The following is a 57,671-nucleotide window of genomic DNA, read 5'->3' as shown; positions in this document are numbered from 1 at the left end:
CTTATTACAGATGGAAAAATATGAAAAAGCGATGGACTTTATACAGTCAGAGCACAGCAGTAAACAGAGTGATATTTACAGTGTGTCAAAAGCATTCAGAACGCCAACGCTGGTCGCCCTTGTGTTAAGTAAAATGTCACGAGCCAAAGAGTTAGGTGTTAGATTAGAGATTGACCCAATGAGCAGTATCCAAACCGATGACCTGCCTTTTAGCGAAAACAAGTTAACATGTATTGTTGGTAATCTTATTAATAATGCATTTGAAGCTATTGTGCGTTCTGAAGTTGAAGAGAAGCTGGTTAGGCTTTTTGTGCATCAAGGTGAAAATCTATTGATTGAAGTAGAAGACAGTGGTGATGGTATTAAAGAAGAGGATATCGATAAGATATTTGAGCGAAAATACACTAAGAAGACAGAACCTAATCACGGTATTGGCCTTAACCTAATTCATACTATCGTTAATAAAGCAAACGGCACGATTATCGTAGAACAGTCTGAATTAGGCGGAGCGCTATTTAATATTTATATTCCTAAGCAAAAAATAAAAGCAAAAATAGAAGAGGAGTTGGCTAACGTAAGTACTCGTTAGGCGAATAACGCGTCCACGATATAAATGTACCTTTGTTTAACACGGTATCGTTTTGTTCGTACGTTGACTTTGAATTAGTGTATATCCACCGGACATTACGATAAGTAGACTACCTAATAGAGTCATCAAGTCTGGTGATTCGCCAAAAATCGACACCCCGATGATCAACGCAAAAAGAAGTCGAGTATATCGAAAAGGTGCAACAACGGAGACATCTCCAGTGCGCATCGCGATGGTTAATGCGTTATAGGCTGCTACACCAAATACGACGGCTCCAATTATTTTAGAACCCGCGATAACGTCAAGGTGTAATGGTTCTCCACTGTAGACAAACATCCCAATACCAGTAGGGATCAGGACAAAAAAACCATAAATACCCAGTTGTGTATTCGACAGTGTTGGAGGCGCGGCTCGAGTAGCAAGGTCTCGGCCTGCAAATCCTAATGTTGCGACAACGGCAAACACCGACGCCGTTTCAAACCCTTCAAGGCCAGGACGAATGATCATTAACACCCCAATCAAGCCGACTAAAACTGCAAGCCAACGTTTTACCCCGATATTTTCACCAAAGAAAAACGCAGCACCCAGCATGGCGATTAAAGGGGTAGCTTGTAATATCGCAGAGGCACTAGAGAGTGCGGTTAGTGTGATGGCTAATGCAAAAGAGAGCCGACCAATCACTTCACAAAAAGCTCGCACAATTATCGGTCGAGACAGAATGGCAGGGTGGAAGATGATATCTCCATTTCTTTTGGATAACACGGCGAAAACTAAGGTACCACCTAAACCAAATAGTACCAGTATCAAACCAACATTAGTGCTGCTCGCTGCCGCTTTTATGAACATATCTTCTATGGAGAATGCCGCCATGGCGAGCACCATAAAAATGCTTCCTCTAGTATTATTCAAAAATGTGCTCCAATCCTTCCTTGAATTTGCTTACGAGCATAACTCAATCTATTACGTTCATTAAACCCATACTGTCTTTTTTCTTAAATAGTCATGCTGTTATAAGTCACGTTACTCGTTCTAGAAAGCATGAAAGATGTCTGTATTACGTTAAAAACCGATCATCAAGACAGGAACCGGAAGAATGAAAGCAATTTATGACCAGTATCTCAGCAAGTGTTCAGAAAGAGCTACACAAGGCATCGAAAAAGCAAGCCTAAACAGTGAAGAAGTAGAAGCTTGCTTTGCTATCTTACAGTCAGAAAACGATAAGCAGCTTATCGATACTGTCGTCGAACTTTTATGGCATCAAACACCGGCTGGTGTTGATGAGGCTGCGAAAACCAAAGCGGATATTTTGCAAGAAATTGCGCAAAGTGAAAGAACGGTACCGGGTATTTCACCCGTTGACGCAACCAAGATGTTGGGGAGCATGGTTGGAGGGTATTGTGTCGATAAGTTGATCGAATTGTTAGAAGATGAAAAATTGGCAACTACCGCAGCGAAAGCACTGCAAGAAATGATTTTAGTGTATGAGAAAGCAGACGAGGTAGTTGAGAAAGCAAACCGTTCTAATATGTATGCTAAAGCGGTTGTAGACAGTTGGGCGAATGAAGAGTGGTTTACTAAACGCCCTGCGGTGGCCGAGTGTATTACCATGACGGTCTTTAAGGTTTCGGGTGAAAGTACCACAGATGATTTTTCACCAGCACCTGATGCGTGGTCTCGGCCTGATATTCCTATGCATGCGAAAAGCATGTACAAGAATCGCCGTGATGGTGTTGAGCCTAACGAAGAAGGTGCAATTGGACCTGTGGCCCAAATTGATGTTCTGAAATCAAAAGGGTATCCGCTATGCTTTGTTGGCGACGTAGTAGGGACAGGTTCATCACGCAAGTCCGCAGCAAATTCATTACTTTGGTATATCGGTGACAATATTCCCTTTGTTCCAAACAAGAAAACTGGTGGTGTAGTATTAGGTGGCAAGATAGCACCAATTTTTTTCAACACACTTGAGGATTCAGGTGCTATGCCGATAGAAGCAGACGTTTCATCGCTTGAGACGGGTGATGTCATTGATATCTACCCTTATCAGTGTGTAATTAAACGCAATGGCTCTGAAGAAATACTAGTCCGGTATGAATACAAACACGACGCGATACTTTCTCAGGTAAGGGCTGGTGGTCGCATCCCGTACCTAATTGGTCAGTCGCTAACGAAACGAGTTAGAGCTTCGCTTAACATGCCAGCCAAAGAGAGCAATCAGGATATAGCACAAGGTCCGTTTACTTTAGCTCAAAAAATGGTGGGTAAAGCTTGTGGTGTTGATGGTGTAAAACCCGGCATGTTCTGCACTCCAACCGTCACAACGGTAGGCTCACAAGATACCACTGGCGGAATGACGCGTGATGAGATAAAAGACCTTGCTTGCACTCATTTTAATGCCAGCCTTGTGATGCAATCCTTTTGCCATACATCGGCTTACCCTCGTGTCATCGATAGCAAACTGCATGCAACATTACCGGGCTTTTTTGAGTCTCGTGGTGGTATTGCATTGCGTCCGGGTGATGGTGTGATTCATTCGTGGTTAAACCGAATGTTAGTTCCCGATACATTAGGAACGGGTGGTGATAGCCATACACGTTTTCCTGTCGGCATCTCTTTTCCTGCGGGATCTGGCTTGGTGGCTTATGCTGCGACCACGGGCACCATGCCTATCGACATGCCGGAATCGGTATTGGTCAAGTTTAGCGGGGAGATGCAACCAGGTATCACCTTACGGGACTTGGTACACGCGCTTCCCTATGTTGCAAAGAAAAAAGGGTTACTCACATTAGAAAAAGCAAATAAAGTGAATGTTTTTTCTGGTCGCATCATAGAGATTCAGGGTTTGGAACATCTCAGCGTTGACGAAGCGTTTGAGTTGACAGATGCCTCTGCTGAACGCTCATCTGCGGCATGCACGATTGCACTATCTGAAGAGAAAGTGATTGAAAATATGCAATCTAACGTCACGTTACTTTATTGGATGATTGAAAACGGATACGGCGATAGGGCAGCCCTACAAAACCGCGTGGATGCGATCAAAACGTGGTTATTAAACCCGGTATTGCTTAAAGCGGATGAAGGGGCGCAATATGCTGAAGTTATAGAGATAGATCTGAATAACATTAGCGAACCTATCTTATGTTGCCCCAATGACCCTGATGATGCGCGATTGCTTTCGGAAGTGACTGGCACGGAGATTGATGAAGTATTTGTGGGGTCATGTATGACTAATATTGGTCATTTCCGTGCAACTGCTAAGTTACTTGAAGCGCAAGGTGATATTGCTAAATCAAAATTGTGGTTAGCGCCACCGACAAAGATGGATGATATGAAACTTCGTCAAGAAGGCTGTTTTAATGCTTACGTTCGTTATGGTGCGCGTGTTGAAGAACCGGGTTGCTCGTTATGTATGGGCAATCAAGCAAGAGTAGGTGAAGGAACGACAGTTGTGTCTACTTCCACCCGTAATTTCCCGAATCGTCTTGGTACGGGAGCTAATGTATACCTAGCCTCTGCAGAATTGGCAACAGTGAGTGCAATATTAGGGAAACTACCTAGTGTAGAGCAGTACCAGAAAGCTGCCGTTAATTTAGACGAGACAAAAGAGCGTATCTACTCCTACTTATCGTTTGATAAAGACCCGATGTATAACCGTGAGCTGAATTTGTTAGTGAGTTAGCAGTTCGTTTTGCTTACAAACTAAACCTTCGCTATTACTCTTAATTCGAGCGCCTTCGGGTGCTCTTTTTTTGCGTAATAACGTACGGCATGTCTAATAACCCACTTTAATTCTTTATTCGCGGAGGTTAGCCATGCATCGCATAGGTCGAACACCAAATCCGGGTGATCTTTTGCAATATCCCCTAAGCTATTGGCGACACTCCTTTGGACATAAAGACTAGGATCATTTTTTAATGACTCTAATATCGGAATGATAGGCGAAGGGTCATTTATAAAGTTTGGAATATTCTTTCCCCATGGCAATTTAGGACGTGATCCTTCAGAACAAAGCCTACGCACATCTTCACTGGGGTGATCTAACCAGTTGTTAAATACGTCTAGCGTTCGTTCTTGCTGCTCAATTAGAAAAGGACGTATAGAAAACTCAGCTGTAAAACGTTTGGTCAATTCGACTTGTGCTTGAATGGATACATCAAATGGGTCATCGCCGTTATTATTGTTAGAGTCGAGTCCAAACTCGGCTATATAAGAACTGAAGGGGAGATAGTAAAAAGCGGCTATACCTAAGGTTTCATCAGGTTTTGAAGGCGGCAACATGCTTGCGACTATGACTTCTATTGCATCACTGTAGTTGCTCGGTAAAGTTTGTCGTAAGCATATGGCAATGTGTTTGGCACGTGCCATGATTGAAAGTGGCTCTATTCCATCGTTAGCATTTTGAGCGAAGGTTTGTACATCAAACTCAGGGTAAACCAACTCAATGTTACGGGCCATAAAACCGATGGCTCTTTCGTTCAACTGCTCTTTTAGTGGGACACCTTTGACAATACCACGTGACGACGATGGAATTTGAGCGCGTTTATAGTTTGGAATTTCAATCATGGGTTTAACCTAAAGAAAAGTAAGTGATGTCACTCAGCCTAACATGGGGTTGCTAGACCGAGTATATCGAGTCTATAAGATTAAACTATATTGGCATTATTTGCTTAGTGCGTCTTTTAAAAGCTCTAATCTATCTTGGCCCCAGAATTGCTCTCCATTAAAGTAATAGGCAGGCACTCCAAGTACACTTTTTTCGATTGCTTCGGCTGTATTGGCTTCATATATACTTTGGACTTCATCGGTTTTAGCTTTTGTCATGATGGTATCGGCGTCGAATTTTAATTCAGTTAAAATGTCATGTATCACCGTCTCTTCTGAAATGTTTTTTTCCTGTGACCAACAGGCTGCCATTACTACGTTGGCAAACTTACCTGCACTGATGCCAGATTCTTGCAATGCAATGACGCATTTATCGGCGAGCGCTGGGTTAGTTGGAAAGAAGGCGGGTTTCAAGATCAGTGGTAGTGATCGCTTTACTGACCAACGCGTTAATTCAACTAATCGATAGGCTTGTCGACTGTTTGAACGTTCACCGAGTGGAAGCGTGCCATTAACCGCAAAAATTTGCCCTAGTATTACAGGCTTATAGTGAATCTTTGCGTTGGCTTTTTCACTTGTTTGCAATAGAAGTGAATGTCCAAGATAGGTAAATGGCGAGATGCTAGTGAAGTAGTAATTGATGGTTTTGCTCATGATGTTCATATCCTTTATGTTTTTTTGAATTCAATTTCTATTTTTACTTGAGGTCTGATTGTTAGAGTGCGATAAAAATGTCATCATTATGTCCAATTAATATGATAATTAATCCGATTTTCAATATTTGGCTTAAGTATTTCGCACTAATATCAATAGAACACTGAGGTTTTTATGGTAAAGCTTGACCGACTTTCTGCTCTTATTGCTCGATTTGAACTTCAGGCGGAAGTGGCCTGTGATTTAAAAAGTGCCAATTTATTTCTATTGGCTGATGCGGAAAGTGGTGAACTAAATAGAATTGAGTTTTGGCCTATAGCCAGAGAAGAGCTCGACTTTGTTCCTATGAAGGGCGAGTTAATGGTTGCTGCCTCGATAAATTTAGGGGGAGCAAGTAACCCTCTTGCTAGAGCTTTACCTAGCCGCGTTACACTTTCTATTGAAGAAGAGAGTAATCTACAAGATCTCGCGCAACTTATTATTGGCGAAATTAATGACCAACGTTGCGGTCAAGCTACAACGTTACAAAAATTGTTTGAGGTTATGGTTATTATACTTCTGAGAAAGGTAATGAGGCAGCATGCCGACAATCCAGGTTTAGTTGCAGGCCTTGCCGACGAGCGCCTTAGCAAAGCATTGGTCGCTATCCATGAGAAACCAGAGTTTGATTGGAAAGTAGAAGATCTAGCTGACACCGCTGGTCTATCACGTAGCCAATTTATGCAACGTTTTAAGACCTGTGTTGGACATACACCGGCTCAGTATCTACGTGAATGGCGACTGTCTCTTGCTAGACAAGATCTAGAGAAAGGTGATCGTGTAAAAGCGGTAGCCCAGCGGTATTGCTATGGCAGTCAAGAGGCGTTGAGCCGAGCATTTAGCCAACGTTACGAATGCAGTCCAGCTCAAGTTCGAAGAGGGCAGATATAACCTTTTCTCGCTGTGGCATAGTTAAATCAGACAATCTTTGTGAATAAATTCATAAACACCACTTAAAGGTTTTAACACCGCAGAAGAGCATGATTTCTATCATGCTTTTTCTTTTCAATAAATAGGATAGTTACTGAGTAAATCTATTATTGAGATGTATCGGTGCAGCATTCATATTATTTCCAAAAAATTAGCGCAAGTAACGTTAAGAAAATGGCTAAAGTAGAACAGTTTCTAACTCAAATTGGGTTGGGGATAGATGACGATGTCGAGATTTTCGTTGTCGCTTATGAGGACGCAGAAATTGTTGGTTGCGGCGCATTAGCAGGGCATATGTTGAAGTCGGTTGCTGTTAGTGATGCACACCAAGGTTATGGGTTATCAACAAAGCTACTTACGGAACTGGTTACTATGGCATACGATCTCGGCCGGTATAACCTATTCATTTACACTAAGCCTGAAAATTATGAGATGTTCCATGCTGCAGGCTTTTATCTTCTTACATCGGTAAAAGACCGTGTCATTCTTCTAGAGAACAGCAAAACACGACTCAGCAATTATAGTAAAAACCTTGCCAAACAGAAAAGAGCCGGCGGGAGGATTGGTAGTATCGTTATGAATGCAAATCCATTCACCAAGGGCCATCTTTATCTTGTAGATAAAGCATCTAAAGAGTGCGATTGGGTACATCTATTTGTCGTAAAAGAAGATAATTCATTTTTTTCGTATCATGACAGAATGAAAATGATACAAGCAGGTGTCGAGCATTTTAATAACGTTATCGTTCATGAAGGCTCAGATTATATGATCTCAAGAGCAACGTTTCCTAGTTATTTTCTAAAGGATGAAGGTGTTATTAATTACAGTCATACTGCGATTGATCTACAGTTGTTTCGTAATTTTATCGCTCCATCTTTAGGAATTACCCACCGCTATGTTGGTACAGAACCTATTTGTAAAGTGACTCGGTTTTATAATCAACAAATGCATCAATGGCTTGATACTCCAACGTTAGAATTACCTCCAATATCTCTGGTAGAAATACCGAGGCAGGAACTGAGTAATCAACCTATATCCGCATCTTTAGTTCGTCGTTTACTTTTTCAAAATAGATGGGACGAGATAGAACCAATAGTGCCAAAAAGTACCTACAAATATATGAAGAATCTTTTTGATGAAGAAATCTCTGTTTATCAAACGAAGAGAGAAAATGCTAAACGTACTTCTACTACACCCCAAGTTGGTTTGCATGCTTAGGCGTTTATGATTTATTGACTCGTGAGGTTTTTCTGACCGATGCCAAGCTTTTGCTTGGCATTTTTATTTCCTAATTCATACCTTTATAAACGAACAAGTTTAATACTTGATTATGTTGTTTTAGTTTTTAATGTTCTCAATGAATTTAATATTAAATCAGATAGATATAACTATTAGTTAAGTTTATTAAAGCCATATTAGTTGTTTAGTAGTTGAAATTGAATGATGGACTTCACGGAGTTGAATTCGGCTAGTCAGATAGAATTCGTGGACACTAATCACCAACAGGTTTGGAATTTTCATGAATGAAGGTCCAATTATTCTCGAAGGCGTAACACTAATGCTACTCGGCATGGGGTTCGTTTTCTGTTTCTTAGCGTTATTAGTAGGTGCAACACGCTTACTGTCCACTATCGCTATGAAACTCGAACCAGCGGCTCCGGCATCTACTTCAATTACAAGTACTGTACCAGTCGCGTCAGACGATTCAATGGTTGCTGCAATCACGGCGGCGCTTCATCACCATAAGAAAAAATCAGTCAATAACTGTAAGACTACAGGGAATTTCTAATGTCCAAAATTATTAATCCGTTAGGTATCACAGATGTGGTATTGCGCGATGCACATCAATCACTATTTGCTACTCGTCTTCGCATAGACGATATGCTACCTATTGCTTCAAAACTCGATGAAATCGGGTACTGGTCTCTAGAATCTTGGGGCGGAGCGACATTCGACTCATGTATTCGCTTTCTTGGTGAAGACCCTTGGGAGCGTCTAAGAGAGCTAAAAAAGGTGATGCCGAATACAAAGCAGCAGATGCTTTTCCGAGGTCAGAATATCTTGGGTTATCGTCACTATGCTGATGATGTAGTGGACAAATTTGTTGAGCGAGCGGTAGTCAACGGCATGGATGTGTTCCGTGTATTCGATGCATTGAATGATGTTCGTAATATGAAGCAAGCGATTCAAGCGGTAAACCGTCAAGGTGCTCACGCTCAAGGGACTATCTGCTACACAACTAGCCCTGTGCATACGATGCAATCTTGGGTTGATGTTGCTGAACAGCTAGTTGAGTGTGGCGTCAACTCTATCGCTTTAAAAGATATGTCGGGAGTGATGTCTCCATATGAAGCGTATGAATTGGTCTCAACACTTAAAAAACAGTTGGATGTTGAACTGCACCTTCATTGTCATTCGACGGCTGGCATAGCCGATATGACGGTACTTAAAGCTATTGAAGCAGGTGTCGACCGGGTAGATACGGCCATTTCATCCATGAGTGGCACTTACGGGCATCCAGCAACAGAATCTATTGTTGCCGCTTTAAAAGGTACAGAACGAGATACGGGGTTAGATATTGAAAAGCTGGAAAATATCGCCGCGTATTTTCGTGAAGTCCGCAAGAAATACCACGCTTTCGAAGGTCAAATGAAGGGTGCAGATTCTCGTATCTTAGTTGCTCAAGTCCCTGGCGGAATGTTGACTAACATGGAAGGCCAACTGAAGCAGCAAAATGCGCTAGATAAAATAGACGAAGTACTAGAAGAGATCCCGCGTGTTCGCAAGGATCTTGGTTATATTCCACTGGTTACGCCTACGTCTCAAATTGTCGGTACTCAAGCGGTGATTAACGTAATGATGGGCGAACGCTATAAATCTATTACTAAAGAAACCGCAGGAGTCTTAAAAGGCGAGTATGGTAAAACCCCGGCACCAATGGATGCAGAGCTGCAAGCGCGTGTTTTAGATGGTGCAGAAGCGATAGTTTGTCGTCCAGCTGACTTAATAGATCCAGAAGTGAATAGCCTGACAGAGTCCGTTATTGCTAAAGCAAATGAGAAAGGAATTACACTGGCAGAAAATGCCATTGATGATGTCCTCACGGTGGCTTTGTTTGATCAGGTCGCTTGGAAGTTTCTCGAAAATCGTAATAATCCAGATGCTTTTGAGCCTTTACCAACCGTTGCGGAGCCAACACCAAAGGCGGATACAAAATCGAATAAAGACGATAGTGCCGTGTATACCGTTAACGTGAATAACCAGTCTTATGTGGTGCAAATAAACGAAGGTGCTGATGCGGAAGTATTAGCCGTTGCGAATACAGCGCCTATTTCTGCACCTACTGCAACTGCTGCGACACCGTCTGGAAACGCTGAAACTGTTTCTGCTCCTCTCGCGGGTAATATTTGGAAAATACATTCTAAAATAGGCCAACTGGTTAAAGAGGGAGACATTCTTCTTATCCTAGAAGCGATGAAGATGGAAACAGAGATCAGAGCTGCACGCGATGGTGTTATCGAAAGCGTTACTGTTTCTGAAGGCGATGCCGTTCAGGTTGGCGATGCACTAGTTGCAATTGCATAAGGGTTAAAAATGGACAGCGTTTTAGGACTAGTAAGAGACTTTGGTTTCCTGCACCTCACGTGGGGTCAGGCAACCATGATTATAGTGGGGCTTGTACTTCTGTACCTCGCGATCGTGAAGAACTTTGAGCCACTGCTTCTTGTTCCCATTGGTTTAGGTGGAATATTAGCGAATCTGCCAGAGGCAAACCTTGCGATCAATGCTATTGAAGCGGCGATCCATGTGGGTAATGCGGAAGTGATGCAGTCGTTTGCAAATGTTCTCGGTATGCCTGATACAGCGCCTAAAGCGATTAAAGGTGCATTAACTTTAGCAACACCAGAACAAAAAATGCAGCTTCACCTTTTGGCTGAGCAGTACAAATATTCTGATGGTATGTTATACACCTTTTACAATGTTTCTATTGCATCAGGTGTTGCTCCGCTAGTGATCTTTATGGGTGTAGGCGCGATGACTGACTTTGGTCCGTTATTAGCAAACCCTAAAACTCTACTGCTTGGGGCCGCCGCTCAATTTGGTATATTTGCGACCGTTTTGGGTGCTCTCGCACTGAGTCAATTCGGTATCATGGATTTCAGTGTGGCGCAGGCCGCAGCCATCGGTATTATTGGTGGTGCGGATGGTCCAACGGCAATATACGTGTCTAGCTTATTGGCACCTGAACTTCTTGGTGCTATTGCGGTTGCTGCATACTCATATATGGCGTTAGTTCCTATGATACAACCACCAATTATGAGAGCGCTGACAACAGAAGCTGAACGAAAAATAGAAATGAAGCAGCTTCGTATGGTAAGCAAAATTGAGAAAGTCTGCTTTCCATTGATGCTGTTGATTTTAATCGCGATGCTACTTCCCTCAGCGACGCCGCTACTCGGAATGTTCTGCTTTGGTAATCTTATGCGTGAATGTGGGGTAGTGGAGCGTCTGTCAGATACTGCTCAAAATGGTCTGATTAATATTGTGACTATCTTCCTTGGGTTGTCGGTTGGTTCTAAGTTAATGGCAGATAAGTTCTTGCAACCACAAACGTTGGGTATTTTGGCATTAGGTATTGCTGCATTTTGTGTAGGTACGGCAGCGGGCTTATTAATGGCTAAGCTAATGAACAGAGTATTTGAAGATAAGGTAAATCCTTTGCTAGGTTCGGCTGGGGTTTCTGCTGTGCCTATGGCCGCGCGAGTGTCTAATAAAATTGGCTTAGAAGCGAACCCTCAAAACTTTCTTCTTATGCATGCTATGGGACCAAACGTAGCTGGTGTTATTGGATCTGCAGTTGCGGCAGGTGTGATGATTAAGTATGTGATGGGCGGTTAATCATAGAGTTTGATTAATTCGACGTTGTGAGAGAGAACTATGTTCTCTCTTTTTTTGTTTGATGACTTTTACCGCCCTTTAATTGTATTCATTAAAACCATAAATGATGTTTAACCTGCATGGAAATATGATTGCTATCGCTATCTGATTTATCTGTATAGGAAACAATAATAATCAATAAAATGTTCTTACAGAGCAATTATCACTAGCTGGAAAAGAAATTGAGTGAGATTATCCATGATTGCAAGTAATTCTATTCGATGGCTACTAAATGATTGTTGCTTATATGACCAAACTGCTAGCGGTATGTTAGAGCTTAATGTATGTGAATTAGCAGGAAATTTAGCGTATCACGCGATGATGCTAGAAGCCCATTTAACACCTAAGCCGGGTTTAGTGGACTGCATCTCTAGCGGTGCCCATTCTGATATGGATATTGATACATTCATATTAAGTTCAGACGCGTTAAGACCTTTTATGAAACAGTTTGTCCGTGTTGGATTCGAGAAATACCAACTGTCTGAAGATGAATTGCTACCACATCTTCGTCGTATCGGTATTGAGGCGGAACGAGCTATGTTTGATGTAACCAACGGCGTTAACACTCATAAAGGAATGATCTTTACGCTAGGTCTAATTTGCGGTTCGGTTGGCTGGTTACACCGGAAAGGACTTTCATACGATGCTTTACATATCCGTAGCGTTATTACGAAATGCTGTGGAAGCTTGGTTTCAGATGATTTAAAAGCGTCGACGAAAATACCAGTGACAGCAGGAGAAAGGTTGTTTAAAGAACATGGTCTTACAGGGATTCGTGGTGAGGCTGCTCAGGGGTACCCAACTATTTTTTTGTACGGGCTGCCAGTTTATGAAAACAGCGTGTTAAACGGTGAGTCGGAAGAGCAAGCGATGTCCAAAACATTGTTCTCATTGATGGCAAACAATAGCGATACGAATCTAGTAAATAGGGGCGGGATGCAAGGATTAGCTTACGTTCAGAAACAATCTCGTCAACTTCTTAATAGTTCAGAGCGTACGGATATTGAATGGGAAAACGCGATTTCGAAGTTTGATAGACAACTAGTAGAAAGAAACTTGAGTCCAGGCGGAAGCGCAGATTTACTTGCTGCTACTTGGTTATTAGCACAGCTCAATATATGTTCAAATTCAAACCAGCAATATTTAGGTTAACTGTATATTTTATAATGATAAATTATCACTCATTGTGTGTTCGACGTGATAAATAAGCGCCACAAATAACAATCTTTAATTATCCCTATAGTCCCTCGCTATGGGGACTTTTTTATGTAAGGAAAAACATGACTTCAAGTATATGTATCGGAATTATTGGCAACTACTTTGGACACCTAAGTGGGGCAGAGAAGGTTCAAGAACATCCGTTGCCAAACGGTATCTTTATTATCCATCAAGAGCATAAAGAAACGGTTTCGAGTAACGGACAAGCCAAATACCCTGAAGCCGGCTCTAATGTTGATATCGAGCCAGAGTTCGTTGTTAGATTTAAAGTCAATTACGAAAATGGCAAAGTTGCTGATTTAGAACCGTTACAAATGACCATTGGTAACGACTTTACTATTAGAAAGTTAGATGGTTCTAAAAAAATATCAGAACGCAAATCTTGGGGAGAAAAATCAAAAGGGATTAACCAACTTTGGTGGGATATGAAGCCGTTTACACCTGACAACTATGGAAATCAAATTAAATTAATTTCTTACATAGAAAGAGACGGGGAGTTTTACTGTTCAACGCCATTAGTGGATTGTACTGAAACTAAGGTTTTCTGTTCAGAATTGGAAACTTGGATTATCAACCAAATAAATACTCAGAAGAGCGAAGGCATGTATGAAGAAATCTTGCCGTCTATTGTGGAAAGTAATTATCCAGAAGAGTTGATTTTATATACAGGAGCACCAAATTACACTAAATGGGGTGAAGAAAATTTTATAAAACTGGGTGATAAAGTACATGTTGGTGCCTGTAATTCACTGGCGTGGGATGAAAATAGATTTGAAGAATTATTCCGAGCTGGAGATGTTTTGAATAATCAAGATGTAATCATGTTTACACAAGAAATCGTATAATCAATAAGTTCTAGTGTGTAAAAAAAGAGCAATGAAAAAGCTTCATTGCTCTGTTCCAATAAAATCCCTACAAACAGAGCTCCGCCGGTATAATGTCAACTCTTTCGTCTATCTCAAGCTGACTTTGGTAGCCATAACTATGTTCTTTACACAAAGGAACAACAAAAAGTTTTTCAGAAGTCGGTGACCGATGTTTAACCAATACACCGTGGTCGTGTTTTTCGGTGCAGTTTGCTTCAGAACAGTAAGTGTATTCTTCTTTCGTAAAATGTTTCCAGTATTTTAGCCAGTGATTTCTAGCTTCTTCAGTAACAGTGTCATCTGATATGTTGGTAACGATCATATTTATTATCTCGTGGCTGTGGAACGAGAGTAATATTAAAGACATTGATGATAAGTTTATTTGACCAGTTACTCATCTGTTAGTGGAATAAAAGTATTTAGTGGTGTTTTTGATTAAAACGTATAAGTTATTAATAATACATAAATTTAGCTTTATTGGAGTAAATAGAAATGACCGCTTATGACGTGACGTTATTACAGTCAGAATTTCCATTACTTAAACGCATGATAGCGTTAGAGCAGGTAAACTGGTTTAACCCAAATAGCACAAGCCTCGATGCAGCACGGCCTTTTATAGGCCTAGATGACAAGGATATTAAAGACGCCAGTGAGCGTCTATCTCGTTTTGCTCCGTATATTGCAAAAGCTTTTCCAGAAACACGTCTTTCTGGTGGCATTATCGAGTCCGAAGTTGCTGAAATTTCTCATATGAAAGCCAATCTGGAAACAGAGTATAGCATTAAGATTCCTGGTCGCTTGATGCTTAAAAAAGACAGTCACCTTCCGATTTCTGGGTCGATTAAGGCCCGTGGTGGTATCTATGAGGTTTTAACCCATGCAGAAAAGCTTGCTATCAATGCTGGAATGCTCTCTGAAGTAGATGATTACAGTAAACTGTGTTCGGAAACGTTCAGAACATTCTTTAGTCAATACAGTATAGCCGTGGGCTCTACAGGGAATTTGGGGATGTCGATTGGCATTATTAGCGCCAAACTGGGTTTTTCGGTCTCTGTTCATATGTCCGCTGACGCGCGCGAGTGGAAGAAGAAAAAACTTCGAGAGCATGGTGTGAATGTTATTGAATATACGCAAGATTATGGTGTTGCTGTCGAACAAGGCCGCAAAGAAGCAGAAAAAGATCCGAATTGTTTTTTTATTGATGACGAAAATTCTCAAACATTATTTCTTGGTTATTCTGTTGCGGGAGAAAGGGTTAAGGCTCAGTTTAAACAGATGGGTATAGCGGTAGATAAACAACATCCTTTGTTTGTCTATTTACCGTGCGGTGTTGGTGGTGGTCCCGGTGGTGTGGCATTCGGCCTTAAAATGGCTTTTGGTGATAATGTGCATTGTGTGTTTGCCGAGCCGACTCATTCCCCATGTATGTTATTAGGCGTACATACGGGTCTGCATGATAAAATTTGCGTACAGGATATTGGGATAGATAACGTCACTGCAGCGGACGGACTAGCCGTAGGGAGAGCATCGGGTTTTGTAGGTCGAGCAATGCAACGCTTGTTAGACGGTTATTACACAATCTCAGATGAGACAATGTATCATTTATTGGGGCAGCTAAATAAAAGTGAGAATATTCAACTCGAACCTTCAGCGTTGGCCGGAATGTTGGGGCCAGTAATAGTTTCTGACGCGGCCGATTATCAAAAATTTTCGGATTTAACTTATGTGATGGCAGATGCTACACATCTGGTTTGGGCGACAGGCGGAGGAATGGTGCCGGATGTTGAGATGAAGTCCTATTTGTCGTTTGCAAATAACCTAACTGAGGTGTGTAACAATACTTGATTAGTGCGATATAATTTCTATTTTCAGTATCTTTAAAGGCCTCGTATATATCGAGGCCTTGTTGTCTGTTAAACAATCTAGAATCTATTACGCTTTTGGTGGCGTGCCTTCGCAATTTGAAATAACAGCATCAATTTGCACCAACGCATCCATAGCAATCGAGGAAACGCCAACGGTAGTTCTTGCTGGAAGATCTTTTTCAAAGAAAGTAGTGTAAACATCGTCTACAGCATCTAAATCTGCGATGTTTTTAAGTTGTATATTAATTTTGACAACGTCGTCCATCACATGGCCGACACTTTCCACAATCGCTTTAATGTTATTAAGGCATTGTCTTGCTTGATCGTTTACACCACCTGCGACTACTTTTCCTGTGCATGGTTCGACAGGTAGTTGACCAGCAATATGATTGTAGTGAGAAAAAGCCACGGTTTGTGTATAAAATGTGCTTTTTGGTGCATTTTCGGTATTTTTTGCTCGAATGACAATGCCATGTCTATCTTCAATAGCTTGTGGCGGTGTTCCGTCTCCGTGTGATACAACAGCGTCAATCTGTACTAATGCACCCATAGGTAAAGCTGCTACAGCAACCGTTGTTCTCGCCGGCACATAGGCAACGCTTCTTGCGATGGCAGAATCAGGGAAGTAGGTGGAATAAACTTCGTTTACAGCGTCAATATCGGAGAGGTCATTGACGAATATATTGATTTTAACAATATCATCAAAAGGAACGTCGATACTCGTCAAAATTTCCTTGATATTTTTTAGACATTGCCCAGTTTGTTCCTTAATACCACCGGATACAATATCTCCTGTTTTAGGATCAACAGGCAGCTGAGCAGAAATATTGTTGTAGTGAGAAAAAGCAACGGTTTGTGTAGAAACTGAACTTGTCGGAGCATTTTCAGTATTTTTTGCTATTTTTATAAGATCACAAGGTGCTTGGGGTGTGGTTCCTTCACCGTTAGAAATAAGTGCGTCCATTTGTACTAAAGCGTCAGCCATTGGTAGCTCAGCTACTGCGACGGTCGTACGTGTAGGGAAGTAGTTTTGAAAGAATGTTGAGTAAACTTCATCAACAGCAGCAACATCTGAGATATTTTTAAGGAATATATTGATTTTTACAACGTCACCCATTATGTGGTCGATACTTTCTACAATGGCTTTAATATTTGTTAAGCATTGTCTGGCCTGATCTTTTACTCCACCATCGACAGTTTTACCTGTTTTTGCGTCTACAGGTAATTGAGCAGAAATATTGTTGTAATGAGAAAAAGCTACTGTTTGTGTAGACATAGAGTTTATTGGTGCGTTCTCTGTATTTCTCGAAAACTTTATAATGTTGCCAGTCATAACGAATTATCTCCTATTGGAATCACTGTTTAGTTAAATTCAGCTGAACCAAATTCCTATCAATTATTGGTTTTTAATATTAATTAGAACTGAATAAAGCTGTGTTTTTTTAGTTTTAACTTTCAAACCTTGACGCTCATACTAGCAATATATTAGCTAAATAAAACAAATAACAGAAAGAGTGTTGATTAGAACTAATTATCGAGATTTGGTTGAATTTTTGGCAATAAATGGTTGTTTATAATCAGTAAGTACACACGAGATTAGTTTTAATTTCGATAAGTGATCTTGATCTCTGAATGTTATGGATATACACGAATTGAACCGTGAATAATTGAAAGGGAATATTTTATTTTAATATGGCAGGTAAAGACATGCGGATAGAAATAAACCTTAGGTAGACACGAAAGTATTTTAATTAGAATATATTTTACTTTGCTTTATAATAAAATCTTGTATGATGTTAGATAATAGTATTTGTTACTTTTAATAATGGTTGCGTCTCTAACTTATATATGCATATCAGATAATTGGATAGACTTTTTATATCTTGTTATGTGCCCGTATGTAAAAAAATGGTTTTCTGTAACCGTTTTGGCCACAATGAGGCGTTAGCTAGTGTTAGTCAGATAAATGAACAAACAAATGAAGTGTTGTTGGTCAAAACTCAAGTACTTAGTGCTTTAGGAAAAAACAAACAGGCACTGCAATTTACCACGCACTGGCATAAATTGGCCCCCAACAATGAAAGTTTTCACTGGATTCAGTATTTAAGTAAAAAATGATATTCATTGTTGAACTTTGTCTAAACGAAGCTTGCTACCTTAGAAGTGGATTTTAATAATAAAGGCGCTACACTGTGCGGCAATTAACATGTTTTAATGCTCATAAGCTATGGTGCTTGTGAGCTAACAATTTACTAGAGACCGACAATGTCATTTTCTAAGCTTGGTTTAAGCGACCCTATTCTAAAAGCGGTATCCGACTTAGGTTACTCATCTCCAACGACAATTCAGAAACAAGCGATTCCTGTGATCTTAAAAGGTGAAAACCTGATCGCGGCAGCACAAACCGGTACGGGTAAAACGGCGGGTTTTGTCTTACCTATATTAGAGATGCTGAGTAAAGGGGAAACGCAGAAAAAGAAACGTTTCCGTGCGCTTATTCTTGTTCCTACGCGGGAACTGGCTATTCAGGTGAACAGCAGTATTGTGGACTACGGTAAGCACCTTGGGCTTAAATCATTGGCCATGTATGGTGGAGTTGATTATCAGCCTCAGAAACAAGCGTTAGTCGATGGTATTGATATTTTAGTTGCCACGCCAGGTCGCTTGATAGATCTATATGGTCAACATTCTGTTTATTTTGAAGAAGCTGAAATTTTGGTTTTAGATGAAGCCGACAGAATGCTTGATATGGGTTTCATTGAAGATATCAACAAGATCATCGGACGTTTACCAAATAACATTCAAAATTTGCTATTCTCGGCAACAATGTCTAATCCTGTTCGTGAACTAGCAAGAACCGCCATCAATGACGCCACAGAGATTGCTATCACTAAGCATTCAGCCTCTAAAAGTAATATTAAACAGTGGTTAGTGACCGTGGACAAAGACAAAAAATCGGCACTGTTAAGTCATTTGCTAACAGAAAATTCATGGCCTCAGGCATTGATTTTTATAGAAACCAAACACGGTTCAGCTAAGCTTGTAGCACAACTTGAGAAGCGTGGAATTGCGGCTGAAGCTTTCCATAGTGGAAGAAATCAAGCTTCCCGTGCGAGGGTACTAGAAGCTTTTAAAGATGGTTCAATTAAGTATCTCGTCGCTACTGGTGTGGCTGCACGTGGTATTGATATAGATGATCTACCTTGTGTTATCAATTATGATCTCCCGTATCCGGCAGATGAATACGTTCATAGAATAGGCCGAACAGGCCGTGCTGGGGCGGAAGGTGAGGCCGTTTCTTTAGTCTCGAGAGATAACTTCAAGCACCTCTGTATGATTGAGAGCCGTTTAGGGCAATTGATTGAACGAAGAACGATTGAGGGCTTTGTACCGAGCAAAGAAGTGCCTATCTCGATTCTTAATTATGTACCTAAACATAAAAGAGAATCGAATAATTAAATGGTGAGAAGCGTAGACCAATAACGTTATGCAGATAGATATTAACGTTTCGCTCTTTCTATTTGTAATTGATAGTGATGTGGTTCACAAAAGCTGTTAGAATCGCCACAAATTTGGAAAGCTGGTTACTGACCGGCTTTTTTGTGTATTAAAGAAAATTATTGGGTGTCCCGTGCTTACAACTGCAAACATCACCATGCAATTTGGCGATAAGCCATTGTTTGAAAATATCTCCGTTAAATTTGGTAACGGTAATCGTTATGGCCTAATTGGTGCCAACGGTAGTGGCAAATCGACGTTCATGAAAATTCTAGGCAATGAACTAGAACAGTCAGCGGGTGTCGTTTCTTGTGATCCTAATGAGCGTATGGCGAAATTAGGGCAAGACCAGTTTGCATTTGAAGAGTATACCGTTATTGATACGGTAATAATGGGGCACAAAGAGCTTTGGACCATCAAAGAAGAGCGTGACCGTATATATTCGTTGCCTGAAATGTCAGATGAAGACGGTATGCGTGTTGGTGACCTTGAAACTGAATTTGCTGAAATGGATGGTTACTCAGCCGAAGCGAGAGCAGGAGAACTGTTATTAGGCTTAGGTATTCCTGAGTCGCAGCACTTTGGTTTGATGAGTGAAGTAGCTCCAGGCCTGAAAGTTCGTGTGCTTTTAGCGCAAGTGCTTTTTGCAGAACCAGAAATAATGCTTCTTGATGAACCAACCAACAACTTGGACATGCACACCATTGCGTGGCTAGAAGATATATTGTTGGCTCGAAATTGCACAATGATTATCATTTCCCATGACCGTCATTTCCTTAATACCGTATGTACACACATGGCTGACCTCGATTATGGTGAGTTGCGTATGTTCCATGGTAACTATGATGAATACATGATTGCTGCAGAGCAAGCGCGTGATCGTTTACAAGCAGATAACGCGAAGAAAAAAGCTCAGATGGCCGAATTACAAACGTTTGTGAGCCGTTTCTCAGCAAATGCATCGAAAGCTAAGCAAGCGACTTCTCGTCAAAAGCAATTAGATAAAATTCAGCTAGATGAAGTAAAACCATCTAGCCGCCAATCTCCATTTATCCGCTTTGAGCAAGAAAAAGAACTATTCCGAAACGCGTTAGAAGTTGAAGGTTTAAAGCAAGGTTACGGTGAAAACATCTTGTTTAATGGTGTTGACCTAATGGTTGAAGTTGGCGAACGAATAGCGATAATCGGTGAAAATGGTATCGGTAAATCAACGCTATTGAATACGCTTGCAGGTGCGATGGAACCAATGGGTGGGATGATCAAGTGGTCTGAAAACAATAATATTGGTTACTACGCGCAAGACCATGCACATGATTTTGAAGAAGATCTAAACCTTCTAGATTGGATGGGTCAGTGGAAGAATGAAGGTGACGACGAGCAAGTGGTTCGCGGTATTTTAGGTCGTATGCTGTTTTCACAAAATGACATTAAAAAGTCAGTGAAAGTTATTTCAGGTGGTGAGCAAGGGCGTATGTTGTTTGGTAAGTTAATCATGCAGAAAGCTAATATTCTGTTGATGGATGAACCAACTAACCACATGGATATGGAATCTATCGAAGCACTGAACTTAGCATTAGAAAACTATAAGGGTACACTGTTTTTCGTGTCTCATGACCGCCAGTTTGTATCTTCTATTGCAACTCGTATTATCGAAATAACAAAAGATGGAATCAGCGATTTCCATGGTAGTTATGAAGAGTATTTGAATAAGCTTGGTGTTAAAGGTTAATCCTTTTATAGCTTAGTTATCATTTAAGTGAATACGTAAAGAGCCCAATCGGGCTCTTTTTTGATCTTATAAGAAATAAACTATTTGGAAATTCGAATTGTCCAACCACTCGATAAAACAGTGAACGAATGAAATTGATATAAAATGCTTCAGGTGGATTGCACGGGTGATGACTTTGATTGTTCGTATGATCAAAAAAGAGCCAAGAAAACAGACAGCTTTTGTCTACTTTCTTGGCTCTTCTTTTGAAGATCTTAACTAAGAATTTACCTTACATTAAAATTGCGAGTACCGTTGAAATTGAAACCACAATAAGGCCGGCAACTCTAAATAGAATAGGTGCTTCGCTCATTTCAGTAAGCTCGCTCTTTTTCCATGTTTTTAGGGCATCTCTTAAATCGTTATTCACAGTCATACTTATTTCCCCTTACATTGCATTGCCAATCTCGATTAAATGCATTGTATATACATTGTATTTTCAATGCAACCCTTTTGTGTCACTTTTATTTCAGTTTTATTAATTTAAGATATTTTATATAAGATTGAGGGCACAAATCTGTCATGTTTCTATGGGGCAGCCATCAATTTAGATGTTTAAATTGCAGTTCTACCAGTCGTTGATACAACGAACAATTTTTCATGAGAGCGTCGTGATCGCCCATTTCTATTAACTTCCCATTTTCTAAAACTGCGATTTGATCTGCATGTTGAATCGTTGACAATCGATGAGCAATTATTAAGGTTGTTCGATTTCTCATTAGTTCTTCTAGTGCTTTCTGTACATGATGTTCGCTTTCACTATCGAGTGCAGAAGTTGCTTCATCAAGCAGCAGAATCGTCGGGTTTTTGAGTATCGCTCGTGCAATGGCGATACGTTGACGCTGGCCTCCAGATAGTCGAACACCTTTTTCACCAAGGAAACTATGGTAACCCTCAGGTAGGTTGACGATAAACTCATGGGCATGGGCTTTTTTCGCGGCTTCTATAATTTCTTTATCGGTGGCATCGGGTTTTCCGTAGCGAATATTGTGGAACACATCGCTGCTAAAAAGAGCTGGGTGCTGAGGGACTAGCGCCATCTGTTGCCGAAGATCCTTAGGATCCAGATCTTTGATATTTATTCCTCCTAAGGTAACTCGTCCAGCTTGAGGATCATAAAATCGCTGCAGCAGTTCGAACAAAGTGGTTTTTCCGGCGCCGGATGGACCGACGAGCGCAAGAACTTTTCCTTTTTCAGCGATGAGTGAAAGTTTATCCGTTGCCGATTGGTCAGGCCGTGAAGGGTAATGAAATGTTACCTGATCAAATCCAATTTCTGAACGTAAACTATCCGCTTTAACGGCATATTCGACAGGAGCTAATATATGGCTTTCAACCTGGAGTATTTCGATTAGTCTCTCTGTCGCACCAGCTGCTCTCTGCAATTCCCCAAGAACTTCAGATATGGTTGCTAGGGAAGAAGCCAGAATGATCGAATAAAAGACAAATGCACCTAAATCACCACCGGACATTTGGCCGTTAATTACATCGCTACCTCCAACCCAAAGCATGCTTGTTATTGCTCCGAATACGATGATAATGACAGCGGCAACCAGAATAGCTCGGTGCTGGATACGTTGTTTTCCTATATCAAACGCTTTTTCAACTTCAATGGCGAATGAAGATCGTTCTTCTTTTTCGCGAGTATAGCTCTGTACTGTTTTAATGTGCTCTATCGCTTCGCCTGCGTAACTGCCGACATCTGACATGGAATCTTGACTCCGGCGAGATAATGCTCGTACGCGTCGTCCATAAACGAGGATAGGAATAAGTATAAATGGAACCAATATCATCACAACGAGAGTGAGTTTAATATTGGTCGCAAATAGCATAACCAAAGCACCCATAAACATTAACGCGCTTCGCATTGCCATTGAAAATGATGAACCAATAATACTTTGAAGTAGTGTTGTATCGGTTGTAATGCGCGACATGATGTCACCACTACCACTGGTTTCAAAATAGCTTGGATGTAGTGTTATGACGTGATTGAAAACGGCAATGCGAATATCTGCGCTAACCCTTTCACCAAGCCAAGAGACAAGGTAGAAACGGATGTAGGTTCCCGCTGCAATAAAAACAGTGATGGTAAGCAGAAAAATAATTGCTTTTTTCAATTCAGTTAATGAATTTTGGGCGAAACCGCCGTCAATAAGAAAACGGACACCTTGCCCTACAGACAACATAATAGCCGATGTTAAAAGCAGAGCGACAAGCGCAAGAACCACACGACCTTTATATGGTCGGATAAATTGAATTAGCTCCAATAGTACAGTCAGTTTTTTACGCTCCATTTTTGATGGAGAGGTGCTTGTGTTGGGGCTGTGAGTTTGGTCAGGTTGCATTTAGGGTACAGCTCTAATTATCTAATAACTTTATGATAGCATTACAATAGGAATGAGATATCGCTTTCTTATAAATGATAATTCTATACGCAAACTTTGAAGGGTAGTTAGCTAATAACCGTAAAGACAAAAAGCCATTAGGCGTTCCTTGCCCCTTGGCTTTTTTGTACTTTTTCGAGCTAATCTATTAGTCTCTTTCTTTTGCTTCGAAGTGGTAATTTACATTAACTACTGCACGGTACTGGATGTCGCCACGAACAACCGCGAACTCTTCTACGGACACTTGTGTATCATCTATAGTGATGTCTCTGACTTTACTGTAAGTTTGAATAGGCAACTCACTACGTAGTTGGGCCACAGACAATCTTTGTAGAGAATCTGTGATATCGAAACCGGCTTCTAGTGCTTCTGCTTTAGTTTGATAAGATGCAGATTCGATAGAAGTTTGGCTGTGCGTAGTATGAATTGATGCGAATGTTGTAGAAGTAACTAATAAACCTGCAGCAAGAGTGATAATTTTTTTCATTTTATGTACCTTCCAATTGGATAATTGTTTAAATGTTTGTTCTGAATAGACATTGAGGATGTTTAGTTTCTTTCTTTAGCGTCAAATCTGTAATCTATATCAACAACCGCACGGTATTGAATGTCACCTCGATTGGCTGCGATTTCTTCTACTTTTACTTCCGTTCCTTCAAGTGCAATATTGCGTACTCTGCTCTGTGTAAAGCTTGGTAACTCACTGCGAAGTTGGCTTTGTGTCATTGATTGAAGAGACTCTGCAATATCAAAACCAGCATCATATGCCTCTGCTTTAGTTAGATAAGTTGAAGTCGTTACAGATGTTTCGTTGTAAGTTGTATGTACAGATGCAAATGCAGAAGAAGCAACGAGTAGTCCGGCAGTAACAGCAATTAATTTTGTCATTATGTAGTCCTTTGTAAGTAATTCACTTGGTAAATCTGATGTGTTTAGTTAGGACAGATAAGCTCTTCTTCATCTCGTCCGACGGGATGTATTATTATGCTGTACGTCTGTGTAGTAAATAGCCGCGTAGTCCATTGATTATGGAATATTTGGCACTAATAAAAGTATAAAAACACATAATTTAAACTGATATAAATTTTATGTATTTACTTATCATGTACTTATAGATTATGTGATGAATGTCAAAAAGTGCTTAAATGAGAATAATTGGCGGTTTTTTTAGTGGTTATTTTAGAAAAAACATAATAAAAAAATAATAAAATGGCTCGTAGATACGTTTTTACGCGACATTGACAGAATGAATAAAAGAATTTGAGAGATCGAAGTTAAATATGTGGTTGGGATGTATGGGTTAATAAGTAAAGGAATGTTGCAATAGAATATACTTTCGAAGATTTTGGTTTACCTAGATTCATAAAGTCTCCAAATTTAATGGTTATGGCATCAAGTAATAGTAAGATACGTAACTTGAAACTACGTTAAGTAAAAAGAGGATAGCTCGTTTAAGTAGGTTCTAGCCATTGCGCAACTTCTTTGTGGCTGCCTTTGAAAATAATGCGTGCCGATTTTTTATTTAGTTGGTATTCGTACATAGGGTCATAATACTGCTCTAGCAAAGGTACTAACCAATCAGCGTGTTGAGTAATGGTTCCAGAGCTTTGCATTATGTCTATAGCATTCTGTTGAATTTGAACAAGGCTAGCATACCGTTCAAGTCCTAATCTTCTGCGTATTTTAAACAGGCCTTGAGCTAGGTAGTCAGAAAACTTTGTCCATCCTAGTTCCTCACCAAAACGTTGGATATGTTCGCGTTGCATCTTGACGATATATTCATCAATCAATCGTTCAAGTCGAACATCCAGAGAATCTGCAATAACGACCATATCTGATTGGTTTATAGCATTTCTTATCGCGGTAGGTAACGAAGCACATCCGATGGTTTTCCCTTCATCTTCAAAAACAAATCGTTGACAACGATTTTCAAGCTTTTTAACTATTTGAATAGCGAGTTGATTCTCAAAGTTAATCTGTGTTCGTTGCTGAGTAACATATTGTCCAAAAGAAGAACCGCGATGGTGTGCAGCACCTTCTATATCTATGCCATTTTGAAGAGACTTAATAAGGTCTGTTTTACCACAACCGGTGTTTCCGCCGATGACGACGCTTGGCATTGCGGCACCGATTTCGATGTTATCGATTAAGTATCGACGCAGGGCTTTATAACCACCAGTAATAAAAGGGTAGTCAATACCGACTTCTTTAAGCCACTGCTGAGTAATTTGTGATCGCATTCCACCGCGAAAGCAGTATAGGTAGCCGTCTGGATTGGAATTACAAAAGCGTTGCCACTGAGCGACTCGTTGTGCTTTTACTGCACCATTAACCAATTGGTGACCTAGCCTGATAGCTTTGCTTTGCCCTTGCTGCTTGTAGCAAGTCCCAACGGCTGCTCGTTCATCGTCCGTCATCAACGGAATGTTTTGGGACAGAGGAAAAGCGCCTTGATTAAATTCTATAGGTGCACGTGTATCGAGTAACGGTGTATCATTGACAAACAGAGCTTTGTAATCGTGGCTATTATTACGTGGCATCAAATAACCTCAATTAACGCGTGAAGATTTTGATTGTCTGAGTCGGTCGATTGGTGATACAACTTGCCGATTGAAACAAGTTCTATCCCGTGTTCTTTAGCTAAGGTAGTGACGGACTGTTTACCTTCTTGTGAAACTGCGAGCAGTAAACCACCAGAGGTTTGTGGATCGCACAGAATCGCCTTTTGTTTTTCGTTGATTGTGCCTATTTTATCACCGTAACTATCAAAATTTCTTTGAGTCCCACCCGGAACACACCCCTGAGCAATATAGTCGAACACCCCAGGAAGCGTTGGAATGTTAGCAAAGGTTATTTCTGCCTTAAGCCTACTCCCTTCGCAGATTTCACTCAGATGCCCAAGTAAACCAAAGCCGGTAACATCTGTCATTGCTTTTACCGCGTCAATATTGGCAAAATCAGCGCCAACCTTGTTGAGCTTGCACATCCAGTCTCTTGCTAAACCCTGATGTTTTTCGCTTAGCTTAGCTTGTTTTTCTGCTGTGGTTAGTACACCTATACCTAAAGGTTTGGTTAGATAAAGTTCACAGTCACTTTCGGCTTTATTATTGCGTTTGACTCTGGCTGTGTCGACAGTTCCCGTAACGGCTAACCCAAATATCGGTTCAGGTGCATCAATAGAATGTCCGCCTGCAAGAGAAATACCGGCTTCAGCGCAGACTGCTCTGCCACCTTCAATGACTTTCTGGGCGATTTCTGGTGCGAGAATGTTAATTGGCCAACCTAAAATCGCGATAGCCATAATGGGTTTTCCACCCATGGCGTAAATATCACTGATCGCGTTTGTGGCCGCAATACGACCGAAGTCATAGGGGTCGTCTACGATGGGCATAAAAAAATCCGTCGTGCTAACGATGGCTGTGCCGTTGCCGAGATCGTAAACAGCTGCATCATCTTTACTTTCATTACCGACCAGCAGGTTGGGGTCGTTAAATGGAGTTATCTGAGTTTTAAGAATAGTATCGAGGACTTGAGGCGAAATTTTACAACCACAACCAGCGCCGTGACTATATTGAGTGAGCCGAATACGTTCCATGTTAACTCCGTTTCATAAAGAGAAATAATACTACTCTTGATTACGCACCTAGTCACTGATCAAATCATGGTTCATCGGGTTCAGGCTTTATTATTATGAAATATAAGAATTAATGTGTGAGATTTATTAAATTTGATGTTCAAGAGTGTCGTAAATAGAGTGAATTTTTCTAGGCTAAAGAAAAATAGAAAAACATGATATGCCATAAAGTAGACTTTCTATCGTATGGCATAAATCTGGTTTTTTAAGATTCAGTCAATGCTTTTAGCGCGAGATCCCAATCCTCGAGTTTATTATAAAACTGGGTATGCGGTACTCGTTTTAGTCCTTTTTCGGTTTCTAAAATTAGTGTTGGAAATCCTTGAACCTGCCATTGCTGCATAAGTGCCTGACTTTCTGAAATCAGTGAGGTTATATTTGTGTCTTTATTAGCCATTACCTCGTGCCAACGAGAATCATCGATCTTTAGTTCAGTTACTATGAGTTTGAGTGTATCAAGCGAGCTTACATCCAACCCTTTTTGGAAGTGCGCTGTTTGAATACCTTTTAACATTGCAAACCCAGCTTTAGAAACACTTTGTGCTGCGGCCACCGCTTTTGCAGTGATATAAGAGTCTAGAATGACGGACTGTTCACTGGTGACTCTATCTTTATACGATTGTCCAAATTTTTGCCCTGTTAAAGCTTCTATTTTCTTATCATGACTCAATACCATTTGACGAAAGGAAGGGTCCATTTCGCGTCGTTGAATCATACCGCCAGGGTGCATTTCAAGATCAATGCTTTCATGTGCATTTACCGCTTCCATCAGAGATGTTGCTCCAAAACACCAACCACACATAGGGTCATAAAAATAATGTATCTTTACCATTTCATTTCTCCCATATGAACCTTAGCACCAATGCCTAGTGCAAGAGGTACTTTGCTTGAAGGGTAACTTGTCATCATTTTATTGATAAGTTCGTTGCTATCTTTACTGTTAGCTTTAGCCGTTGCAAATGTCGTTAGGTACTCTGCTGTATGCTTAATAGTACTTGCATCCAGTGAGGTGCCAGCCTCCATGTGTCCAGGTATAACAACCTCTGGATCGAGCGCAAGCATCTCATTTAATTGCGCTGTCCATGCATCGAGCTGTGGTTGGGTTTGCGTATCGGCAGTCCATGCATGTAGTCCACCAAATACCGCAACGTTGCCTAAGATAGTCTTTTGGGAAGGAATCCATAAGTAAGGGCGATGAGCAAGTACACCCTCTGTTCCTTTTATTTCTACTTCGTGTCCTTCGATAGAAAAAGACGACAGAGCATACTCCTCAGGAAGAACAGGTTTCATTGGTGCATTGGTACCCATTTTCGGTGCCCATACTTTCAATTTCATCGCCATTTTCTTCTCGATGATACGACGTACTTCTGGCGTCGCCAGTACTTTAGCGTCTGGGAAAAACTGTTTTAATGTCTCTACACCAAAGTAATAATCTGGGTCTGCCTGGCTTACAAAAATAATAGTTAGTTTTCTACCTGAATCCAAGACGTTAGCAGCAATTCTGAGTGCGTCGGCTTTCGTAAAACCAGCATCGACAATGACGGCTTCTGATTCGCCGTAGACTAGAGTTGAGTTAACGCTGAAGCTTGCAGGGTCGGCGTTATACACTTTTAGTGTTAGTGGATTTATGTCTGCCGCGATAGCCGAAGTCGCCAATAAAAGGGATGTAGCTAAAAGAGTGAATTTTTTCATTGTTAATTCCTAAGTCAGTTGTTTTTTAGAGCAGGAGAAGTTTAACTAATTGAGTTGTTCGAATATATAGGTAATAATGTGCAACATTGTTTCTTATTTCGAACAAATAATGGATGGCAAGCAATGGATAAAGTGACGGCTGCAAAAGTGTTCGTTGATGTTGCCCATACAGGGAGTTTTACTGCGACTTCTGAGAGGCTGAATATGTCTCGGCCGATGGTGACAAGATACATAGAAGCGATGGAAGCGTGGCTTGACGCACGACTATTACATCGAACGACTAGGAAAGTGTCACTAACAAATATAGGTGCTCAGTGTCTCGATGATGTAGAGCAGTGGGTTGATGCTGGTGATAGAATGGTCAGCTTAATAAAACCGAGCAACGAGCTTAGTGGCTCAGTGCGTATTGCAACGAGTATGTCTTTTGGGCATTCGCGCTTAATGGCAGCAGTGAGCACCTTTATGAATTTACATCCTAAGGTGGCTATTGATATTGATCTACAAGATAGCGAAGCCGATTTAGTAAAAAGTCGCATTGATCTTGCAATCCGTATTGCGTCAGCTCCTGACCCTTCATTAACGGGTAAACCTATAGCAAAATGTCATTCCGCTTTAGTAGCCAGTTCTGATTACTTGAATCAGAACTCTATCATCGATAATCCTGAAGACCTTACCCGCCATCAATGTTTGGGTTATAACCATTTTGAGCGTCATGTTTGGCATTTAGTTCAAGGTAAAAAGCGCGAATCGATCGAAGTAAACTGTCGTTTGACTGCCAATGAAGCTACTGCTTTAATGCAAGCGGCGGTACATGGTGCTGGTATAGCGATGCAACCGACCTATCTAGTTAACCCGCTTATAGAGAGTGGTAAACTTATTCAAGTACTAGGAAACTGGCAACCCCTAGATCTTGACATTTATGTGCTTTATCCTTCCCGAAAACATCTATCGCCAACGGTTCGTGCGTTGATAGATTTTTTTGATGACTATTTCAAAGAAAATAGTTGGGATGTTGGTTGCTGAATCGTTAATCAACAGTCTAAAGGAAGAGAAAATCAAGAAACGGTTATTTAAAACGCGAATAATGCCGCGCGACGTTCTGTTTGATTATATCGCAATGCTCTACAATCAAATAAAGCGTCTTTCTACGTTGATAGTATGATGCCAAGTTGTATGAGTCAGCCCCATCATGAGTCTGTAAAATGTCTACGAGTTTCTGAATATTCCATTGGTATAATATAATCACATGAGATTTTAATAGATTTTATAAGGAAATATATCTATGTCACGAATAATGTTCATTTGTTTTTTTATTTTTCATATTCCATCTTACTCTCAATCGTTAATAGAAAATGAAATTGTGGTCGATGGGTTAACTGTTTATAGTTTCAAAGAGGCAGAGAAGCACATTGTCGATGGGAGCACTGTCTACTTAGGACCTGGGATCTATACGAATGGCTTAGAAATAAAGCACAATAATGTCGTATTATCAGGAGGGAAGGAGACGCACTTTGTTAATGCAGCAATAGAGGGTAAAGCTGCAATTATTACATCTGGCGATAATATAACCATAGAGAATATTGAATGCAGTGAAATTAGAGTATCCTCTAACAACGGCTCATGTATCAGACATGAAGGAGAGAACCTTACTGTTGTTGGAGTTTATTTCCACGATAGTCAACAAGGGATACTTGAAGCTAGCAATGATGGTCGTTTGGTTATTCAACATAGTCGCTTTGAACGATTAGGGTTCAAAGGTAGAGCACACGGTATCTATACCAACGGTGCTGAGCTTTTGGTTGAGGATTCCACCTTTTCATCCACAGTTAGCCAAGGGCACTCTATTAAATCTCGTTCTAAAAAAAACACTATTAGAAACACGTTAATTTCATCTGGTAATGGTGATGATAGTCGACTGATTGATATTCCTAATGGTGGAGTATTGATTATCGAAAATTCAATATTACATCAGAGCAAGACGACTAAAAACAGGCAGGTTATTGGTTTTGGATTAGAAAAATTAGAAACAGGAAGACAAAATAGTGTCACTGTTGAAGATAGCCTTATTATTATGGAACGAGAAAAAGGAAACGAGTTTATTGGATTACCTAAAAATGATAATAAAAACGTTCCATTAGATATGAATGTTAAAAACAATGTGCTTGTAGGGAAACACATCGACTCTAAAAGTTGGACATCTCGTAACTCCTATTTTGAGAGCAGATTCAATGCAGGGTTGAAAGAAGACGTACTGCCATCTGTATCCGCTCTACCAAAATTAATGGATTTATTGTCAATTAAATAGCTACTCCATAATCAGTGTGTCGAAACCTATGGCGTCAGAAGATAAATGCAAAAAATCCATGATTTATATAATTCTTATCTCTGACGAAAAATTAAGTGAACAGAAATGTACCTCAGATACAGAGTTAAGACGCAAACTCGTTCAAGGCATCGAGCGCTAATTCCGCTTTTTCTTTCTGTACAAAAATATGGTCGTGATAATAAGCGGCAATAACGTTAGCGCTAATACCACGTGACGCGAGTTTATTTGCGACAGCAGCGGTAAGACCAACAGCCTCTAAACTTGAGTGGACGGTTAAGGTAATTAGGCTAAATATTTCGTCGAATTCTAGACTCGCTTGAACTGCATTTTGTTTATCTAATACTAAGGTAAGGCCTTCACTTTCGCGAAATGTCGCTATGGGATCGAGTGGAAGGTAGTCAGAGATGCCACCTTGGGTGGTACAAAACACGTAGTCGCCGGTAACTAATTCTGGTGACATTGTTTTTAATAGTACGTCTAGTTCTGTAATGGCTGTCATTTTGTTTTCCTTTTCGTTTGGAACAAAGAGAATAGCCATTACATGATAATAAGTATAATTAATGAATTTAATATATTATTAGACATGCTAATGAAGGGCATCTAGTTTTACGAGTGATTGATATCTAATTCATTGTGTATTAAAACCACGCATTGGGAAGCAAATAGCATTCTCGGTCCAAGGCTTATCTTGACTGCGCCTAGTCTTTTTAAACTATTAAAGCTTTTCTTCGGCATTGGGATATGATCAGTCAACAAAAAACAGGGGTTACCCACGAACTCTTGTTCTCGAATAGGTGTCCCTTTTTTGTCCATCATGAACAGTTGGTAGTCTTCGGAGAGTTCTTGTACTAATTTTTCAAAACTAACGGTGCGGACAGTGATGCCGGGTTCAACTTGGCGTTCCTGTTCTTTGGTCATACCCTTGGACTTGTCTAGGGCATTGGCAACTTTATCTAGTAACGCTTGCTCATGAAAGCCGCCGAAGTTGCTTATTTCGTTAGGGGTAAAGCAGATCGTACGAGAAAAATCATGCGTTTTTTCTAATACAAGGTAAACGACGACATCGTCACGATGAGATTGCGCTACAAAAATGGTGTTCATAAGAGTATGAGCCAAAATTTCGCCGTGTGCCTCTTGTCCAACCGATGCCAATAGTTGCTGGCTGTCAGTGGAAGCAGCTCTAGCTCTTAATACAAACGCGCGCATAGATGATTGTCCTACTTAATAAAAATGGTTGTTTATAGCTGTTTTTGGTTATGGGGTAATCTCCCCCAATAACGGGTCAGCATTATTACAGTTTTAGCAAATTATGTAACGGGTAATAACCCTAAACAACCAAATTTTAATAGGGGTCTAAATAACGGTAAGTACTTCGTTTAACGCTAATCGAGATTTCGGTAGGCTCGCGTTATAGTCTTCTTCTGTATGGTGGTAGCCTATAGCTAATGCAACATCGCAGACGTATCCATCGAGTTCGTCTTTGAAGATTTCACCAATCAACTCGCTATCGATACCTTCCATTGTGGTTGAGTCAATTCCTAACCGAGCAAGAACATGCAACGTATTACCAAGTGCTAAGTAAGTTTGGGCTTTTGTCCAACTTGATGTGTCACCGTTTTCGTCTGTATTTAGCCCTACAAATGCAAAACCGCCAAAAGCAGCTTCTCTATCTTCTGGTTTTGTACGACCGTCTTCGATGCCTTTATCTACGACCTTTGCATAGTCTTCACGAGTGTAAGCTGGATTGTGTGCAAATAAAATAATGTGCGATGCCGATTTTACGTGTGGCTGGTTGAATTGAAATTTATTGGCAAAGGTGTCATCCATGCGCTGTTTTGCTGTATCACTCTCAATCACCACAAACTTCCATGGTTGAGAGTTAATTGACGACGCAGAAAGTTGAATAGCTTCGTAGATGACATCTAGTTCTTCTTGCGGAATGCGCTTAGCTGCATCGTAGCGTTTGGCTGTGTAACGATTTTTAAGGTCAGTAATTATAGGGTGAGACATGTTTTACTCCGGTAATATTATTATTTATTAATATGATACGCACTAGATGGGGGCCAACAGTAAGTAATTCAAATAATTATTATGGAAAATTTCTTTGCAAGAATAGTGTGGGAGGCGCTATTTATAAACAGCGTGACTTTTGAAAGATTATCAATTGTAATTTGATAATCTTTTTGTAATTTGGCACCCATTTGTTTGATCTCGGATAAAAGCGTCGTCGCATTATCAAAAATATCGTGAAAATGTTTCAACGGAAAGAGAGTGTTTGTGCTGGGAGAACTAGGCTATATTTTCGTCAATCCGAAAAACAAAAAATATGAGGTGTCTATGTTAGGTGAAAACCATGCATTTTCGATTGAATTTCCAGCGTTGAAAGAACTATTGGTGGAGTTGTCTGCTAGAGATCCTGATTTTGATACGCAGAACAAAAGTTACTGTCGACTTGATGAGGAAATCCGAAACTTAGAATTAGGTGGTGCACCTATCAATGACGAAACGATGCACCAATTGAAGCATGATAGAGCGGTATTAAAAGATAAGTTATACACGCGCCTAATTAATGAGAAAAATGAATAACATCAGTTCCCACTATCTTAATTGAACAACCAACACTTCTATAGGTATTGATTTCAATACCTTTTTAGCAGAAGATTTTATGTTGTGCCAAAACCCTTGATGGTGTCCACATACGATGAGGTCGATTTCGTATTCTTTTACAGCGTCTTCTAGCTCTTGAGAAAGACCACCAAATCCAACTAAAGTCTGCTCTACTGGGTAGGATGTATTTTCAACGAGCCTATTTAACTGGTCTTTTGAGTTTTGCAGTACATTGTTATTTTCACTCGCTCTTACGAATGAATTTACAATTTGTTGCGTAAATTCATCGTCTTTCATTACGTCGATATAGATCAATGAAAGCTTAGCGTGGGTTGCTTTGGCAAGATCAGCGGCTTTGTCTAGGAGTAACTGACTATCGTCGCTTAAATCTACTGCAACGAGTATATGTTGATAACTCATCATGAATTCTCCTTATAATTATCTACTATAAGTGTAGGGTGTTTTTGCTTATTAATTCAGTGCGACCTCACATAAATACAGCAATTTATTCAGCAATTTTATATTTGGGCTTTAAATGATTTGAGCGAGGAATTTTGTCATTTCCTGTTGCAGATCTGAACACAATTTCTCCGTATCTAACTGGGTGAATTCACCTTTTGTAATAATTGGTTTGCCATTAATAAAACTATGGTAGACCTTCATTGGTTCTCCGCACATAACAGGTGCCAAAAGACGTTCATGTACGGTACAAACCCTTGGTTCATCCACTCGGTAAAGGACTAGATCAGCGGCATAACCAATTTCAATTTTACCTGTTTTTAATCCTAGAATTTTTGCACCGTTTTCGCTTCCCCACTGAACAACTTTATCAACAGTAACCCTCTCCGCACCATTTTGAGATCGTTGAAGCAACCATGCTAAATTAAGCTCTTGTAACATGGACCCTGATTCGGATGAAGCTGACCCATCCACACCCATCGAAACAGTCATCCCTTTTTCATCCATTTGATAGGCGGGTGAAATACCGCTCCCCAATCGGCAATTAGAAGTAGGGCAATGTGACATGCCAGTTTTGGTTTCAGCGAGTATCGATATTGCTGCTTGATCTGCCTTCACTAAATGAGCGAACCACACATCTTCTCCTAACCATTCGCTGTTGGCGGCGTATTCAACGGCACTTATCTGATGATTGAGTTTTGCTTGCGCTTGATCAAACTCGACTTCAAGTAAGTGCGAGTGCATTTTTAGTTTATGCTTACGAGCAAAACGAGACAATTCTATTAGGTCATTTTGAGGCGCGGAGTGGATAAGACTGGTAGGGGCAACACAAAGTTTCTTCATCGAGTATGGGCTCGAATCGTGTTGTTGGCTTCGCGTTATTGTCATTTTATCTAACACTCTATCAAGAGATTCAGGTTGAATATTTAGACTTTTCATTCCCTTGTGGTTGCCTGTCGCTGTTGCACTTCCTCTACAGAGCGAGAACCTAACCCCCATATCTTCGGCAGCCTGCCATACTGCCTGCTCTAGTTCATCTGAGGTATTTTCGTGATACAAGTAGTGATGATCTGCACAAGTAGTAGTACCAGAGCGGATTAACTCATATAAGCCCAGTTTCGCTGATAAATACATGAGATTGGGTGGAATCTTTGGCCAAAAACGATAGGGTACTGCTGCTAACCATTCTCCTAATCCTTTGTTTAACCCCTCAGGTACACCTTTTAATACGGATTGTGCTAAGTGATGGTGAGTATTGACAAAACCCGGATAGATTACACAATTAGATGCGTCGATAACTGATTCGGTTTCGTTAACAGAAGGGCGCAGGTTAGTGCCAATTTCTGAGATAATGCCTTCGCGAATACGAATGTCGGTAGATAAATGGCCTGTCTTCCCTTGGTTGGTTAGGTATACCGAATCTGCATTTTTTATTAAATATCCCACGTTATTTACTCCTATTGAGCAATGTCCCGGGGAATCCCTGACCGCTTATACTCTGTTTGAATTAGGTTGTTTACAGAAAACATTTTCGCAAATCAGATACAGCAATAACTGAGCCATAATGGCGATCTATCATAATGTTAGGTGACGTTTTGGTCGAGGGTAATGGTTATAAAGGATTTCTGTTTATAAGTTAACGCACCCTTTGGATACATTTTTTTTACAAGAGCACAACAATTGTGCATCGATGAACCATTTTGTTTCAATCATTATTTAATGAGATGTATTCTTTGTAAGCCATATCAACACGACGGTTAACGGAAAGGTCAATGAAGGCAATGCCTCCAGTACCAATGTAAATAAATTGTTTCAGTTTGGCACGCGGTTTGCAAAATCTCTTATAACCATTGTGAATTAATTCTTATTAAGATCTCAACAGCGTCAGAATGGCATAACAATAAAAAAGCAAAGTAAAGTAAAAGAGTAGAAGCGGTATCTTGCTTTGAATAAAGGAGTCTGAAGTCCCTATATTCAAAGCAAGAGAGACATTGCTCGCAACAGCCGGAAAGAAATCTGCTTGATGCAGTTCGGGTGGGCGGCGAGCGTCCCTCAATTTCTTTCCAATCTTCATAAAACAGTATTGTGAAAGGAATCATACCTATGTTTAAGACTTTTAGTTCAACTCTTCTATTGACAACAATGAGTTTTTCAACGCTGGCTGCGGATAAAGTGAATTTTCAATTAGATTGGCTACCAGGTGGTGATAAAGCGCCTGTTTATGTAGGAATAGACAAAGGCATATTTGAAAAATACGACTTAGAAGTGTCAATTAACCAAGGACGTGGTTCTACTGAAGCGATAACTAAACTCGCAACAGGTATTTCAGATGTCGGAATCGCAGATATTTCAGCTCTAATGGTGGCCAAAGCCAATAATGACGTGCCTGTTTCGGCTGTCTACTCGATATTTAGTCAGGCTCCTCATGCCTTTTTTGTTATTGATAATGGTGAGATTAATTCCATCGCTGATATTAAAGGCAAGAAAGTCGCTACCTCGCCATTTACTTCTTCAAACCTCTATTTACCACTAGTACTTGAGCAAAGTGGTTTTTCAGAAGACGAAATTCAACTTGTTAAAGCCGACCCTGGTGCTTTGGGTCCTATGTTAGCAACCGAAAATACAGACGTACTCATTTCTTGGGTCACCAGTAAAGAGCGCTTAATCAGTCAAGCGAAGCAAGCAGGGAAGACATTAAAAGTAATGCCATGGCATGAAGCTGGATTAGAGCAGTATGCGACATCCGTGATCGCTAGTGACCGTTTTTTAGCAGAAAAACCAGATGTAGCGAAACGTTTTATCAAAGCTTATGCAGAAGCAGTTGAGTATACATGGGCAAATCCTTTAGAAAGTGCAAAATCCATCAATAAAATTGTACCAGAGGTGGATGTTAAGGTTGCAGAAGATACCATCACTTCTATCTATGAACTTGTTTATAACCCAATCAGCATGGCGAGCAGTGTCGGTCAATTTGATGTGAAACACCTAGCATCAACATGGAAGTGGACATCAGCAGCACAAGGCATAGAAGAAAGCAGTTTTGACCCAGAAAAAACACTTAATCGAGGTTTCCTACCGGAGGCAAAATAATGGCTAAGTTTGTTGAGTTTGAACAGGTATCTCATACATACATTACTGACCAAGGTAAGGCGGTTCCTGCCTTACAAGATGTAAACTTTAGTATAGAAAGGAATCAATTTATTGCGGTAGTTGGCCCATCTGGTTGTGGCAAATCGACATTACTTCGATTGCTTTCTGGGCTAATTCCTGCATCTGAAGGGAAAGTCTCAGTTTTTGGGCATCAAGTGACAGAGCCGAGAGATGATGTAGGGATAGTGTTTCAGAAACCGACATTGTTGCCATGGTTAAGTATCCTCGACAATGTGTTGTTTCCACTCAAGCACAAATATAATTATGTAAGTGCAAAGGATAGGGCTCGTGGGATCGATTTGATCAACATGGTGGGACTTGGGGATTTCTTATCTCAGCGTCCTGATGAGCTTTCAGGAGGTATGCAACAGCGTATCGGTATTGCCAGAGCTTTGTTACTGGACCCTGATATATTGATTATGGATGAACCTTTTTCTGCGTTAGATGCATTAAGCCGCGAAGAAATGGGTTTTGAATTGCAACGTATCTGGCAGGAGAAACCGAAAACCGTCCTGTTTATTACGCATTCAATATCAGAAGCGGTGCTATTAGCTGATAAGGTACTTATTATGAGTCACCGGCCTGGCACGATAGCAGAGGAATTAGAAATTGAATTAGCAAGACCCCGCGATATCGATACTATCAATGATCCCAAGTTCGCTGCTTATACAAGCGTTATTCGTAAGCATATTTATCAGCCGAAATTGAAAGCGGATGACAAGCAATTTAATAATGTCTCTCCTCTAAAAACGGTCGCTTAGGAGTCTATTATGATTAAGTTTTATCAAACCTACATGCCCGTGATAACCCTTGCGCTATTGCTGCCATTCTGGGAATTTATTTGTTTCGCTGGAAATATTCCCTCTTACATATTGCCAGCACCTAGCACAATATTTGAGGCGTTTATTAACGTTGATGCGAATCGTTGGTTTGGGCATTTATGGGCGACATTGTATATAGCGATATTAGGCTTTGTTATCTCGATTGTTGTGAGTATACCGATTGCTATTGCAATGGTACGCTCAAACTACCTAAACAAAACGGTGTATCCACTGCTTGTGGTCATTCAATCTACGCCCGTGGTAGCAATAGCGCCGTTACTAATCGTTGTGTTGGGTACAGGTGATGCGCCAAGGTTGGCTATTACATTTTTGATAACGTTCTTTCCATTGGTGGTGGCGGCGACAACGGGAATGCAAGCAACACCTAAAGAGTTGATAGAGCTTTCTAAGTCACTGAGAGCTAAACCAAGTCGAGAGATTTGGCAGATACGACTCCCTTATGCGATTCCATATATATTTAGCGGCCTAAAAGTAGCCATTACTTTAGCGATAATAGGCGCTGTTATTGCTGAATTTGTGGCGGCTGAGAAGGGGCTAGGTTACTTTATTCAATTTTCTACTTCTTATTTTAAGATCCCACAAGCTTTCGCTTCACTGTTTTTACTTTCTATTGTCAGCCTTTTACTTTTCCACAGTATCAAGGTGGTACAAAAGACTTTTTTCAGTTGGAGCATAGGAAAATAACATAACGGTACAATGGGAGTAGAAGCGGCAAATCATTTTGATTGGCATTGCTCCATTCAATTAGTAATAATGAAATGGAGATACAATGAGTTATATCCTTGATGAACTAAATCTTGAGTCTACGATTGGGCACTATGGTGAGGTCGATAACAGTCGTGCAATTCCTGTTATTGATCTTACTGATTTTGACAATCGACGTGAAGAAATAAAAGAGTCCCTCTGGAAAGCCGCAACTGAGGTTGGCTTTTTCCAATTAAGCAATCATTCCATCCCTATCAGTTTAATAACAGATGCTTTTGAACAATCGGCTCTTTTCTTTTCCCAAGATCCGTCTGAAAAACGATCTGTTGCCCTTCTTGAGGGGCAAAACGCTGGCTGGGAGTACAAAAATCAAGTGCGCCCTTCAACGGGCACACCTGATGAGAAAGAGTCATATCAAATAACGTTACCCAAAATGGAAGGGATATGGCCAAAGTCTGAACTCCTACCAATGTTCCAACCTGTAATGCTGTATTTAGAGCAGCAAGCATGGAAATTAGGTATGGAGATCCTTTCTTGCTTTGCTGAAAAGCTGTCGATGGAGCGTGATTTTTTTACCCAAGCTCATGATAGGCAGGCTAACGAATATCAGTCTACTCTTCGTCTTATACATTATTTGCCCTTTCCAGAAGGTGAAGTGCCTAAAAAAGGAGTATGGCGAGCCGGCGCGCATACGGACTTTGATTGCCTAACCATGGTTTTTCAAAAAGAGGGGGAAGGGGGATTACAAGCTTGTCCCGGTAAAGACGCGCAAGGTCATCAGGTATGGACCGACGTTGAACCGAAACAGAGCTTAATTACCTGTAACATAGGTGACATGCTTATGAGGTGGAGTGACGATAAGCTCAAATCGACGCTACACCGGGTGCGAATGCCTACAGAGGCAGAAAGCAGTAAAGCTAGATATAGTATGGCGTTTTTCTGCCAAGCGAATAAGGATAAGGTAATACAAGGGCCAGAAAAAAATATGATGCGATAACCGCGCAGGATTACCTCAGGCATCGTATAAACGCGAATTTTGCAGATTGAATAATTGTTAACTGAGTACGGATTGAAACACATTTGTAGTGTAAAAATGTGCTTCAAGATGTCTCTATGAGCGAGCAATCGAATTTGAGTGCATGGTCTTCGAGTGTCTTATGAATAGATGTAAGATACTCGTGTGCGGAATCCTTGTCTGAAACATCTGAAAGTTCACCTATAGTGGACATCACTTCTATATGATGCTGTATGTGTTCTTCAGTCATATTCAAACCAAGTTTATTACTTACTTCAACCTCATTGTTAAAGTGCTGTTTTATTCGTTCTTCGACTAAAGCTTTAACAGCAGAAAAATCATAGTTTCCGTCACGTAATGATTGTAGTAAGTCATCTAATAGTTGGTGTTCTTCATCAATTTCAGTAATGCCGATTTTCGCAATATTGTAGTTTGTTTTTGGCGCTGTGTTTGAGAAACTGATACTACCTCTCTTAGTGTTTTTTGAAAGGTACATAGCATTATCTGCTTCTCTTAGCGCTACGTGAGCACCTGGTGAAGTTGGTAAAAGCATATGAACACCTATACTACAATCGACCTGTAGTATTAATCCGTGAGTGTGAATTGGTTCCTTTATCAGTTGTTGAATATTCTGCGCAATATCGTTGGCCTTATTTTGGGCTTCATCTATTTGGCTGCCCAAATCGTATATAATGATGGCAAATTCATCACCTCCAAGCCGCGCAACAATTTGACCTGAACAGCACATCTTTTTTAATCGGGCACTAAGTTCAACCAGAACTTTATCGCCAACATAATGGCCATATCTGTCATTTATTGGTTTGAAACCATCCAAATCAAGGTAAATCAACGTACCTATACTTTTGGTTTGCGATAGAGTTTCAATGGTATGTTTTAGTTGATTGTCAAACATACGGCGATTGTGTATTCCCGTAAGTTGATCTGTATGTGACTCTAATGCGAGTTTATCCTGTACTTCTTCGGTATAACTTAGCAGCGTAAATACACCGATAATTGAACAAAAGGCAGGCCAAATAATTTGAGAGTACATACTGGAACGAGCAAATAAGTCAGGTGATATTTCCATTAGCAAAGATCGTCCAACGATAACCAAGGACATAGCTAGAAACGCATATCCAACGATCCTATCGGACGGATACCGTTTCTTTTTATTTTGCAGAAACATATAGCTAATAGACACAAAGGCGATGGGCAGAAAAATACCACTGATATGTAGATAATGAGTAAGGTTACCATGTAGGATAAAATAGAGTTGAGCAGCGCAATTAAAACTAAAAAGAGCGATAATTTACGATATTGGGACTTTAGTTTCGGTCCGTTTGCAGCCAAATATGACCATTCCCCATACAAAAATAGTAGAGGATAAAGCAGAAAGCATTTCTAGTAACGTATTGACTTCGAAAACATAGATAAACCAGCTAACAAAGTAAGCAAAGAAAGAAAGCATGAAATAAATAATCGAGTTAGCGCGATTTTCTAGCTCTTTAACTCTTGCGCCCGCTAAGGCAAACACCAAGTTAATTAGTGCAACACTGAAAAAGTAAGCTTGCTCAATGCTCATTATTCGAAATCCCTACAAACGTTAACAAAGTAGTGCCTTTTTCTCACAAATATCATGCAAATATATAACATTAGAGGGTGATATGCTTGGCAGAAGTCACGAAAATGTTAGGTATATGCATTTTTATGTGAATATAGTTGAGTAAGGCTCTAGTTCATGGAACTGCTAAATCGTAATAATGAAGTGTTACTTCGAGAATCTCTCAAAACTTAGCATGGCGCACAATGAGATAAATACTGAAAATAGAGACAGTAATAACGGAGATTTGAAACCAAAAAACTGAGACATTAAACCCATACTGCTGGTTCCAATCATGGTTCCTAATAACATTGCATTTGAGTAAATCGCCGAGGCTTTACCAATACCATTTGGTGCAAAATCTTGCATGAGTGTAATACCCAACCCTACAAATATGCCAAAGAACAAGCCATTTAATAATTGCAATATGATAAATGCAGCAAGAGAGGTCGAAAAATACATACTTGCGTAAAATAGTAACGCGACGACAAAGCCCCACTTCATGACAGTCACTTTTCCAAAGCGCTGTGCCCATGTTACAGAGTAAAGCATTGCAGGTATTTCTATTGCGGCAGTAATACCAAATAAAATACCTGGAAAAGAAGTGGCAACCCCTAACTCCTTGGTTAGATAAATAGGGATAGCGTTGATATAAGCGCTATTTGCCATGTTTGCAAACATGATTGAAATGACCAGAAACCAAATATGACGTGGCAGTTTGTCAGTTTGCACTGCCTCGTTATTACCGATGGGCTTCTGTGGTTGTTTCAACTGAAATAATACAAATATAATAACTATCATTGCGATTGTAGCGGAGACATAGAAGTTGTAATCAAATCCTAGTCTTGCAACAGAAAGGAACGCGAGTGGGGGCCGAATATCCATAAAAGCGAGACAGAGGACCGCATTTGGGAATTAAGTTTGGCGCTGTTTTTCCCCGTAGAATCTGCGTAGTTACGAATAATAGTAAGTATCAGTGGCACCGATGATGATGCGATTGGCATTAATAAGCCACCAATGACAAGTGCGTGCCAAAATTCAACCGCGAATGAAAAGCCAATAGAGGCCGCCGCGATGCCACAAAGCGAAATGACAAATAGAACCTTGCTAGAAATACCTTTGTCTATTAAACCAGTTAGCTTTTGACTAACTAGAACGGTCATAAGTGCAGTTATCGTCGTATATAGGCCAATCAAAGCTGGTTTTGCATGTAACTCGGTGACAAGAAATAGGCTCATTATCGGCAATATAAAAGCGAATGCTAATGCGGTGAGACCATTGGTAATGAATAAACTGCTCGTCTGACTTTTAAACAAACTATATCCCTTAGACTGATTATTGGGTTACCCAGTATGAAACCTGCTTGAACAGATGGTTACTGTAACTGTCTTCTATCCGAATTACTCGACTATCTTTCCATTATTAATCATTTTTAGTTTTCTAGCTAAGAGGCGTCTTACCGAGAACATAGTACCCCTTAATGAATTGTGGGACGGGTATTTTTGGTATTGACGATTTACGGTATTAATTCACATTTTCTTGGTGGTAAATGGCTAAGGTTTGCTGATATATACCAAAAATGGGCGTATTAATGCGTAAAACATGAGGGATAATAGCTATAGGAGAATGTGTTTTTAAGCGAAGGATTTTAAATGAATAAAGTAGTGGCCCAACAGGTAATCGCGCCTGAACCTCGTATTTTATCGCCAATAGTAATGGGTTATATCGCCATCGGCATAGTGTTACTGGTTTGGTCTGGATTTTCCCTTACTGTTCGAGCAATAGGTGCTTCCAACCTGACTACAGCTGACGTTGCCCTCATACGATTTGGTGTTCCTTTAATCCTTCTACTTCCTTTGTTACCGAAACGTATTGCACCAATCAAAACAGTAAGCCTTTCAAATTTACTACTCATCTTACTAGGCGGTATTCCGTTTTTCTTTCTAGCGGCGACTGGTGCTAAATCGGTACCGACAGCATACGTCGGAACTATTTTAGCGGGCACACCACCATTTTTTGTCGCAGTTTTAGGATACTGTTTTTTTCATCAGTTAGTTTCTAAAACGAAACTCGTAGCACTTTTGCTAATAATGCTTGGTGTGTTTTCGATGATTTTAGGTCAGTCAGGACCAATATCCACAAGCGTATTGGATGGTGTCTTTTGGTTAATGTTAGGGAGTATTGTTTGGGCGAGTTATACCATCGGTTTGAAACAAGCAGGACTTGACCCGATATCTATAGCACTAATTTTGTCTATGGTTTCGTTTTTCGTGCTAGGTATCCTTATCTGTTTCGGATTGTTAGACAGTAACTTTGGGCAGTTTTCCTTGTTGCAGGCCATGCCGTTTTTGTTAATTCAAGGCTTGGGAGTCGGGGTGATTGCAACGTTAGGTTATTCATACGCTGTTAGTCAACTTGGGTCGTCTCAATCTTCTGTTATTGGCTCTCTCTCGCCGGGAGTGACAGCCATGCTAGCTGTCCCAGTTTTCGGGGAATCGCTCTCACTAGCGATTGTATTTGGGATATTCCTTACTACGTGCGGAGTAGTTTTTTCGAATCGTTAACCATTTAATCGGTTTAATGATAAAAAAACCAGAAACATGTCGGTCTCTGGTTTTTGGGAAAAACAAAAAGCGGTAATCTTAGTTAAAAGCGCGGGCTACACGGCCTTTTGAAGTAATTTGATACTTTCCTGCGAAGGCTGGAATAAATACTGATTCGCCTTTGTTAAAAGTAACGCTTTCACCACTAAGATGCGTTAAGGTGACTTGCGAATCTAACGCGAGTAGGATTTCAGCGCTGTCTGTGCGAAGTGTTAAATCAAAGATATCTTCAAACACAGCGAATTTGAAATCGTCAACGGGCACTGGGTAAAAAAGGCCACCGTCTTGCTTGATAGGCGTAGCAAGTAATGTACTGGCGGGTTTTTCTTTGAATATAGTGCATTTGACGAGCTCGTCAACATCGATAAATTTTGGCGTTAATCCAGCACGTAATACGTTATCTGAGTTGGCCATGATCTCTAAACCAGTCCCTTTTAGATAAGCGTGAGGTGTACATGCGTCTAGATACATTGCTTCACGGGGTTGAAGTGTGATGACGTTTAGCATCAATGGTGCAAATAGGCCGATATCACCAGGGTAAAGCTCAGAAAGTTCGAGGATTAGACCAAATAATTTGTCATTTGCATTTGCTTTTGCGTATTCCAGAAGTTCAGCTACCGCTGTTTCCTTAATATCGCCTTCTAAAGAAAGCATTGCAGAGAAGAAAACCTCAAGTCCAGTTTCGTTTACTGAGCCTTTAAAAGTATCAACGACCGTCTGGATAGCCTTCACATTTACTTTATCAAACAACGCTACAACTTCTGAGATTTCTCGGAAACCATTCATCGCTTGATAGGGCGTTAGCGCATAAACCAACTCTGGCTTGTGGTTTGGATCTTTATAGTTACGGTTTCCTGCATTACGTGGGATTCCAGCTTGCTCTTCCTTCTCAAAACCAATCTCTGCCTGTTCTTTACTTGGATGTACTTGAATAGAAAGTGCGCTTTCTGCGGCGAGTACTTTAAATAAATAAGGCAGTTCACCAAATTGAATGTCAGTACCGGTAGTTAAAATACCCGACTTATCTAAGTTGATAAAATCAGAAAGGAGTTGTTCCTCACCATTTTCTACAATCTTTGAACAACCATTTGGGTGTGCACCCATCCAGATTTCTGCTTGAGGTTTGCTCTCTGGGTTTTCGATGTCGAATAATTGATTGATCGAAGTTCGGCTGCCCCATGCATAGTCTTGAATAACGTTTTGCATAGGGAAAAAGCATTGAGTGTTTGCCTGAGTCATGTTGTTCCCTTCCGAATATCTAGATTTATTTTGAGTGGTGAAATTAACATTAGTGTACGCGATTTTTTTCAAAATTGCAGTAATAGTACGAAATAAATACATTTATAGTAATTGTATTGATTGATGTCAAATTTGTATCTAACAAAAGCCCCTCTTATTAAAGAGGGGCTAAATTGAACTCGAGTTCTGTTGTTTATTTTATAATATATAAATCAGAAGCCTAGTAGAACTATCTATTTTTAATGTTCTGTTTTATGCCAAAGCTGCTTCAGTTTTTCCTTGACGAATTTTTTTCAAGGTAATACAAACTAACGCTGTAACGACCGAACCTGTGGCCATACATACAAGTGCAAGTAGTGGTTTATTCATAGCGCCTAGCAACGCGACTACAGGGCCACCGTGTGCAACGGCATTTGTAATTCCGAATGAGAAGGCCATTACCGCAGCTACCATAGAACCAAGCACGTTTGCTGGTATTACGGACAGTGGATCTTGGGCTGCAAAAGGAATCGCACCTTCAGAAATACCAACTAACCCCATCGCTCCAGCCGCTTTACCCGCTTCTGTTTCAGACGCTTCAAAAAGGTCCAATTTACGACCAAGAACCGTTGCCAAACCCATACCTAAAGGTGCTACAGGTATTGCACAAGCCATTGCTCCCATAAATTGAGTCTGCCCGCTTGCAATCATACCTACTGAGAACAAGAACGCGACTTTATTAAATGGACCGCCCATATCAAAGCCTGCCATTCCACCGAGAACTATGCCGAGTAGAACTACGTTACCAGTACTCATACTTGTCAATAACGCGTTTAGGCTATCCATTAAGCCAGCAATCGGCGCACCAATCACAAAGATAAATAACGAAGATATGAACAACGAACCAAGGAGCGGTGCGATCATGATAGGAACGAGAGGCTGAATAAATTTATGATAATTAATACTAGTTAACCACCTAACAAAATAACCAACCAGCAGACCAGCAATGATTGCTCCAATAAATCCGGTTCCCGCTTCAGCGCCATAGAATGAACCGTTATTAGCAATCCAACCACCGATTAATCCAGGTGCAAGTCCAGGGCGATCAGCAATAGCATAAGCGATGTAACCGGCCAAAATTGGTATCATTAATGTAAAGGCGACAACACCTACATCGAGTACTTTATTCCATAGACTGTCAGCTGGAATAGCCATACCGGCTTCTGTCGGCTCACCACCAATAGCAAGTGATAAAGCAATCAATAAACCACCTGTTACGACAAATGGAATCATGTGAGACACGCCATTCATTAAATAGCGATAAAGTTCGCCTCTGGTTTTTGAGGCAGGGCTTGATGCGTCGTCCCTTTGCTTTCCATCAGCTACGTAAGCTGGAGCACTAAGGGCTTTCTCAATTAAACCTTTAGCATCACTAATTGGTGCTTTTACCCCTGTCTCAATGACTTTTTTTCCTGCGAAACGAGTCATGTCAACTTGCTTGTCACAGGCCACGACTATTGCATCCGCTTTCTCGATCTCTTCTGCTGTCGGTGCGTTTTTAACACCAATAGAACCATTTGTTTCTACCTTGATCTTATATCCTAACTCAGCGGCACCTTTTTCTAGCGCTTCAGCGGCAAGATAGGTGTGAGCAACGCCTGCTGGGCAGCCAGTTACACCGATTAGAAAACCGTTGTTGGCTTCAGGGTTATTTTGTGTAGGTTCCACCTTTTGAAGTAAAAGTTCCAACGCTTCATGCTCAGTTGTTGCTTTTAGAAATTGCTCAATAAAGCCTTCTTGAATAAGTTTAGATGAAAGCTCTGCAAGAACTTCTATATGATGGTTTGACCCACCATCTGGAGAGGCAATCATAAAGAAAAGTTTAGAAGGTTTACCATCTTCAGCACCGTAATCGATACCTAACTTGCTGATTCCAATGACAACTGCAGGTTCTGCAACTGCTGAACTTTTTGCGTGCGGAAGCGCAACGCCATCCTCAAATCCGGTATTGCCTAGTTCTTCCCGTGCTTTAATATCGACCAAAAATTGTTCTTTATTGCTGATACGTCCTTGTGCGTGTAGCACGTCAATTAACTCTACGAATACATCTTCTTTGCTCGTAGCTTTAAGATCAAGACGAATCAATTTTTCATTGATTAACTCGGTGATCATAATATTGTCCTCATGATATTTACCATTAAAATCGTTCCCGATTCGTTAACACTAGTTTGGTAGAATGCAGTCAAAACGGATAGTGTATTAGGAAGACATTTACTGGATTATTGTAACCCACAATATGTTGTGTGATCAAAATCACAAAAGAATGTTAATGCGGTTTTTCTAGCGAACGGATAATAAAGGTGTTTATATACAATTAGTTATTAATATTATCTGAATGTATTTTCTAAGCTAAGTATTATTTGTTATCTTTAGTTTTATTATTATATGGACTAAAGTGACGTCAATCGGCGCGCTAAAAGTGTGCGTTGTTTCACGAAATATTCCAGTTTTGAGCATTTTTACTGGATGTTTATTAAGTCGAGTAGAGTGATGAGTGCTGTTTTTCATAGTTTAATAGAAACATTGTTGTCTGAGCGTGAGAGTTTTAATCGAATATGGTTTGCTACCGATAACTTAACGCCACCACAGTTTAGCTATCAAGTGAACTTTCCTCGGCTTGAGTTGGTATTGAGTGGTGAGTACGTCAATCAGATAGAAGACCCAGAACAAGGTATTGTAAGCGTAAAGGTATTGACTGGAGACGCGTTGTATATACCACCAAACTGCTGGAACAAACCGGATTGGGATACGGATTGCTCGGTACTAAGCCTATTATTTGGTCGTCGTCAGTTAGGTTTTAGTTTGGTAAGTAAAAATAAAAATGAAACGGGCTTTTTCGACGTGCAGAAACACAGTATTCAAACTCGAACTGGTCATGCGATAGACCATATATTGGAAGCTCTTAACGCATTAGGACAAGAGCCAAGAAAAAGTCCGATGGACGAGCATTTACTCTCTGCTTTAATGAGTTATGCACAATCCATGCTTTCTGACCCTGCACATGCTGTTAAAAAACGTGGCGAAGATGTATATCAGGCTATCTGTATTTATATTCAAGAAAATTTTCACCGCACTATTACTCGCTCAAGTATAGCTGAACGTTTTAATGTTTCGCCAAATCACCTGTCTCGTTTATTTCGTCAGCAAGGTCATATGACATTGGCCGATTACATAACCTGGGTAAGGATAGATCGAGCAAAGTTTATGCTACGTCGGTATGATTTTCGGTTAGCAGAAGTGGCGACTCGATGCGGATTTCAGGACGCAAACTATTTTTTTAGAGTCTTTAAGAATAAAACAGGCCACACGCCAAGTGAATACCGCAGTATGGGTTGATGCTACCAGTCATATTCTTAATTCTGGATTGTATAAAATGAATACGGGAAATAATATTGAACGTTCAGTGAGTCGATTAAGTTTACCCATTTTTTGCCATGATATGGAGCAAAATGGCCTTTAACGCTTCTGGCTCTGTTGTTGAAGTGATTAAATGACAAAACTCTTTGTTTAGTAACTGTCGAGTCAATTGCGTACAAGCTTTAATAATAGGCATTTCTGCTGGCGTGGGAATAGCTATACCAATTACAGTGTTTATATTGCCTCTTTTGGAATACCAATCAACAGGTGTAGTTAGTTTTATAATAGCCATTGACGGTTGGCTTACCCCTTCGACGATAATATGCGGTAAAGCAATGCCATTTCCTATGCAGGTAGACGAGATTGCTTCTCGTTGAACCATTGCATCAAACAGTGGCTGAGCATGTCTAGCGTTTAACATGCTGCATAATTTAGAAATAAGGGCGTATTTTTCCATAGAGGTAGAAGATGGAATCTCTTTATAACCGTATGTAATAGAGAAAGGTAAAGAGAATGTCGGGTGTTTTTCGATGACGGAATAACTAAATTCTTCTGTTTTTTTGTGTGATGTATTTACTATCTCGAACTGATCGGCAATAAAGTCAGTTAATACCATACAGGCCAGTTCGGCGTCCGAGCCTTCGATCCAAAGCTGACATAGTTGATTGCATTGGCTACCAATACTGATCACCTGAAGGGTATGTTCCGCGTTGGCACTTCCACCATTTGAGATGTTTTTTAAGATAACGACGGAACGAAAATAGCTAGATAATGTTTTTAGCCTATTTAACTTCCATGCAGCAAATCCTTCGGTTCCAATTATAAAAGTAATTCTTCTTTCTATGCGCATAGTAAATATTTACAACTCTTTACAGCGATTCAAAACACGGTATGCATCAACCAATACTTCTTCTGTAGTGACGCAATGTATTGTACTGCCTGTAAACCTAGCGCGTTGCTTAATCTCAATATCTGAGGCAATTAATACGACATCCGCATTCGCAATATCTGACAGACTCAATTGATTTTCGATGCCCATTGCACCTTGTGTCTCCACTTTGATTGAGATGTTTTGTTTGCTGGCTTCTTTTTGTAGCTCGTCGGCAGCCATATAGGTATGGGCTATGCCAGTTGGGCAAGCGGTTACTGCAACTATTTTCATTTGACTAATGATTGGTGATTTGAGTTATCTGTATCTTATAGCATGCCAATTTAACGGGGAAGGGATTATCACAAGCTAAATGAAAACTGTGACAGTGGCGGTGAATCACACAATGAAACACTCAAATTGGATGTTTTGTTAGAGCGTGACTGAGTTTTGGGTGGCTAGGACTTTAAAATCGATCAATTTGAAATTAAGTAACACAGCTTTATAGAACAAAAAATTTGATCTCAATCAAATTTTATATTTTATAAAAATCCCTTATAACTTATAAGCAATATTTCGGCCATATCGTAGCATTGACTATTATTCTAAATATTAAAAATATAATTATCACTTGTAAGTATTAATATATATAACTTCGTACTAATAAAATAAATTAACAAACAATAAATATTATTTAATGTACAAAATAAATACATTATTATTGATTTGTGAATGTGATTGCTGTCAAGTAAATCAACCACCCTATGAGTTAGGATAACCCATATCGAAATTTAATATTTTTTAATAAATTTTTTAATGTACATGTTAAGGGATATGTTGACAGTTTGGCCGTAAGGATTGTTGACAATAGTCTAAGGTAAATAGGTATAGAGGTAAGAATGAAGTTATCGGAACAAGCATACGTACAATTAAAAACCATGATACTTAAAAACAAATTCCATATAAATCAAAGGTTTTTGGTTGACGAGATGGTGGAAATATGTGGCTTTAGCCGTACGCCAGTACGCGAAGCATTGCTCCGATTACAAGAAGACGGTCTGATTGAAATTACACCAAGGCATGGCGTAAAGATATGCGCATTGTCAAAAAAAGACATAATAGAACTCTATGAAATCATGGGTTACTTGGAAGTAACAGCAATAGATTTGTGTATCAGTAAGGGACTGACAGATGAGCAGATAGCCACTTTACGTAGCTATATGAGCCAAATGGAACAAGCTCTTCATGATGATGATATAGAGAAATGGGGCGAGATAGATAAGATTTTCCATGAAACTATTTTCGAATACACAGAAAATTCTCGCCTTATTGAAACAGCACGGAAATACAGTGAGCAAGGTCGACGTTGCAAAGATATTGTATTAAAAATACGTCCAAAACCTTGGGACTCTATTGAAGAACATAATTTAATTGTAGATACAATTATATCTAGAGATATTTTGAAAGCACGTAATACGCACTTGGAACATTGGCGACAGGTTTCTAAACAGTTCGTTGGTTTCTTAGAAAACTATAACTTTCTTGATAATTAATCGTCGTTATTTATTTAAATAAATCTTAACGACTAAATAAATTTTTATATGACGTAATCCTATATTTCTTAAGGAGATACACCTATGTCTGCTCTAAATCTACAAGTAGAGTCAGTTGATGAATTAGCTAAAATAGCCAATGAAGTACGAATTGATATTTTAAATATGGTTCATAAAGCCCAATCGGGTCATATTGGCGGAGCATATTCCGCGGCTGAAATTGTAACAACCCTTTATTTTAATGAAATGAAGAACTTGGATCCTAGTGACCCGAGAAAGCCAAATCGAGATAGATTTGTATTATCAAAAGGGCATGCCTGTCCTGTTTGGTATTCTTGTTTGTCAAAGCTAGGCTATTTTGATCGTGAAAACTTAGATCATCTTCGCCAATTAAATAGCATGCTCCAAGGTCACCCTGATATGAAAAGTACTCCGGGTATTGATATTACGACCGGGTCACTTGGACATGGATGCGCCTCAGCGACAGGTATGGCCCTAGAGGGGCGTCTTACTGGAGATGGTCGTAGAGTATATTCTGTACTTGGTGACGGTGAAATCAATGAGGGTGTTGTTTGGGAAACCGCAATGGCAGCAGGTAAGTACAAACTTGATAACCTGGTATTTATCGTTGATAAGAATAACCTTCAGATGGACGGTACTAGTGATCAGATAATGCCTTTGTTGAGCGTAGAAGATAAGTTTGAATCATTTGGTTGGAATGTTGTTTCAATTGATGGACACGATATTTCGCAAGTTATGAAAGCTTTCGAGGCCGCGAGAAACTACAAAGGCAAACCAACCTGTATTGTCGCATCGACGATAAAAGGTAAGGGCGTTAGCTTTATGGAAAATGTGCGCAATTGGCACGGCAAAGCTCCAAGCGACGATGAATATCATGAAGCACTTGCAGAACTGACAGCTTAATAGCGTTTAGTTATGTCAAAATTAATACGGTAATTAATGATGATCAAATTAGAAAAATCCACAAAACCCGTTCGTCAGTCTTTTGCACAGCGAATGGTCGAATATGGTGAAGTTAATAAAGACTTCGTCGTATTTGAGGCCGATATCGGTTATTCAACTAACTCATATCTTTTTAATGAAGCTTATCCAGAACGATATTTCCAAATGGGTATTGCCGAATTTGGCATGATGGCTTCTGCTGCAGGTATGGCCGCGAATGGGCGTCCAGTCGTTGTTGCTGGTTATGGTGTGTTTTTAACGATGCGTGCTCTTGAAAGCGTTCGTAGCTTTATCTGTTATCCAAACTTAAATGTGAAATTGATGTCTTCTCACGGTGGTACAACTGCTGCTATTGATGGCGTCACTCACCAAGCATCTGAAGATATGGCATTCATGACTTCGATTCCAAATATGCATGTGTTTGCTCCATGCGATACAGCATCTTCACGTGCTCTTTTTGACGTGACGTTGGAAACGAATGGACCGGTTTATTGTCGTTTAATGCGTGATGCGTATTACGAACTTTACGATGAAACCGCTACGTTCAAATGCGGTGGAAGCAACACCGTTAAAGAAGGTAAAGATTTGACCATAGTCTCGTACGGAGACATTCTTTTTCAAGCCATTATGGCAGCTGAAGAATTGGAAAAACAAGGTCATAATGTGGAAGTTATCGATGCATACAGCGTAAAGCCTTTGGACTGGGAAAGTATTAAAACGTCCATCCAGAAAACGGGAAGAATCATTGTCGCTGAAGGACACCAAAAGCGTAATGGTATGGCTTACGAGATAGCAGCGAGAATGGCATGTGACGGTGTAACGGCTAAGTTTGCGCATTTAGGTATGGATGATGTATTTGCTGAATCGGGTGACTATTCATTACTGATCGATAAATATGGATTCTCCGCAGCTAAAATCACAGAAGTTGGAAAGTCGTTATTAGTAACTACCGAAAATGAGCAAGTAGTAGCATAGAACTAAAAACGTTGTTAAAGACGCATTTTTAAAATAGATAAGCATTAAGTAAAAAGTTATTTATTAGCGCCAGAGAAAAACTGGGCGCGGGCCTTTTACGTTTTGTGAAAAAGAAAAATGCGTCATTAATAAACTGTTCCAATTATTAAAAAGGAATTCGAGATGTTTAAACATGCAGTCATCACCCCTTTTTTAGGGCGAACTCAAGACCGATTTGCTGACTACAATCAGCCTAAGTCACTGGAAGAAAAATTTAAGATACTGAAGTCAATAAATGGTATGACTGGGGCTGAGTTAGTTTACCCATATGAGGTAAATGACGTAGAAGAGACGAAGAGACTTCTAGATAAGTACGACGTTAAATTAGCCGCGATTAACGTGAATATCAAAGTGGAGCCAGAGTTTAAATCAGGTGGTTTAACCTCGACAGATCCAAAAGTAAGAGCGCGCGCGGTTCAGTTTATTAAAAATGCAAAAGACTTTGCTGAAGCACTCGGTGCAGACAAGGTTCAGTGTTGCCCATTAAGTGACGGATACGAATTTAGTTTTCAGGCTGATTATGTTGAGACGTGGAAGTACCTAACAGATACCTTTGCTGAAGCGGGCGCATACAAGCCCCATATCCCTCTGTTTATTGAATACAAACCTAATGAAGTTCGTGGGCGCTGTTATATCGACAATGCTGCCAAAACAGCTTGTTTGATTAAAAGTATTGGCAATGAAAATATTGGTGTAACCCTAGATTATGGTCATTCACTTTATGGTGACAATAACCCAGCCGAAGAACTGGCGTTATTGGAGTCAGAAGGACTGAAGTATTACATCCATATTAACGACAATGATGGTAAATGGGACTGGGATTTCTTCTGTGGCAGTCGTAGCTTGATGCAATACATCGAGTTTATTTATTACTTGAAGAAATTTAATTACCAAGGTTGGCTAACGTCCGATACATCGCCGACAAGGTGGGATATTCAAAAAGTATTCGAAGCAAACGTAAGAGTTACAAATAAGATATCTAACCGTATTGATGAAATAGGAATGAGCTCATTTGGAGAATCACTAAGGAAGAAGGAGTATATGGATATTTGGCAAGATTTAGAAAAGTATTTTATAAAAATTTAAACCAGAAGTAGACGTGAAACAAAATAATATTTGATGCTCTGAAGTTTATTCTAAGAGCGAGAAATCAATAACATACGTAAGTAAAAAATAATGTTAAGTTAGCTTTTGCTGCTTAATTAAAGGACTAAATTAGAAGGCGTATATCATGAAAAGAAGAACATTGTTAACCGGAGCCGTCGTAGCGGCTGTCTCTTTAATGGCGAATGTATCCTTTGCCGATGATCGCTATCCAAACCGCAATATCAACGATATTGTGACTTGGTCAGCGGGTGGTGGTACAGACGTGATTAACCGTGTTATCACAGCATCTATGTCTAAATACTTAGGCACAAATATTAACGTTATCAACAAACCCGGTGGCGTGTCTGGCTCGGTAGGCTTACTTGCTGGCTTTGATAGCAAACCAGATGGTTACACGTTAGTAGGGCTTTCTGAGTCGAACGTTACCGCTGCGGTAATGGGTGGCTGGGAAAACCGCATGTCAGTGTTTGACTACTTTATCGTAGCAAGCTCACCAGATGTATTGTCGGTTTCTAAAAACTCTGAATTCAAAACCTTGGAAGAACTGGTTAAATACATCAAAGCTAACCCAGGCAAAGTTCGTGTCGGTGCTGGTTCATCAGGTTCATTACACCACATCAATTACCTTGCTTTTGCACAGGGCATTCAAGGTGAAATGAACTTTATCCCTTACCCTGGGTCATCTAAGTCTCAAAACGCGACGTTAAGTGGCGAAGTGGATGTGGTTATTACTTCTGCTGCGGAGCAAAATCAGCTTATTCAATCTGGTGACTTCCGCGCACTAGGTACGCTTACAGAAAAAGGCTTCGAAGTGGGTGGTATGACTATCCCATCGGCGATCGTTAAATACCCTGCATTAGGCGACTACCTACCAATCTCTCAATCTATTGGTTTTGCAATGAAAAAAGAAACGCCAGTAGATATTAAGAAAAAGGTCGCTAAGGCGTTTATTGCGGCGATGGAAAGTGAAGAAGTTACCAAATACGCGGCTGAAAACTACTACAGCTTAGTGGGTGAGTACGGTAAAACAGCAAATGAGCGTATGGCTCGTCTAGAGTCCTTGTTCTCATGGACATTGTGGGATTTGAAAGCGGCTAAGATTGACCCTGCTTCATTAGGTATTCCAAAACCTTAGTCAGCATTATTAATTCATTATAGTGATGTCGATGGCATTGCGCTGGCTAATCTAGCCAATGCCATCCAAATATTTTTGCCATTTTGATTAAAATATGAACATAGAGTTCAAAGGGGACAATATGTCAGAGTCAGTGAAAAACGTCGATGATGACACCGCGTTAGAAGAACAAGCACGTTTACAGGAAGAGGAACTCGCACTACATGGTTGGGACTTTATCTTTTCAGTTGTTGTTATTGTTTTTTCTATATTTATTATTGCTCACTCACTAACGATGCCGTTTTCTGGCACCGTAGGTGGGGTTAAAACAACGTGGTACGAATCACCGGGCTTGTTACCACTCTTTATTGGTGCGGCTTTATTGCTCGCTGGCATCGTATTGTTTGTAAATAATGCGAAAGAAAACGGCCGTACATTGTTTATGGAAAGGATCAAAGATGTTAATCCATCGGGCTTTCTTATCTCAGGTGGTGGGATCCTGACTTATATCTACATCATGATCACTTGGTATGATTTCTTTTTAGCATCACTTGTCTTTCTTCTGTTTTATATCGGTTTGTACTATTTAGATGAACCTAAAATCTCGTCAAAACTCATCAAATTGTATTCGGCCTTCATGGTTCTATCTGTTGCTATCTTTGGCTCAGGTTTAGACGAAACAATCAATGCTGGGTACGAATTTACCACCGACATTATTTTGATCGTGGCTGCTATCGCTATTTTTGCGCTGTTTAAAATCAGTGAAAAACAGTATGGCGCAGAGTTTAAACGAAAGGTAAAAGTTCTTGCTTTGGTCTCATTTCTCTTCCCATTGGTGATTTGCCCCATTTTCCGCTACTTCCTTTTAGTACCGTTACCAAAAGAAGGCATTGTCGTTGAGCAAGTGTTGAACACCACCTACTTTAAGTACGCAGGTCAAAAAGAAGTGAAAGAAGGCAAAACCTTGTCAGCAGATGAAGCTGCAGAGCTGGATGATGCTTTCTAATTAAGGAATAACGTAATGGATATTTTATCTATATTTACCGGTATGCTTTGGCAAATATTTACTTCGCCAACGTTAGTGCTCATATTGGTCGGCAGTACCTTTCTCGGTATTATTTTTGGCGCGATGCCCGGTTTAACGGCAACGCTCGGTGTGGCGTTATTAACCACGCTCACCTATGGCTTAGATAGTCAAACGGCGTTGCTTGCCTTGCTCGCCATCTACGTTGGTGGCGTGTACGGTGGTATGTATACCGCTATTTTACTTAACATTCCGGGTACGGCTGCATCGGCGGCTACCGCAATGGATGGCTACCCGATGGCCAAAAAAGGGCAGGTGGGAAGAGCGTTCGGTTTAACCACAACGTCATCGTTGATCGGCTCGTTTATTGGAATGATTTTTGTGGCGCTGCTTTCTCCTGTGATTGCTCAAGCCGCTTTGCAGTTCACCTCTTACGAATACTTTTTACTCGCCCTGTTTGGCATCTTGATCAGTGGCAGTTTGACCTCGCCAGATTTGGCAATAAAAGGTTGGGTTGCGGGTTTATTTGGTATTTGGTTATCCACCATTGGTCAAGACCACATGCAGATGTACCCACGTTTCACTTTTGGGATGCACGAGCTTGATAATGGTATCGATGTAGTGCCTGTGCTTATCGGTGCTTTTGGTATGCCACAAATCATGTCGGTGTTGGAATCTAAAATGAAGATGGGCAAGATGGGCTCTTCGTTTGGTAAACTGCTGCCTGACTTCAAAACCATGTACAAGAACACCAAAAACATCGTTTCATCTGCTTTGATTGGTGTGGGTATCGGTGCGGTGCCGGGTATTGGTGAAGATATTGCCGCTTGGGTTGCGTACGGTGTTGCGAGAAAAACCAATAAGAACCCAGAAGAATTCGGTACAGGTAAAGCCGAGGGTGTGATTGCCACTGCAACCGCTAACCAAGCGTGTGTGGGTGGGGCGATGATCCCACTACTGAGTTTAGGTATTCCGGGATCACCACCTGCGGTAATGTTGTTAGGGGCATTGATGTTACATAACATAGCGCCAGGCCCAATGCTGCTTAAGACTAACCCGACCTTCATCCCAGAAGTGACAGCGATACTGTTTGCTGCAGCAATTGCAATGTGGATCTGTGGAATGATCTTGTCTAAGCAGGTTATTTATATCCTACGTATCCCACAAACGTTGTTCATGCCATTGATTGCGGTATTGTGTGTTATCGGTTCGTTTGCATTAGGTCTTCGTGTATTCAACCTTTACTTAATGGGTATCATTGGGGTTATTTCTTATTTCTTTATGAAACTCAGGATCCCAATTGCACCACTGGTGATTGGGGTCATATTAGGGCCAATGGCAGATACGTCATTGAGAACGGGCTTGAAAACAACGGGTGGTAGCTTGTGGCCAATGGTTGAACGTCCTATCTC

General features: G+C 40.4%; 54 protein-coding genes (1 of these 54 running past the window's edge). 28 read left to right on the top strand and 26 right to left on the bottom strand.

Features of this window, described 5'->3' with window-relative positions; translation table 11 throughout:
* A protein-coding gene (locus tag PGX00_RS15530; RefSeq protein ID WP_272138244.1) for a sensor histidine kinase crosses the window boundary here: on the top strand, positions 1-589 show its final stretch. 1,049 nt of this gene lie to the left of the window's left edge; 589 of the gene's 1,638 nt are visible here — the last part of the coding sequence; its start codon lies off the left edge, out of view; the stop codon is at positions 587-589.
* A 36-nt stretch (positions 590-625) separates the two neighbouring features.
* Here PGX00_RS15530 and PGX00_RS15525 read toward each other — a convergent pair whose 3' ends face one another.
* Complete coding sequence (locus tag PGX00_RS15525) at positions 626-1,498, bottom strand: DMT family transporter (protein WP_272138242.1); 873 nt, start codon at positions 1,496-1,498, stop codon at positions 626-628.
* Positions 1,499-1,691: 193 nt separating this feature from the next.
* Here PGX00_RS15525 and PGX00_RS15520 point away from each other — a divergent pair, with 193 nt between their 5' ends.
* Positions 1,692-4,265: a bifunctional aconitate hydratase 2/2-methylisocitrate dehydratase gene (locus PGX00_RS15520; protein WP_407702410.1), complete on the top strand. Its 2,574-nt coding sequence runs from the start codon at positions 1,692-1,694 to the stop codon at positions 4,263-4,265.
* A gap of 20 nt (positions 4,266-4,285) precedes the next feature.
* On the opposite strand, the gene PGX00_RS15515 is transcribed toward PGX00_RS15520, so the two are convergent.
* Both PGX00_RS15515 and PGX00_RS15510 read right to left on the bottom strand, forming a co-directional pair.
* On the bottom strand, positions 4,286-5,149 hold the full coding sequence (locus tag PGX00_RS15515) for a hypothetical protein (RefSeq protein ID WP_272138238.1): 864 nt from the start codon (positions 5,147-5,149) through the stop codon (positions 4,286-4,288).
* Between the two features lie 96 nt (positions 5,150-5,245).
* Positions 5,246-5,842: a 2-hydroxychromene-2-carboxylate isomerase gene (locus PGX00_RS15510; protein ID WP_272138237.1), complete on the bottom strand. Its 597-nt coding sequence runs from the start codon at positions 5,840-5,842 to the stop codon at positions 5,246-5,248.
* Positions 5,843-6,016: 174 nt separating this feature from the next.
* On the opposite strand from PGX00_RS15510, the gene PGX00_RS15505 reads away from it, so the two are divergent.
* The 7 genes from PGX00_RS15505 to PGX00_RS15475 all read left to right on the top strand — a co-directional run bounded on the left by PGX00_RS15505 (position 6,017) and on the right by PGX00_RS15475 (position 13,812).
* Positions 6,017-6,772, top strand: coding sequence for a helix-turn-helix transcriptional regulator (locus PGX00_RS15505; RefSeq protein ID WP_272138236.1), 756 nt, complete (start codon positions 6,017-6,019; stop codon positions 6,770-6,772).
* Positions 6,773-6,934: 162 nt separating this feature from the next.
* Positions 6,935-8,029: a [citrate (pro-3S)-lyase] ligase gene (gene citC / locus PGX00_RS15500; protein ID WP_272138234.1), complete on the top strand. Its 1,095-nt coding sequence runs from the start codon at positions 6,935-6,937 to the stop codon at positions 8,027-8,029.
* 301 nt (positions 8,030-8,330) lie between these two features.
* A complete protein-coding gene (locus PGX00_RS15495; RefSeq protein ID WP_272138232.1) occupies positions 8,331-8,600 on the top strand; it encodes an OadG family protein in 270 nt (89 codons plus the stop codon).
* Entirely contained in the window at positions 8,600-10,396 is a 1,797-nt protein-coding gene (oadA, locus tag PGX00_RS15490; protein WP_272138230.1) for a sodium-extruding oxaloacetate decarboxylase subunit alpha, read from the top strand. The genes PGX00_RS15495 and oadA overlap by 1 nt, the downstream gene beginning before the upstream one ends.
* A gap of 9 nt (positions 10,397-10,405) precedes the next feature.
* On the top strand, positions 10,406-11,710 hold the full coding sequence (locus tag PGX00_RS15485; protein WP_272138228.1) for a sodium ion-translocating decarboxylase subunit beta: 1,305 nt from the start codon (positions 10,406-10,408) through the stop codon (positions 11,708-11,710).
* A 237-nt stretch (positions 11,711-11,947) separates the two neighbouring features.
* Complete coding sequence (gene citG / locus PGX00_RS15480) at positions 11,948-12,901, top strand: triphosphoribosyl-dephospho-CoA synthase CitG (RefSeq protein WP_272138226.1); 954 nt, start codon at positions 11,948-11,950, stop codon at positions 12,899-12,901.
* Between the two features lie 128 nt (positions 12,902-13,029).
* Positions 13,030-13,812 (top strand): DUF5718 family protein, encoded by a 783-nt coding sequence (locus PGX00_RS15475; RefSeq protein ID WP_272138224.1) that lies wholly within the window; start codon positions 13,030-13,032, stop codon positions 13,810-13,812.
* Between the two features lie 67 nt (positions 13,813-13,879).
* On the opposite strand, the gene PGX00_RS15470 is transcribed toward PGX00_RS15475, so the two are convergent.
* Positions 13,880-14,155, bottom strand: coding sequence for a hypothetical protein (locus PGX00_RS15470; protein WP_272138222.1), 276 nt, complete (start codon positions 14,153-14,155; stop codon positions 13,880-13,882).
* A gap of 170 nt (positions 14,156-14,325) precedes the next feature.
* Here PGX00_RS15470 and PGX00_RS15465 point away from each other — a divergent pair, with 170 nt between their 5' ends.
* The gene (locus PGX00_RS15465; protein ID WP_272138220.1) at positions 14,326-15,678 is read left to right on the top strand and encodes a D-serine ammonia-lyase; all 1,353 of its coding nucleotides are present in this window, start codon (positions 14,326-14,328) and stop codon (positions 15,676-15,678) included.
* 87 nt (positions 15,679-15,765) lie between these two features.
* On the opposite strand, the gene PGX00_RS15460 is transcribed toward PGX00_RS15465, so the two are convergent.
* The gene (locus PGX00_RS15460; protein WP_272138218.1) at positions 15,766-17,031 is read right to left on the bottom strand and encodes a RidA family protein; all 1,266 of its coding nucleotides are present in this window, start codon (positions 17,029-17,031) and stop codon (positions 15,766-15,768) included.
* A gap of 932 nt (positions 17,032-17,963) precedes the next feature.
* Here PGX00_RS15460 and PGX00_RS15455 point away from each other — a divergent pair.
* Both PGX00_RS15455 and PGX00_RS15450 read left to right on the top strand, forming a co-directional pair.
* The gene (locus PGX00_RS15455; protein WP_272138216.1) at positions 17,964-19,157 is read left to right on the top strand and encodes a DEAD/DEAH box helicase; all 1,194 of its coding nucleotides are present in this window, start codon (positions 17,964-17,966) and stop codon (positions 19,155-19,157) included.
* 172 nt (positions 19,158-19,329) lie between these two features.
* A complete protein-coding gene (locus tag PGX00_RS15450; RefSeq protein ID WP_272138214.1) occupies positions 19,330-20,925 on the top strand; it encodes an ABC-F family ATPase in 1,596 nt (531 codons plus the stop codon).
* Between the two features lie 271 nt (positions 20,926-21,196).
* On the opposite strand, the gene PGX00_RS15445 is transcribed toward PGX00_RS15450, so the two are convergent.
* The 8 genes from PGX00_RS15445 to PGX00_RS15410 form a co-directional block, all read right to left on the bottom strand.
* Positions 21,197-21,340 carry a hypothetical protein gene (locus tag PGX00_RS15445; RefSeq protein WP_272138212.1) on the bottom strand — a complete coding sequence of 48 codons (144 nt, stop codon included), beginning with the start codon at positions 21,338-21,340 and terminating at the stop codon, positions 21,197-21,199.
* A gap of 166 nt (positions 21,341-21,506) precedes the next feature.
* Positions 21,507-23,309 (bottom strand): ABC transporter transmembrane domain-containing protein, encoded by a 1,803-nt coding sequence (locus tag PGX00_RS15440; RefSeq protein ID WP_272138210.1) that lies wholly within the window; start codon positions 23,307-23,309, stop codon positions 21,507-21,509.
* A gap of 187 nt (positions 23,310-23,496) precedes the next feature.
* A complete protein-coding gene (locus PGX00_RS15435; protein ID WP_272138208.1) occupies positions 23,497-23,835 on the bottom strand; it encodes a DUF3316 domain-containing protein in 339 nt (112 codons plus the stop codon).
* 62 nt (positions 23,836-23,897) lie between these two features.
* Complete coding sequence (locus PGX00_RS15430; protein WP_272138206.1) at positions 23,898-24,236, bottom strand: DUF3316 domain-containing protein; 339 nt, start codon at positions 24,234-24,236, stop codon at positions 23,898-23,900.
* Positions 24,237-24,799: 563 nt separating this feature from the next.
* Positions 24,800-25,888: a tRNA 2-selenouridine(34) synthase MnmH gene (gene mnmH, locus PGX00_RS15425; protein ID WP_272138204.1), complete on the bottom strand. Its 1,089-nt coding sequence runs from the start codon at positions 25,886-25,888 to the stop codon at positions 24,800-24,802.
* Positions 25,888-26,943 carry a selenide, water dikinase SelD gene (gene selD / locus PGX00_RS15420; RefSeq protein ID WP_272138202.1) on the bottom strand — a complete coding sequence of 352 codons (1,056 nt, stop codon included), beginning with the start codon at positions 26,941-26,943 and terminating at the stop codon, positions 25,888-25,890. Before selD ends, mnmH begins: the two co-directional genes overlap by 1 nt.
* 244 nt (positions 26,944-27,187) lie before the next feature.
* Positions 27,188-27,814, bottom strand: coding sequence for a DsbA family protein (locus PGX00_RS15415; RefSeq protein ID WP_272138200.1), 627 nt, complete (start codon positions 27,812-27,814; stop codon positions 27,188-27,190).
* A complete protein-coding gene (locus tag PGX00_RS15410; protein ID WP_272138198.1) occupies positions 27,808-28,674 on the bottom strand; it encodes an MBL fold metallo-hydrolase in 867 nt (288 codons plus the stop codon). Before PGX00_RS15410 ends, PGX00_RS15415 begins: the two co-directional genes overlap by 7 nt.
* A 123-nt stretch (positions 28,675-28,797) precedes the next feature.
* On the opposite strand from PGX00_RS15410, the gene PGX00_RS15405 reads away from it, so the two are divergent.
* Entirely contained in the window at positions 28,798-29,697 is a 900-nt protein-coding gene (locus PGX00_RS15405) for a LysR family transcriptional regulator (protein WP_272138196.1), read from the top strand.
* Between the two features lie 259 nt (positions 29,698-29,956).
* Positions 29,957-30,979 (top strand): right-handed parallel beta-helix repeat-containing protein, encoded by a 1,023-nt coding sequence (locus PGX00_RS15400; RefSeq protein ID WP_272138194.1) that lies wholly within the window; start codon positions 29,957-29,959, stop codon positions 30,977-30,979.
* A 124-nt stretch (positions 30,980-31,103) separates the two neighbouring features.
* Here the strand turns inward: PGX00_RS15400 and PGX00_RS15395 are convergent, their stop codons facing one another.
* The 3 genes from PGX00_RS15395 to PGX00_RS15385 all read right to left on the bottom strand — a co-directional run bounded on the left by PGX00_RS15395 (position 31,104) and on the right by PGX00_RS15385 (position 33,010).
* Entirely contained in the window at positions 31,104-31,499 is a 396-nt protein-coding gene (locus tag PGX00_RS15395) for an ACT domain-containing protein (protein ID WP_272138192.1), read from the bottom strand.
* 107 nt (positions 31,500-31,606) lie between these two features.
* Entirely contained in the window at positions 31,607-32,206 is a 600-nt protein-coding gene (trmY, locus tag PGX00_RS15390) for a tRNA (pseudouridine(54)-N(1))-methyltransferase TrmY (protein ID WP_272138190.1), read from the bottom strand.
* A 147-nt stretch (positions 32,207-32,353) separates the two neighbouring features.
* Positions 32,354-33,010 carry a nitroreductase family protein gene (locus PGX00_RS15385; RefSeq protein ID WP_272138188.1) on the bottom strand — a complete coding sequence of 219 codons (657 nt, stop codon included), beginning with the start codon at positions 33,008-33,010 and terminating at the stop codon, positions 32,354-32,356.
* A gap of 327 nt (positions 33,011-33,337) precedes the next feature.
* Here PGX00_RS15385 and PGX00_RS15380 point away from each other — a divergent pair, with 327 nt between their 5' ends.
* A complete protein-coding gene (locus PGX00_RS15380) occupies positions 33,338-33,586 on the top strand; it encodes a YdcH family protein (RefSeq protein ID WP_272140866.1) in 249 nt (82 codons plus the stop codon).
* Positions 33,587-33,598: 12 nt separating this feature from the next.
* On the opposite strand, the gene PGX00_RS15375 is transcribed toward PGX00_RS15380, so the two are convergent.
* Complete coding sequence (locus PGX00_RS15375; protein ID WP_272138186.1) at positions 33,599-34,030, bottom strand: universal stress protein; 432 nt, start codon at positions 34,028-34,030, stop codon at positions 33,599-33,601.
* A gap of 108 nt (positions 34,031-34,138) precedes the next feature.
* Positions 34,139-35,512 (bottom strand): amidohydrolase family protein, encoded by a 1,374-nt coding sequence (locus PGX00_RS15370; RefSeq protein WP_272138184.1) that lies wholly within the window; start codon positions 35,510-35,512, stop codon positions 34,139-34,141.
* 657 nt (positions 35,513-36,169) lie between these two features.
* Here PGX00_RS15370 and PGX00_RS15365 point away from each other — a divergent pair.
* From PGX00_RS15365 to PGX00_RS15350, 4 genes are all read left to right on the top strand, one after another.
* Positions 36,170-37,156: an ABC transporter substrate-binding protein gene (locus PGX00_RS15365; protein WP_272138182.1), complete on the top strand. Its 987-nt coding sequence runs from the start codon at positions 36,170-36,172 to the stop codon at positions 37,154-37,156.
* Complete coding sequence (locus PGX00_RS15360) at positions 37,156-37,977, top strand: ABC transporter ATP-binding protein (protein ID WP_272138179.1); 822 nt, start codon at positions 37,156-37,158, stop codon at positions 37,975-37,977. The genes PGX00_RS15365 and PGX00_RS15360 overlap by 1 nt, the downstream gene beginning before the upstream one ends.
* A gap of 9 nt (positions 37,978-37,986) precedes the next feature.
* The gene (locus PGX00_RS15355; protein ID WP_272138177.1) at positions 37,987-38,742 is read left to right on the top strand and encodes an ABC transporter permease; all 756 of its coding nucleotides are present in this window, start codon (positions 37,987-37,989) and stop codon (positions 38,740-38,742) included.
* Positions 38,743-38,827: 85 nt separating this feature from the next.
* Positions 38,828-39,760, top strand: a complete 933-nt coding sequence (locus tag PGX00_RS15350; protein ID WP_272138175.1) for an isopenicillin N synthase family dioxygenase — start codon at positions 38,828-38,830, stop codon at positions 39,758-39,760.
* Positions 39,761-39,863: 103 nt separating this feature from the next.
* Here PGX00_RS15350 and PGX00_RS15345 read toward each other — a convergent pair whose 3' ends face one another.
* From PGX00_RS15345 to PGX00_RS15330, 4 genes are all read right to left on the bottom strand, one after another.
* Positions 39,864-40,865: a GGDEF domain-containing protein gene (locus PGX00_RS15345; RefSeq protein ID WP_272138173.1), complete on the bottom strand. Its 1,002-nt coding sequence runs from the start codon at positions 40,863-40,865 to the stop codon at positions 39,864-39,866.
* A gap of 222 nt (positions 40,866-41,087) precedes the next feature.
* Positions 41,088-41,360 carry a hypothetical protein gene (locus PGX00_RS15340; RefSeq protein WP_272138171.1) on the bottom strand — a complete coding sequence of 91 codons (273 nt, stop codon included), beginning with the start codon at positions 41,358-41,360 and terminating at the stop codon, positions 41,088-41,090.
* A 186-nt stretch (positions 41,361-41,546) separates the two neighbouring features.
* Positions 41,547-42,149: an MFS transporter gene (locus PGX00_RS15335; RefSeq protein ID WP_323131698.1), complete on the bottom strand. Its 603-nt coding sequence runs from the start codon at positions 42,147-42,149 to the stop codon at positions 41,547-41,549.
* 68 nt (positions 42,150-42,217) lie between these two features.
* Positions 42,218-42,694 carry an MFS transporter gene (locus tag PGX00_RS15330; RefSeq protein ID WP_272138169.1) on the bottom strand — a complete coding sequence of 159 codons (477 nt, stop codon included), beginning with the start codon at positions 42,692-42,694 and terminating at the stop codon, positions 42,218-42,220.
* Positions 42,695-43,030: 336 nt separating this feature from the next.
* Between PGX00_RS15330 and PGX00_RS15325 the strand changes: the two genes are divergently transcribed.
* Positions 43,031-43,942 (top strand): DMT family transporter, encoded by a 912-nt coding sequence (locus PGX00_RS15325; RefSeq protein WP_272138168.1) that lies wholly within the window; start codon positions 43,031-43,033, stop codon positions 43,940-43,942.
* A gap of 78 nt (positions 43,943-44,020) precedes the next feature.
* Here the strand turns inward: PGX00_RS15325 and manA are convergent, their stop codons facing one another.
* The gene (manA, locus tag PGX00_RS15320; RefSeq protein WP_272138166.1) at positions 44,021-45,220 is read right to left on the bottom strand and encodes a mannose-6-phosphate isomerase, class I; all 1,200 of its coding nucleotides are present in this window, start codon (positions 45,218-45,220) and stop codon (positions 44,021-44,023) included.
* Positions 45,221-45,472: 252 nt separating this feature from the next.
* Positions 45,473-47,371, bottom strand: a complete 1,899-nt coding sequence (locus PGX00_RS15315; protein WP_272138164.1) for a PTS fructose transporter subunit IIABC — start codon at positions 47,369-47,371, stop codon at positions 45,473-45,475.
* A gap of 378 nt (positions 47,372-47,749) precedes the next feature.
* On the opposite strand from PGX00_RS15315, the gene PGX00_RS15310 reads away from it, so the two are divergent.
* Positions 47,750-48,595 carry a helix-turn-helix transcriptional regulator gene (locus tag PGX00_RS15310; RefSeq protein WP_272138162.1) on the top strand — a complete coding sequence of 282 codons (846 nt, stop codon included), beginning with the start codon at positions 47,750-47,752 and terminating at the stop codon, positions 48,593-48,595.
* An 82-nt stretch (positions 48,596-48,677) separates the two neighbouring features.
* Here PGX00_RS15310 and PGX00_RS15305 read toward each other — a convergent pair whose 3' ends face one another.
* Together PGX00_RS15305 and PGX00_RS15300 are read right to left on the bottom strand one after the other, a co-directional pair.
* Positions 48,678-49,466 carry a PTS sugar transporter subunit IIA gene (locus tag PGX00_RS15305; protein ID WP_272138160.1) on the bottom strand — a complete coding sequence of 263 codons (789 nt, stop codon included), beginning with the start codon at positions 49,464-49,466 and terminating at the stop codon, positions 48,678-48,680.
* Between the two features lie 9 nt (positions 49,467-49,475).
* Positions 49,476-49,778, bottom strand: coding sequence for a PTS fructose transporter subunit IIB (locus tag PGX00_RS15300; RefSeq protein ID WP_272138158.1), 303 nt, complete (start codon positions 49,776-49,778; stop codon positions 49,476-49,478).
* Positions 49,779-50,383: 605 nt separating this feature from the next.
* Between PGX00_RS15300 and PGX00_RS15295 the strand changes: the two genes are divergently transcribed.
* From PGX00_RS15295 to PGX00_RS15265, 7 genes are all read left to right on the top strand, one after another.
* The gene (locus PGX00_RS15295) at positions 50,384-51,037 is read left to right on the top strand and encodes a GntR family transcriptional regulator (protein ID WP_272138156.1); all 654 of its coding nucleotides are present in this window, start codon (positions 50,384-50,386) and stop codon (positions 51,035-51,037) included.
* Between the two features lie 84 nt (positions 51,038-51,121).
* The gene (locus PGX00_RS15290; protein WP_272138154.1) at positions 51,122-51,961 is read left to right on the top strand and encodes a transketolase; all 840 of its coding nucleotides are present in this window, start codon (positions 51,122-51,124) and stop codon (positions 51,959-51,961) included.
* A 36-nt stretch (positions 51,962-51,997) separates the two neighbouring features.
* Positions 51,998-52,975 (top strand): transketolase family protein, encoded by a 978-nt coding sequence (locus tag PGX00_RS15285; protein WP_272138152.1) that lies wholly within the window; start codon positions 51,998-52,000, stop codon positions 52,973-52,975.
* A gap of 162 nt (positions 52,976-53,137) precedes the next feature.
* A complete protein-coding gene (locus PGX00_RS15280; protein ID WP_272138150.1) occupies positions 53,138-54,100 on the top strand; it encodes a sugar phosphate isomerase/epimerase family protein in 963 nt (320 codons plus the stop codon).
* Between the two features lie 145 nt (positions 54,101-54,245).
* A complete protein-coding gene (locus PGX00_RS15275) occupies positions 54,246-55,256 on the top strand; it encodes a Bug family tripartite tricarboxylate transporter substrate binding protein (protein ID WP_272138148.1) in 1,011 nt (336 codons plus the stop codon).
* Positions 55,257-55,377: 121 nt separating this feature from the next.
* Positions 55,378-56,241, top strand: a complete 864-nt coding sequence (locus tag PGX00_RS15270; protein ID WP_272138146.1) for a tripartite tricarboxylate transporter TctB family protein — start codon at positions 55,378-55,380, stop codon at positions 56,239-56,241.
* Between the two features lie 15 nt (positions 56,242-56,256).
* Positions 56,257-57,671, top strand: a 1,415-nt coding sequence (locus PGX00_RS15265) for a tripartite tricarboxylate transporter permease (protein WP_272138144.1), incomplete at its 3' end; no start/stop codon positions are given.

It is taken from the genome of Vibrio algarum, from assembly GCF_028204155.1.
GTDB classification, from domain to species: Bacteria; Pseudomonadota; Gammaproteobacteria; order Enterobacterales; family Vibrionaceae; genus Vibrio; species Vibrio algarum.
Note: the sequence above shows the minus strand (reverse complement) of the source record. Positions and strands in the feature narration are given on the sequence as shown.

Bases quoted from the DNA above. Each gene is read 5' to 3' on its own strand.
- PGX00_RS15515 (WP_272138238.1), bottom strand. From the start codon at position 5,149: ATGATTGAAATTCCAAACTATAAACGCGCTCAAATTCCATCGTCGTCA.
- PGX00_RS15510 (WP_272138237.1), bottom strand. From the start codon at position 5,842: ATGAGCAAAACCATCAATTACTACTTCACTAGCATCTCGCCATTTACC.
- PGX00_RS15505 (WP_272138236.1), top strand. From the start codon at position 6,017: ATGGTAAAGCTTGACCGACTTTCTGCTCTTATTGCTCGATTTGAACTT.
- PGX00_RS15495 (WP_272138232.1), top strand. From the start codon at position 8,331: ATGAATGAAGGTCCAATTATTCTCGAAGGCGTAACACTAATGCTACTC.
- oadA (WP_272138230.1), top strand. From the start codon at position 8,600: ATGTCCAAAATTATTAATCCGTTAGGTATCACAGATGTGGTATTGCGC.
- PGX00_RS15485 (WP_272138228.1), top strand. From the start codon at position 10,406: ATGGACAGCGTTTTAGGACTAGTAAGAGACTTTGGTTTCCTGCACCTC.
- citG (WP_272138226.1), top strand. From the start codon at position 11,948: ATGATTGCAAGTAATTCTATTCGATGGCTACTAAATGATTGTTGCTTA.
- PGX00_RS15475 (WP_272138224.1), top strand. From the start codon at position 13,030: ATGACTTCAAGTATATGTATCGGAATTATTGGCAACTACTTTGGACAC.
- PGX00_RS15470 (WP_272138222.1), bottom strand. From the start codon at position 14,155: ATGATCGTTACCAACATATCAGATGACACTGTTACTGAAGAAGCTAGA.
- PGX00_RS15465 (WP_272138220.1), top strand. From the start codon at position 14,326: ATGACCGCTTATGACGTGACGTTATTACAGTCAGAATTTCCATTACTT.
- PGX00_RS15460 (WP_272138218.1), bottom strand. From the start codon at position 17,031: ATGACTGGCAACATTATAAAGTTTTCGAGAAATACAGAGAACGCACCA.
- PGX00_RS15455 (WP_272138216.1), top strand. From the start codon at position 17,964: ATGTCATTTTCTAAGCTTGGTTTAAGCGACCCTATTCTAAAAGCGGTA.
- PGX00_RS15445 (WP_272138212.1), bottom strand. From the start codon at position 21,340: ATGACTGTGAATAACGATTTAAGAGATGCCCTAAAAACATGGAAAAAG.
- PGX00_RS15440 (WP_272138210.1), bottom strand. From the start codon at position 23,309: ATGCAACCTGACCAAACTCACAGCCCCAACACAAGCACCTCTCCATCA.
- PGX00_RS15435 (WP_272138208.1), bottom strand. From the start codon at position 23,835: ATGAAAAAAATTATCACTCTTGCTGCAGGTTTATTAGTTACTTCTACA.
- PGX00_RS15430 (WP_272138206.1), bottom strand. From the start codon at position 24,236: ATGACAAAATTAATTGCTGTTACTGCCGGACTACTCGTTGCTTCTTCT.
- mnmH (WP_272138204.1), bottom strand. From the start codon at position 25,888: ATGCCACGTAATAATAGCCACGATTACAAAGCTCTGTTTGTCAATGAT.
- selD (WP_272138202.1), bottom strand. From the start codon at position 26,943: ATGGAACGTATTCGGCTCACTCAATATAGTCACGGCGCTGGTTGTGGT.
- PGX00_RS15415 (WP_272138200.1), bottom strand. From the start codon at position 27,814: ATGGTAAAGATACATTATTTTTATGACCCTATGTGTGGTTGGTGTTTT.
- PGX00_RS15410 (WP_272138198.1), bottom strand. From the start codon at position 28,674: ATGAAAAAATTCACTCTTTTAGCTACATCCCTTTTATTGGCGACTTCG.
- PGX00_RS15405 (WP_272138196.1), top strand. From the start codon at position 28,798: ATGGATAAAGTGACGGCTGCAAAAGTGTTCGTTGATGTTGCCCATACA.
- PGX00_RS15400 (WP_272138194.1), top strand. From the start codon at position 29,957: ATGTCACGAATAATGTTCATTTGTTTTTTTATTTTTCATATTCCATCT.
- PGX00_RS15395 (WP_272138192.1), bottom strand. From the start codon at position 31,499: ATGACAGCCATTACAGAACTAGACGTACTATTAAAAACAATGTCACCA.
- trmY (WP_272138190.1), bottom strand. From the start codon at position 32,206: ATGCGCGCGTTTGTATTAAGAGCTAGAGCTGCTTCCACTGACAGCCAG.
- PGX00_RS15385 (WP_272138188.1), bottom strand. From the start codon at position 33,010: ATGTCTCACCCTATAATTACTGACCTTAAAAATCGTTACACAGCCAAA.
- PGX00_RS15380 (WP_272140866.1), top strand. From the start codon at position 33,338: ATGTTAGGTGAAAACCATGCATTTTCGATTGAATTTCCAGCGTTGAAA.
- PGX00_RS15375 (WP_272138186.1), bottom strand. From the start codon at position 34,030: ATGATGAGTTATCAACATATACTCGTTGCAGTAGATTTAAGCGACGAT.
- PGX00_RS15365 (WP_272138182.1), top strand. From the start codon at position 36,170: ATGTTTAAGACTTTTAGTTCAACTCTTCTATTGACAACAATGAGTTTT.
- PGX00_RS15360 (WP_272138179.1), top strand. From the start codon at position 37,156: ATGGCTAAGTTTGTTGAGTTTGAACAGGTATCTCATACATACATTACT.
- PGX00_RS15355 (WP_272138177.1), top strand. From the start codon at position 37,987: ATGATTAAGTTTTATCAAACCTACATGCCCGTGATAACCCTTGCGCTA.
- PGX00_RS15350 (WP_272138175.1), top strand. From the start codon at position 38,828: ATGAGTTATATCCTTGATGAACTAAATCTTGAGTCTACGATTGGGCAC.
- PGX00_RS15345 (WP_272138173.1), bottom strand. From the start codon at position 40,865: ATGGAAATATCACCTGACTTATTTGCTCGTTCCAGTATGTACTCTCAA.
- PGX00_RS15340 (WP_272138171.1), bottom strand. From the start codon at position 41,360: ATGAGCATTGAGCAAGCTTACTTTTTCAGTGTTGCACTAATTAACTTG.
- PGX00_RS15325 (WP_272138168.1), top strand. From the start codon at position 43,031: ATGAATAAAGTAGTGGCCCAACAGGTAATCGCGCCTGAACCTCGTATT.
- manA (WP_272138166.1), bottom strand. From the start codon at position 45,220: ATGACTCAGGCAAACACTCAATGCTTTTTCCCTATGCAAAACGTTATT.
- PGX00_RS15315 (WP_272138164.1), bottom strand. From the start codon at position 47,371: ATGATCACCGAGTTAATCAATGAAAAATTGATTCGTCTTGATCTTAAA.
- PGX00_RS15310 (WP_272138162.1), top strand. From the start codon at position 47,750: ATGAGTGCTGTTTTTCATAGTTTAATAGAAACATTGTTGTCTGAGCGT.
- PGX00_RS15305 (WP_272138160.1), bottom strand. From the start codon at position 49,466: ATGCGCATAGAAAGAAGAATTACTTTTATAATTGGAACCGAAGGATTT.
- PGX00_RS15300 (WP_272138158.1), bottom strand. From the start codon at position 49,778: ATGAAAATAGTTGCAGTAACCGCTTGCCCAACTGGCATAGCCCATACC.
- PGX00_RS15295 (WP_272138156.1), top strand. From the start codon at position 50,384: ATGAAGTTATCGGAACAAGCATACGTACAATTAAAAACCATGATACTT.
- PGX00_RS15290 (WP_272138154.1), top strand. From the start codon at position 51,122: ATGTCTGCTCTAAATCTACAAGTAGAGTCAGTTGATGAATTAGCTAAA.
- PGX00_RS15285 (WP_272138152.1), top strand. From the start codon at position 51,998: ATGATGATCAAATTAGAAAAATCCACAAAACCCGTTCGTCAGTCTTTT.
- PGX00_RS15280 (WP_272138150.1), top strand. From the start codon at position 53,138: ATGTTTAAACATGCAGTCATCACCCCTTTTTTAGGGCGAACTCAAGAC.
- PGX00_RS15275 (WP_272138148.1), top strand. From the start codon at position 54,246: ATGAAAAGAAGAACATTGTTAACCGGAGCCGTCGTAGCGGCTGTCTCT.
- PGX00_RS15270 (WP_272138146.1), top strand. From the start codon at position 55,378: ATGTCAGAGTCAGTGAAAAACGTCGATGATGACACCGCGTTAGAAGAA.